This window comes from Amycolatopsis sp. NPDC041971 (assembly GCF_055588925.1).
This window is the reverse complement of record NZ_JBVJCE010000013.1, coordinates 214,212-263,908: the sequence shown is the minus strand read 5'-3', so window position 1 is coordinate 263,908 and position 49,697 is coordinate 214,212. Positions and strand designations below refer to the sequence as shown.

Annotated in this window: 48 protein-coding genes; 18 read left to right on the top strand and 30 right to left on the bottom strand. The window is 68.3% G+C overall.

Features of this window, described 5'->3' with window-relative positions:
* Positions 1–429: 429 nt before the first annotated feature.
* On the bottom strand, positions 430–1,023 hold the full coding sequence (locus ACZ6DT_RS25655) for a TetR/AcrR family transcriptional regulator (RefSeq protein WP_465599637.1): 594 nt from the start codon (positions 1,021–1,023) through the stop codon (positions 430–432).
* Between the two features lie 84 nt (positions 1,024–1,107).
* Between ACZ6DT_RS25655 and ACZ6DT_RS25650 the strand changes: the two genes are divergently transcribed.
* The 3 genes from ACZ6DT_RS25650 to ACZ6DT_RS25640 are packed head-to-tail and all read left to right on the top strand — an operon-like array spanning position 1,108 to position 3,516.
* The gene (locus tag ACZ6DT_RS25650; protein WP_007032012.1) at positions 1,108–1,509 is read left to right on the top strand and encodes a MerR family transcriptional regulator; all 402 of its coding nucleotides are present in this window, start codon (positions 1,108–1,110) and stop codon (positions 1,507–1,509) included.
* A complete protein-coding gene (locus ACZ6DT_RS25645; RefSeq protein WP_465599635.1) occupies positions 1,506–2,489 on the top strand; it encodes an aldo/keto reductase in 984 nt (327 codons plus the stop codon). Before ACZ6DT_RS25650 ends, ACZ6DT_RS25645 begins: the two co-directional genes overlap by 4 nt.
* Positions 2,490–2,514: 25 nt before the next feature.
* Positions 2,515–3,516 carry an aldo/keto reductase gene (locus ACZ6DT_RS25640; RefSeq protein WP_465599633.1) on the top strand — a complete coding sequence of 334 codons (1,002 nt, stop codon included), beginning with the start codon at positions 2,515–2,517 and terminating at the stop codon, positions 3,514–3,516.
* A gap of 45 nt (positions 3,517–3,561) precedes the next feature.
* On the opposite strand, the gene hisS is transcribed toward ACZ6DT_RS25640, so the two are convergent.
* From hisS to ACZ6DT_RS25590, 10 genes are all read right to left on the bottom strand, one after another.
* Complete coding sequence (gene hisS / locus ACZ6DT_RS25635) at positions 3,562–4,848, bottom strand: histidine--tRNA ligase (protein WP_465599631.1); 1,287 nt, start codon at positions 4,846–4,848, stop codon at positions 3,562–3,564.
* 175 nt (positions 4,849–5,023) lie between these two features.
* Positions 5,024–6,229, bottom strand: coding sequence for an amidohydrolase family protein (locus ACZ6DT_RS25630; protein WP_465599629.1), 1,206 nt, complete (start codon positions 6,227–6,229; stop codon positions 5,024–5,026).
* Complete coding sequence (locus tag ACZ6DT_RS25625) at positions 6,226–7,359, bottom strand: MAB_1171c family putative transporter (RefSeq protein WP_465599668.1); 1,134 nt, start codon at positions 7,357–7,359, stop codon at positions 6,226–6,228. Before ACZ6DT_RS25625 ends, ACZ6DT_RS25630 begins: the two co-directional genes overlap by 4 nt.
* Entirely contained in the window at positions 7,356–7,877 is a 522-nt protein-coding gene (locus ACZ6DT_RS25620; protein ID WP_034304696.1) for a hypothetical protein, read from the bottom strand. The genes ACZ6DT_RS25625 and ACZ6DT_RS25620 overlap by 4 nt, the downstream gene beginning before the upstream one ends.
* Complete coding sequence (locus ACZ6DT_RS25615; protein WP_465599627.1) at positions 7,874–8,266, bottom strand: helix-turn-helix domain-containing protein; 393 nt, start codon at positions 8,264–8,266, stop codon at positions 7,874–7,876. Before ACZ6DT_RS25615 ends, ACZ6DT_RS25620 begins: the two co-directional genes overlap by 4 nt.
* Positions 8,267–8,659: 393 nt before the next feature.
* A complete protein-coding gene (locus tag ACZ6DT_RS25610; protein WP_465599625.1) occupies positions 8,660–9,121 on the bottom strand; it encodes a flavodoxin family protein in 462 nt (153 codons plus the stop codon).
* A 1-nt stretch (position 9,122) separates the two neighbouring features.
* Entirely contained in the window at positions 9,123–10,769 is a 1,647-nt protein-coding gene (locus ACZ6DT_RS25605) for a phospho-sugar mutase (RefSeq protein WP_465599623.1), read from the bottom strand.
* A gap of 68 nt (positions 10,770–10,837) precedes the next feature.
* Positions 10,838–11,623, bottom strand: coding sequence for a purine-nucleoside phosphorylase (locus tag ACZ6DT_RS25600; protein WP_465599621.1), 786 nt, complete (start codon positions 11,621–11,623; stop codon positions 10,838–10,840).
* The gene (locus ACZ6DT_RS25595; protein WP_465599619.1) at positions 11,616–12,047 is read right to left on the bottom strand and encodes an ABA4-like family protein; all 432 of its coding nucleotides are present in this window, start codon (positions 12,045–12,047) and stop codon (positions 11,616–11,618) included. The genes ACZ6DT_RS25600 and ACZ6DT_RS25595 overlap by 8 nt, the downstream gene beginning before the upstream one ends.
* On the bottom strand, positions 12,044–13,018 hold the full coding sequence (locus tag ACZ6DT_RS25590) for a hypothetical protein (RefSeq protein ID WP_465599617.1): 975 nt from the start codon (positions 13,016–13,018) through the stop codon (positions 12,044–12,046). Before ACZ6DT_RS25590 ends, ACZ6DT_RS25595 begins: the two co-directional genes overlap by 4 nt.
* A 121-nt stretch (positions 13,019–13,139) precedes the next feature.
* Between ACZ6DT_RS25590 and ACZ6DT_RS25585 the strand changes: the two genes are divergently transcribed.
* Complete coding sequence (locus ACZ6DT_RS25585; RefSeq protein ID WP_465599615.1) at positions 13,140–13,799, top strand: MerR family transcriptional regulator; 660 nt, start codon at positions 13,140–13,142, stop codon at positions 13,797–13,799.
* Positions 13,800–13,883: 84 nt separating this feature from the next.
* On the opposite strand, the gene ACZ6DT_RS25580 is transcribed toward ACZ6DT_RS25585, so the two are convergent.
* Positions 13,884–15,650 (bottom strand): serine/threonine-protein kinase, encoded by a 1,767-nt coding sequence (locus ACZ6DT_RS25580; RefSeq protein WP_465599613.1) that lies wholly within the window; start codon positions 15,648–15,650, stop codon positions 13,884–13,886.
* A 129-nt stretch (positions 15,651–15,779) separates the two neighbouring features.
* On the opposite strand from ACZ6DT_RS25580, the gene ACZ6DT_RS25575 reads away from it, so the two are divergent.
* The 6 genes from ACZ6DT_RS25575 (at position 15,780) to ACZ6DT_RS25550 (ending at position 23,817) form a co-directional block, all read left to right on the top strand.
* On the top strand, positions 15,780–17,660 hold the full coding sequence (locus tag ACZ6DT_RS25575; protein ID WP_465599611.1) for a methylmalonyl-CoA mutase family protein: 1,881 nt from the start codon (positions 15,780–15,782) through the stop codon (positions 17,658–17,660).
* On the top strand, positions 17,660–19,828 hold the full coding sequence (gene scpA / locus ACZ6DT_RS25570; RefSeq protein ID WP_465599610.1) for a methylmalonyl-CoA mutase: 2,169 nt from the start codon (positions 17,660–17,662) through the stop codon (positions 19,826–19,828). The genes ACZ6DT_RS25575 and scpA overlap by 1 nt, the downstream gene beginning before the upstream one ends.
* 3 nt (positions 19,829–19,831) lie before the next feature.
* Positions 19,832–20,830 carry a methylmalonyl Co-A mutase-associated GTPase MeaB gene (gene meaB / locus ACZ6DT_RS25565; RefSeq protein WP_465599608.1) on the top strand — a complete coding sequence of 333 codons (999 nt, stop codon included), beginning with the start codon at positions 19,832–19,834 and terminating at the stop codon, positions 20,828–20,830.
* Between the two features lie 72 nt (positions 20,831–20,902).
* A complete protein-coding gene (locus tag ACZ6DT_RS25560) occupies positions 20,903–21,199 on the top strand; it encodes a hypothetical protein (RefSeq protein WP_465599606.1) in 297 nt (98 codons plus the stop codon).
* A gap of 239 nt (positions 21,200–21,438) precedes the next feature.
* A complete protein-coding gene (locus ACZ6DT_RS25555) occupies positions 21,439–22,737 on the top strand; it encodes an amidohydrolase (protein WP_465599604.1) in 1,299 nt (432 codons plus the stop codon).
* A gap of 237 nt (positions 22,738–22,974) precedes the next feature.
* Entirely contained in the window at positions 22,975–23,817 is an 843-nt protein-coding gene (locus ACZ6DT_RS25550; RefSeq protein ID WP_465599666.1) for a DUF559 domain-containing protein, read from the top strand.
* Between the two features lie 63 nt (positions 23,818–23,880).
* Here ACZ6DT_RS25550 and ACZ6DT_RS25545 read toward each other — a convergent pair whose 3' ends face one another.
* Positions 23,881–24,333 carry a gamma-glutamylcyclotransferase family protein gene (locus ACZ6DT_RS25545; RefSeq protein WP_465599602.1) on the bottom strand — a complete coding sequence of 151 codons (453 nt, stop codon included), beginning with the start codon at positions 24,331–24,333 and terminating at the stop codon, positions 23,881–23,883.
* 127 nt (positions 24,334–24,460) lie between these two features.
* Between ACZ6DT_RS25545 and ACZ6DT_RS25540 the strand changes: the two genes are divergently transcribed.
* The 4 genes from ACZ6DT_RS25540 to ACZ6DT_RS25525 all read left to right on the top strand — a co-directional run bounded on the left by ACZ6DT_RS25540 (position 24,461) and on the right by ACZ6DT_RS25525 (position 27,730).
* Positions 24,461–25,864, top strand: coding sequence for an NAD(P)H-quinone dehydrogenase (locus ACZ6DT_RS25540; protein WP_465599600.1), 1,404 nt, complete (start codon positions 24,461–24,463; stop codon positions 25,862–25,864).
* Between the two features lie 79 nt (positions 25,865–25,943).
* Positions 25,944–26,411 carry a hypothetical protein gene (locus ACZ6DT_RS25535; protein ID WP_465599599.1) on the top strand — a complete coding sequence of 156 codons (468 nt, stop codon included), beginning with the start codon at positions 25,944–25,946 and terminating at the stop codon, positions 26,409–26,411.
* Positions 26,412–26,543: 132 nt separating this feature from the next.
* Positions 26,544–27,221, top strand: coding sequence for a class F sortase (locus tag ACZ6DT_RS25530; RefSeq protein WP_465599597.1), 678 nt, complete (start codon positions 26,544–26,546; stop codon positions 27,219–27,221).
* Positions 27,222–27,226: 5 nt separating this feature from the next.
* Positions 27,227–27,730: a hypothetical protein gene (locus ACZ6DT_RS25525; protein ID WP_465599595.1), complete on the top strand. Its 504-nt coding sequence runs from the start codon at positions 27,227–27,229 to the stop codon at positions 27,728–27,730.
* A gap of 121 nt (positions 27,731–27,851) precedes the next feature.
* Here the strand turns inward: ACZ6DT_RS25525 and glpK are convergent, their stop codons facing one another.
* Positions 27,852–29,366 (bottom strand): glycerol kinase GlpK, encoded by a 1,515-nt coding sequence (gene glpK / locus ACZ6DT_RS25520; RefSeq protein WP_465599594.1) that lies wholly within the window; start codon positions 29,364–29,366, stop codon positions 27,852–27,854.
* Positions 29,367–29,379: 13 nt separating this feature from the next.
* On the bottom strand, positions 29,380–30,135 hold the full coding sequence (locus ACZ6DT_RS25515; protein WP_465599592.1) for an MIP/aquaporin family protein: 756 nt from the start codon (positions 30,133–30,135) through the stop codon (positions 29,380–29,382).
* A gap of 234 nt (positions 30,136–30,369) precedes the next feature.
* On the opposite strand from ACZ6DT_RS25515, the gene ACZ6DT_RS25510 reads away from it, so the two are divergent.
* Positions 30,370–32,109 (top strand): glycerol-3-phosphate dehydrogenase/oxidase, encoded by a 1,740-nt coding sequence (locus tag ACZ6DT_RS25510; RefSeq protein ID WP_465599590.1) that lies wholly within the window; start codon positions 30,370–30,372, stop codon positions 32,107–32,109.
* 99 nt (positions 32,110–32,208) lie between these two features.
* Positions 32,209–33,672 (top strand): aldehyde dehydrogenase family protein, encoded by a 1,464-nt coding sequence (locus ACZ6DT_RS25505; RefSeq protein ID WP_465599588.1) that lies wholly within the window; start codon positions 32,209–32,211, stop codon positions 33,670–33,672.
* Between the two features lie 114 nt (positions 33,673–33,786).
* Here the strand turns inward: ACZ6DT_RS25505 and ACZ6DT_RS25500 are convergent, their stop codons facing one another.
* The 6 genes from ACZ6DT_RS25500 to ACZ6DT_RS25475 all read right to left on the bottom strand — a co-directional run bounded on the left by ACZ6DT_RS25500 (position 33,787) and on the right by ACZ6DT_RS25475 (position 37,816).
* Entirely contained in the window at positions 33,787–34,317 is a 531-nt protein-coding gene (locus tag ACZ6DT_RS25500; protein ID WP_465599586.1) for a GNAT family N-acetyltransferase, read from the bottom strand.
* Between the two features lie 192 nt (positions 34,318–34,509).
* Positions 34,510–34,647 carry a hypothetical protein gene (locus tag ACZ6DT_RS25495; protein ID WP_465599584.1) on the bottom strand — a complete coding sequence of 46 codons (138 nt, stop codon included), beginning with the start codon at positions 34,645–34,647 and terminating at the stop codon, positions 34,510–34,512.
* A 17-nt stretch (positions 34,648–34,664) separates the two neighbouring features.
* Positions 34,665–35,039: a DUF1707 SHOCT-like domain-containing protein gene (locus tag ACZ6DT_RS25490; RefSeq protein WP_125796741.1), complete on the bottom strand. Its 375-nt coding sequence runs from the start codon at positions 35,037–35,039 to the stop codon at positions 34,665–34,667.
* Positions 35,040–35,080: 41 nt separating this feature from the next.
* Positions 35,081–35,545, bottom strand: coding sequence for a DUF1707 SHOCT-like domain-containing protein (locus tag ACZ6DT_RS25485; RefSeq protein WP_465599582.1), 465 nt, complete (start codon positions 35,543–35,545; stop codon positions 35,081–35,083).
* A gap of 46 nt (positions 35,546–35,591) precedes the next feature.
* Positions 35,592–37,382, bottom strand: coding sequence for an acetyl/propionyl/methylcrotonyl-CoA carboxylase subunit alpha (locus ACZ6DT_RS25480; RefSeq protein WP_465599580.1), 1,791 nt, complete (start codon positions 37,380–37,382; stop codon positions 35,592–35,594).
* Positions 37,383–37,531: 149 nt separating this feature from the next.
* Complete coding sequence (locus ACZ6DT_RS25475; RefSeq protein ID WP_465599578.1) at positions 37,532–37,816, bottom strand: SAV_915 family protein; 285 nt, start codon at positions 37,814–37,816, stop codon at positions 37,532–37,534.
* 83 nt (positions 37,817–37,899) lie between these two features.
* On the opposite strand from ACZ6DT_RS25475, the gene ACZ6DT_RS25470 reads away from it, so the two are divergent.
* Positions 37,900–38,583, top strand: a complete 684-nt coding sequence (locus tag ACZ6DT_RS25470) for a hypothetical protein (RefSeq protein WP_465599664.1) — start codon at positions 37,900–37,902, stop codon at positions 38,581–38,583.
* A gap of 883 nt (positions 38,584–39,466) precedes the next feature.
* Here ACZ6DT_RS25470 and ACZ6DT_RS25465 read toward each other — a convergent pair.
* Both ACZ6DT_RS25465 and ACZ6DT_RS25460 read right to left on the bottom strand, forming a co-directional pair.
* Complete coding sequence (locus ACZ6DT_RS25465; RefSeq protein ID WP_465599576.1) at positions 39,467–40,831, bottom strand: dicarboxylate/amino acid:cation symporter; 1,365 nt, start codon at positions 40,829–40,831, stop codon at positions 39,467–39,469.
* A 99-nt stretch (positions 40,832–40,930) separates the two neighbouring features.
* Positions 40,931–41,557: a Maf family protein gene (locus tag ACZ6DT_RS25460; RefSeq protein ID WP_465599574.1), complete on the bottom strand. Its 627-nt coding sequence runs from the start codon at positions 41,555–41,557 to the stop codon at positions 40,931–40,933.
* Positions 41,558–41,723: 166 nt separating this feature from the next.
* Here ACZ6DT_RS25460 and ACZ6DT_RS25455 point away from each other — a divergent pair, with 166 nt between their 5' ends.
* Entirely contained in the window at positions 41,724–43,529 is a 1,806-nt protein-coding gene (locus ACZ6DT_RS25455; RefSeq protein WP_465599572.1) for a glycoside hydrolase family 3 protein, read from the top strand.
* 127 nt (positions 43,530–43,656) lie between these two features.
* On the opposite strand, the gene ACZ6DT_RS25450 is transcribed toward ACZ6DT_RS25455, so the two are convergent.
* The 7 genes from ACZ6DT_RS25450 to ACZ6DT_RS25420 form a co-directional block, all read right to left on the bottom strand.
* The gene (locus ACZ6DT_RS25450; protein WP_465599570.1) at positions 43,657–45,273 is read right to left on the bottom strand and encodes a DHA2 family efflux MFS transporter permease subunit; all 1,617 of its coding nucleotides are present in this window, start codon (positions 45,271–45,273) and stop codon (positions 43,657–43,659) included.
* Positions 45,254–45,880 (bottom strand): PadR family transcriptional regulator, encoded by a 627-nt coding sequence (locus ACZ6DT_RS25445; RefSeq protein ID WP_465599568.1) that lies wholly within the window; start codon positions 45,878–45,880, stop codon positions 45,254–45,256. The genes ACZ6DT_RS25450 and ACZ6DT_RS25445 overlap by 20 nt, the downstream gene beginning before the upstream one ends.
* 150 nt (positions 45,881–46,030) lie before the next feature.
* A complete protein-coding gene (locus ACZ6DT_RS25440) occupies positions 46,031–46,351 on the bottom strand; it encodes a hypothetical protein (RefSeq protein ID WP_465599566.1) in 321 nt (106 codons plus the stop codon).
* Positions 46,348–46,554: a DUF397 domain-containing protein gene (locus ACZ6DT_RS25435; protein WP_125789009.1), complete on the bottom strand. Its 207-nt coding sequence runs from the start codon at positions 46,552–46,554 to the stop codon at positions 46,348–46,350. The genes ACZ6DT_RS25440 and ACZ6DT_RS25435 overlap by 4 nt, the downstream gene beginning before the upstream one ends.
* Positions 46,555–46,751: 197 nt before the next feature.
* Entirely contained in the window at positions 46,752–47,585 is an 834-nt protein-coding gene (locus ACZ6DT_RS25430; RefSeq protein ID WP_465599564.1) for a helix-turn-helix domain-containing protein, read from the bottom strand.
* Positions 47,586–47,669: 84 nt separating this feature from the next.
* Positions 47,670–47,888 (bottom strand): acyl-CoA carboxylase subunit epsilon, encoded by a 219-nt coding sequence (locus ACZ6DT_RS25425; protein ID WP_465599562.1) that lies wholly within the window; start codon positions 47,886–47,888, stop codon positions 47,670–47,672.
* A complete protein-coding gene (locus tag ACZ6DT_RS25420) occupies positions 47,885–49,522 on the bottom strand; it encodes an acyl-CoA carboxylase subunit beta (protein ID WP_465599560.1) in 1,638 nt (545 codons plus the stop codon). Before ACZ6DT_RS25420 ends, ACZ6DT_RS25425 begins: the two co-directional genes overlap by 4 nt.
* Positions 49,523–49,697: the final 175 nt, after the last annotated feature.

Sequence of the window (49,697 nt, the reverse complement as noted above, 5' to 3'; positions counted from 1 at the left end):
CCCCCGCCCACCCCCCCCCCCCCCCCCCCCCCCCCCCCCCCCCCCCCCCCCCCCCCCCCCCCCCCCCCCCCCCCCACGGCCGCCGAGGAGGCCTCCTTGCCTACCCTGCAGGTAGGCAAGGAGGCCTTCACGGCATCCCGCAGTGGGGCGCAGGTATGGCGGCAGAGCGCGTTTAGCGGGCTAAACGCGCCGCGCGCTCACTGGGGGACGGGGTCGCGATAGTCCGTGAAGGCCTCCTTGAGGGACCCAGAGTCCCTCAAGGAGGCCTTCACGGACTGTCGGCCGATGCGAAACGTGCCGCCGGGCCCAGCCGACCCGGCGCAGCGCAGCTAGCCCAGCGCAGCCGGGTCGGGTCGCGTTTAGCGGGCTAAACGCGCCGCGCAGCCGGCGCAGCGCCCGGCGGGTCGCGTTTAGTCCGCTAAACGCGGGTCACCGGCGCAGCCAGCCGGAGGCGTTCGCCCGCAGCGCGGTTTCGTAAGCCGTGCTCACGGTGAACTTCTCCGGCAGGTTCCCGTTCAGCTCCAGCGACACGAGTCCGTGCACGAATCCCCAGCACGCCACGGTGACGACCTCGGGCGGCAGGTCGAGGAAGACGCCGTCGGAGATGGCCTTGCGGATCGTCTCCTCCAGCGGCGCCATGGTGGCGCGAGCCTGCTCGGAGGTCTCTTCCGCCGGTTCGAAACCCGGCACCGACTTCGTGAACATGATCACGTAGAGATGTGGATCGGCCAGCGCGCTTTCCCGGTACGCGACGCCGAGCCGCACGAGGTCCTCGATCGGATCGCCGCTCAGGGTGACCCGGGACATCCGGAGGCCGAAGCGTCGGAAGCCCTCGGCGAAGAGGGCGCTCACGAGGTCGGTTTTCCCGCCGAAGAGTGAATAGACCGCGGTGGTGGACGTGCCGACGTCGGCGGCCAGTTTGCGGAGGCTCAATGCCTTCGGGCCGTCGGCCGAGATGAGCTCACCGGCGCGGTCCAGTAGCTTCAGCCGGAGATTCTCGTCGTGCGTCCTGGGGCGGGGCATGTGCCCAGAGTAACGGAACGCTGTTATCAATCGCTCGGATTCGGAGTTGACCTGGAGCGCACTCCAGGTCGTAGTGTCGTTCGCATGAGCTACTCGATAGCGGAAGCCGCGCGACGTAGCGGACTGTCCATCGACACTCTCCGGTACTACGAGCGCATCAAACTCGTCGAGCCCCCGGCGCGGGACGCCGCGGGGCGCCGCGCCTACACCGACGACGATCTCGGGTGGCTGGGGTTCCTGACCAAGCTGCGCCTGACCGGCATGCCCATCAAGCGGATGCGGGAGTACGCCTCCCTCCGCCACCACGGGGCGGCCAGCGCGGGGCGGCGCAAGGCGATTCTCGTCGACCAGCGCAAATCGGTCGCCGACCGGATCGCCGAGCTACAGACCTGTCTCGACATCCTCGATTACAAGATCGACCACTACGACCAGGTGGAGCGCAAGGTGCTCGGCACCGGAGCCACCGTGGAGGGAATTTCAGCGTGATCAGTACCAGGAGGCTCGGCGGCCTGGAGGTCGGGGCGCAGGGGCTCGGCTGCATGGGGATGAGCCAGGCCTACGGCGTCCGCGACGACGACACGGAGTCGATCGCCACCGTCCACCGTGCTCTCGAACTGGGCGTGACCCTGCTCGACACCGCGAACGTCTACGGCGCCGGCGCGAACGAGGAGCTGGTCGGCCGGGCGATCGCGGGCAAACGCGACCAGGTCGTGCTGGCGACCAAGTTCGGCATCCTCTGGGACAAGGACGGCGGAATGTACGCGCGCGGCGACGCGGCGTACGTCAAGCAGAACTGCGACGAGTCCCTGCGCCGGTTGAACGTCGACCACATCGACCTCTTCTACCAGCACCGGGTCGACCCGAACACGCCGATCGAGGAGACCTGGGGCGCGCTCGCGGAGCTCGTCCAGGAGGGGAAGATCCGCTACGCCGGGATCTCCGAGGCCAGCGCCGAGACGATCCGCCGCGCCCACGCCGTCCACCCGGTGACGGCGCTGCAGAGCGAGTGGTCCCTGTGGACTCGCGGCATCGAAGGCGAGATCCTCTCGACCGTTCGCGAGCTGGGGATCGGCATCGTGCCGTTCTCGCCGCTGGGCCGCGGTTTCCTCACCGGCAACGTGACGTCGGTGAAGGACCTTCCGGCGGATGACATGCGCCGTGGTTTGCCCCGGTTCGCCGAGGGCAACTTCGAGCGCAACATGGCGATCGTCGAAGCGTTGCGCACGCTGGCCGAGCAGAAAGGCGTCACCGCGGGTCAGCTGGCATTGGCCTGGGTGCAGGCCCAGGGGGACGACGTCGTGCCGATCCCGGGCACCAAACGGCGTAAGTATCTCGAAGAGAACGCCGCCGCGGCGGAGCTGGAACTGTCCGAAGTGGACATCGAGGCCATCGAAAAGGCCGCGCCCGCCGAGGCGATCGCCGGTGAACGTTATCCCGAGCGGCTCGCCCGCGCCGCCGGTAAGTAGAACCGAAAGAAGTGCGAGAGAGATCATGACGGGTTCCATCCTGCCCACCCGCAGGCTCGGCACGCTGGAAGTCGGCGCGCAGGGGCTCGGCTGCATGGGCATGAGCGAGTTCTACGGCCAAGGCGACGACGCCGAATCGATCGCGACGATCCACCGCGCGATCGAACTGGGTGTCACCCTGATCGACACCGCCGACATGTACGGCTTCGGCCGCAACGAGGAACTGGTCGGCCGTGCGCTGGCGGGCAAACGGGATCAGGTCGTGCTGGCGACCAAGTTCGGCATCGTGCGTGACGAGGAGGATCCCTCGAAGCGTGGGATCCGGGGCGACGAATTCTATGTGCGCCAACAGGTCGAGGCGTCGCTTCGCCGGTTGAACGTCGATCACATCGACCTCTACTACCAGCACCGCGTCGACCCGGACGTGCCGATCGAGGAGACCGCGGGCGCGCTGTCGTCGCTGGTCGAACAGGGCAAGATCCGGCACATCGGGTTGTCCGAGGCCGGTCCGGAGACGATCCGGCTGGCGCACGCCGTGCATCCGGTGACGGCCGTGCAGACGGAGTGGTCGCTGTGGTCGCGGGACATCGAGAACGAGGTCGTCCCGGTCTGCCGTGAGCTCGGCATCGGGCTGGTGCCGTATTCCCCGCTGGGCCGCGGTTTCCTCACCGGCCGCTTCAAGTCCAAAGAGGACTTCGCGGAAGGTGACTTCCGGCAGACGACGCAGCCGCGCTTCGCCGAAGGCAACCTGGAGCGGAATTTGGCGATCGTCGAGGCGCTGCGCGCACTGGCCGAGCAGAAGGGCGTCACCGCGGGACAGCTCGCGCTGGCTTGGGTGCAGGCCCAGGGCGAGGACGTCGTGCCGATCCCGGGGACGAAGCGGCGCAAGTACCTCGAAGAGAACGTCGCGTCCGTCGGTCTGAAGCTGACCGCCGAAGACGTGGCGGCGATCGAAGAGGCGGTACCGGCCGACGCGGTCGCGGGGGAGCGTTACCCCGAAGCGGCCATGCGCCTGCTGTCACGCTGAACACGACAAAGCCGGCGCCCCGGTCAGGGCGCCGGCTTTGCGTTGTCAGAGCAGGGGATTGACCGCGGAGACCACGCCGTCGACGGCCACGGTCTGCTGTTCGCGCGTCGCGAGACCGCGGACGGTCACGTTCCCGGCGTCCCAGTCCTCCTGGCCGACGATCACCACGGTCCGCGCCCCGGCCTTGTCGGCCCGGGTGAGTTCCTTGCCCAGCTTGCGGAGTTCGACGGGTGTGGACGTGCGCAGACCGGCCTTCCGCAGCCGTCCAGCGACCTCGCGCGCGGCGTCCGTGAGCTCCTCGACGACCGGGATCACCACGACGTCGACCTCACTGCGCGGCTTCGGGGTGAGGCCGTGGGTGTCGAGGAAGTCGATCAGCGTGACGTCACCCATGCCGAAGCCGATCCCGGGGATCTGCTGCGACGTGAACATCGACGCCAGGTCGCTGTACCGGCCGCCGCCGAAGAGGGCCCGGCGGTTCTCCGGCGAGGTGTCGAAGACCTCGAACACGGTCGACGTGTAGTACGCGAGCCCGCGCACGATCATCGGATCGAACTTGATCAGGTCCGCGGCGCCGCTGTTCAGCACCTTGACCAGGTTCGAGTTCTCTTTGACCTGCTCGGGCAGTTCGTCGAGCAGAGCCGTGCCGGACGAGAGGATTTCGGTCAGCTTCTCGAACTGCTTCTCGGACAGGCCCGCCTCGGCCGCGATGTCGCTCAGCTTCGTGCGATCCGACTTCTCCCAGCGGTCCACCAGGGTGAACACCTGCGGGAGCTGCTCCGCGGTCACGCCGACGATGTCGGTGAGCGCCGAGGAGAGCAGATTCCGGTCGTTGGCCCGCACCTGGAACATGTCCGGGGCCGCCCCGAGCGCGCTCATCATGTCGTGGATGAGCTCGAAGATCTCGATCTCGCAGTTCGCGCTGTCCGAACCGAAGATGTCCGCGTTGATCTGCCAGTGCTCACGGACCCGGCCACGCTGCGGCCGCTCGTAGCGGTGGCAGTTCGGGTGGCTGTACCAGCGCACCGGGAACTGCAGCGACTTGGCGTTGCCCGCGATCATCCTGGCGACCGACGGGGTCATCTCCGGGCGCAGCGCCAGCCGTTCGCCGCCCTTGGTGGTCAGCGTGTACAGCTGCTGGTCCGCGATCTCCTGCCCGGACTTCCGCTCGTAGATCTCGGCGGGTTCGAGGATCGGCCCGTCGTAGCGGAGGAAGCCGCGCAGTTCCAGCACGTCGTAGAGATGACCGAACACCTGCGTCCGGACGGACATCTCGGCGGGCAGGAAGTCACGGGTCCCCTTGGCGGGGGCTGTCGGCAGGTATTCAGGCACGTCAGCAAGCTTAACGAGCGAAGGCGAGGCCGCACGCGGTGGTCAGGATCGCCGCCCCGAGCAGGACCGCTCCGACGCCGGTGACCCGTCCGCCGAGCTTGTCCCTGCCCAGCGCCAGGTGCAGGAAGAAGCCGCCGGACTGGGCGTGAGTTGGTCGTGAGTGGCGATTCGGGTTCTAACCCGAATCCCCACTCACGACCACCTTGACGCCACGCGAAAGGACCAGGCGGACGTTCCGGAGTGCGGAAAGATCGGCGAGCGGATCGCCGTCGACCACCAGGACGTCGGCGCTCAGTTCCGGCGCGAGCCGCCCGGTCACGTCGCCGAGGCCGACGCCGGCGGCGCTGTCCTCGGTCGCGATCTCGAGAATCCGGCGCCGCCCGAAACCGAGCCATTCGTAGAGTTCGAGAGCGCCGACGGGGTCGTCGAAGACCGAACCGGGCAGCCCGGCGTCCGTCCCCGACAGGAGCGGGACGCCCAGCTCCCCCAGCCAGGACAGCCGGCCGTAGACGGTCTTCGCGAGGTCCTCGCCCATGCGCTCGGCCAGCATCCGCCAGTTGCGGCTGCTCGTCGAACACGCCGCGATACCCTCGGCCGCCATCCGCTTGGCGACGTCTTCGCGCCTGTCCTGCCGCTGCGGCCCGGTCATCCAGGTGCAGTGTTCGATCGTGCGGACGCCCGCCTCGACCGACGCCTCGATCGCGTCGGCGCCATGGGCGTGCGCAGCGACCGGAAGCCCGTGGCGCGCCGCGTGCTCGACGATCACGCGCAGCGCCCGGACGTCGAACTGCGACTCCCACATGTCCGCGCCGCCCTCGGTGATCTGGCCGCCGCTGGCCATCACCTTGATCACGTCCGCCCCGGCGGCCGCGTTGGCGTCGATCAGGGCCCGGATCGCGTCGTCTTCGGCGACCTCGCCGCCGAAGAAATGACAATGTCCATTAGGGACGGTCAGAGGAGTGCCCGCCGTCAGCAGACGGGGAGCGGCGATCCTTTCGGTTGCCAGCTCCGCGCGGACCCGCGCGCCCAGCGCGTCGCGATCCCCGAGGTCCCGCACCGTCGTGACACCGCTGCGCAACAGCTGCCCCAAACGGTCCTTGGCGCCTGCGCGCAGCGCTTCGTCTTCGCTCGCCAGGAAGTTCGGCAGCATCTCGCGGGTGGCGTCGAACACCAGATGCACGTGAGCGTTGAACAGGCCGGGCAGCAAGGTAGCGCCGGGGAAGTCGAGCCTTTCGGCGTCCGGTGCCGCCTGAGGGGCGACTTCGCCGCGAAGGCCCGCCGCGAGGATCCGGTCACCCTCGACGAGAACGGCGCCGTCTTCGAGAGGCGCGCTCGGACGGGGCAGGATTCGGCTCGCCGTCATCAGCAACTGCGCTGTCATGTTTCACTCCCGGAGACGGCGGCGGAGAGGGCGAGCAGCGGCCGCACGTCGGATTCGATGTCGGCGGCACCACCGGGGAGCACGAGTTTGGCCCGCCCGTCGGTCTCCTCGCCCGCGGTCTGCCTGGCGATCGCCGCCTTCAGCGCCTCCGCGGCCGCGCGGGGATCGTCGGCGGCGAGCGCGGTCAGATCGGTTTCCAGATAGGGACTCAGCTGTACGAGCCCGTCCCGGATCTCGATCACGCGGCGGTAGTACCGGCGGTGGACCGTGCGCGGGCGCCACCGCTCCCACCGTCCCTGCGGCGTGGTCCGGAGCACGATGTTCGGGTAGAGCCCGGCCAGCGCGGTCCACAACGGGGTGAGTTCCTCATGGTGGCGCCGGTGCTGGCGACGGCGTCGCAACGCGGCGAACCGCGCGCGGACGCCGGGATAGGTGATCCCGGCGAGGAAGAGCACGATCCCGAGGAGCACCAGCGGGACGGCGACGGTGAGCAGAAGCGGGATGGACGGCCCGAACGCCCACGCGATCACGATGTACAACGCGCGGAAGACACTGCCCACCGAGAGGCAGATCAGCCCGGCCGCACTGAGTTTCAGCCCGGTCTTCAGATGGCGGTCCGCGGTGCGGATGTAGCGGAAGATCCACCAGGCGCAGGCGGCGAGGCCGTAGATCAGGTAGCTCCCGGCCCCGAGGTAGAACAGCGCCACGCCGGGCACGTGCACGAGCTTCGGGCTCAGCGCGAGTCCTCGCACCTCCGGCGGGGTGAGGGCCATCGCGACCAGCATCAGCGCGATCGCGCCGGACAGCGGGATCAGCTCGAAGAGCACCCGCCCCGGCCTGCGCGGTCCCAGCGCGGAGCCGAGGAACACGATCAGCAGCGCGCAGACCCCGATGGCGAGCAGGATGTTGTTGACCAGGCGTCCGGTGCCTTTGCCGGTCAGCCCGTCCAGCCAGCCGGAGAGCACTTTCTGCTGGGCCAGGAAGGAACCGGCGACACAGCCGATCGTGATCGTGATCGCCCAGTTCGGCAGCAACCGGGGCGCCCGGTACGTCTGGTAGATCCGCCAGGCGAGCGCGGTCGCGAACAGCAGCATCGCCACGACGTTGAGAGGGGAGAACAGCGAGTTCACAGCCACCCTTGATGGTCGCCCAGCGCGCCTTGGACACGGCGGACGTCATCGTCGTCGGCGCGACGGGGAATCGTGTAGTTCAAGACCGACGCCCATTCGAGGATGATGGTCGCCACGGTCTCGGCTTCCCATTCGTGCGCCTCATCGTAGGAGGTGCGGCGTAAAGCGCGGTGTACCGCGTCGCTGTCCAGCCCGGTGGCCGGGCCGCGCAGGAAATCGGCGGGTTCGGCGTCGCCACCGGGATGGTGGTCGGCGAGCATATGCCCGAGTTCGTGCAGGATGATGTGGTCCTGATGGGACTTCGTGGTCTCCTGCTGGAAGAAGATGTAATCCGCCGAACCGGTGGCGATCCAGCAGCCGAAGGGGCCCGGCACCTCCAGCGGATACGGCATCAGCCGGATCGGCCTGCCCCGCTGCTCGCCGAGCCGCTCGCACAGCACGCCGACGTCGAGCGGTGGTTCGATGTCGAGCTTGTTCAGCATCTTGCGGCAGCGTTTGCGGAGCTCCCGTTCCTTCATCGGCTTTCGCCCGGCTGGTCGCGTTCGGCCCGTTCGTACCGTTCGACGAGTTCCAGCAGGTCCATGACCTGACGCCGGCCTTGCGGGGAGAGCCCCTGCGCGCGCATGGCCATGAGCTTCGCCTCTCCGACGGGTTGCGGTTCCTGATCATCGAAGAAATAGGTGATCGGAACGCCGAACAGTCTCGCCAGCGCCTCGACGTAGTGGATCTTCGGATTGACGCGTTTGCCCGTGGCGAGCTGCTGGAGGTATGCGGGCGACATGGTGGGTCCGCCGGCGCGATCGATCGCCGCGGACAGCTCGCGATAGCTGTGCGGGGCGCCCTCGTTCGCGCGCGCCGAATCGATCAGCGCGCTCAGTTTCTGGGCGAAGGTCTGGTACGGCGACATGACCCCCCATCCGTTCCAAGGTCCCGTTCCGTAATGGGAGTGTAACGCGATTCGGCCTGTCGGCAGCTGTTGACAGCCTATGTATGCAGTGGTTTACAGTTGTCAAGCGGTTTCGTACCGCTTTCCGGCCTCTTACTCCGGAATCCGTGCCCTGGGGGTGCACGGACACCGGAGTGAGAGGCGTTTTTCCGGGCGGGTGCACAAGATCGCGGCCGATGTAGTACGCTGAGGCAGCCAAGGTTGATCGCCATCACGGCGAACCCTTGGCCCAGGCCTGTTGCCGGAGGTCGACCCCCAGGGCTTCCGGTGACAGGCCCCTTACTTTTTCCTCACCTTCCGCATTCAGAGGACTAAATGCGGTCGTTCGTGGCGCCAACTACCGCATTCAGAGGACTAAACGCGGCGAAGCGTCAGGGTGGCGGCCAGGGTGCCGCCGAGTTCGAAACAGGCTTCCAAATCCGCTTTGCCCGGTTTTCCGGTGACGAGCACCGGGGAAGCCGCGCTCTCCCAGCCGAGTCCGGTGGTGATGCTCTCCATTCCGCGTACGGTGCCCGAGGTGTCGTTGTCGCCGTGCACGAAGAAGCCGAACGGCCGTCCCCGGGTGGAATCCAGGCACGGGTAATAGACGGTGTCGAAGAAATGCTTCAGCGCGCCGGACATGTAACCCAGATTCGCCGGGGTGCCGAGCAGGTAACCGTCGGCTTCGAGGACGTCGGGCACGGTCGCGCCCAACGCCGCGCGGCGCACCACGTCGACGCCCTCGAGGTCCGGATGGTTCGCGCCGGAGAGCACGGCTTCGAACATCGCCTGCGTCGAGGGCGACGGCGTGTGGTGGACGATCAGCAACCTCGGCATGTCAGGCCAGCCGGGACTCGATGTCGGCCCGGAGCGCGGCCAGTCGCGCGTGCGCCGCGGTGCGTGCCTCGGCGAGATCGCCGGACACCGGTTCCTTCACTTGGAGATACGCCTTCAGCTTCGGCTCGGTTCCGGACGGCCTGATGACGACGCGCAGGCCTTCACCGGTCAAGCGGAGGACGTCGGCGTCGGGCAGCAGGTCCTCCATCGTGACGTCGGTGCCGCCCAGTGACGCCGGGGGAGCGGCGCGCAGACCGGCCATCAACCTCTCCCGCACCGACAGATCGGTGACCCGCAGCGAGACCTGATCCGTCACGTGCACCCCGTGCTTCACGGCCAGTTCGTCGAGGACGTCCAGCGGCCCGCGGCCCGCCGCGCGCAGGGAAGCGGCCAGTCCCGCGGCGAACACGGCGGCGGAGATGCCGTCCTTGTCGCGCACGAAACCTGGGTTCACGCAGAGGCCGAGCGCCTCTTCGTAGGCGAACACGAGGCCCTCGCCCGCGCGGACCAGCCATTTGAACCCGGTCAACGTCTCCGCGTAGCGCGCTCCGAACTCCTTCGCGACCTCGCCGAGCATCGACGACGACACGATCGTCGTGGCCACCAGCGGATCGGCATCCTCTGTCCTGTCTACAGTGGACAGAATATGTCGGCCGAGCAACACGCCGGTTTCGTCACCGCGCAGCATCCGCCACGAACCTTCCCGCTCGCGCACTCCCAGCGCGCAGCGGTCGGCGTCGGGGTCGAGCGCGATCGCCAGGTCCGCGTCCACTTCGGACGCCAGCGCCAGCAAAAGGTCCGTCGCGCCCGGTTCCTCCGGATTCGGGAAGGCGACCGTCGGGAAGTCGGGATCCGGCGTGGCCTGCTCGGCGACCACGTGGAGATCGCCGAAACCGGCGCGCTCGAACGCCGCGCGCAGGGTGTCCGCGCCGACACCGTGCAACGCCGTCGCGGCGACCCTGACCTCGCGCTCCGGGCCGCGCGGCAGAAGCGCGACCTTCGTGAGGTACGCGTCGCGGAGTTCGTCGCCCAGCACCTCGGCGCCCGGCTCTCGCGGCACGCTGATCGCCGGGAGAGCGGCTTCGATGGCCCGCTCGATCCGACCGTCCGAGGGCGGCACGATTTGGCCACCCGACGCGTCGTAAAGTTTGTAACCGTTGTCGGCGGGAGGATTGTGCGACGCGGTGATCTGGATTCCGGCGACCGCGCCGAGTTCCAGTACGGCGAACGCGAGCACCGGGGTCGGCAGCGGGCCGGGCAGCACCTTCACCGCGAATCCGGCGGCCGTCAGTACCTCGGCTGCGGCCTTGGCGAAGGCCTCCGAACCGTGCCGCGCGTCGCGGCCGACCACCACGACCCCGCCCGGATGTCCCTGCGCGGTCAGCCAGGCCGCGACCCCGGCCGTCGTCCGCGTGACGACCGCGACGTTCATCCCGTTGGGGCCCGCGCGCACCGGACCGCGCAGGCCGGCGGTGCCGAATTCGAGCGGACCGGCCATCCGGTCCGCGAGTTCGTCCGCCGCACCGGCTTCGCCGCCCATCGCGCGGGCGAGGATGTTCTGCAGTTCGACGCGGGAATCGTCGTCCGGATCGTCGGCGATCCAGCGGAATGCCCGATCCCGGAGATCCGAGGTCAAGGAAGTCGTCACCGAGTCAGCCTACGGGTACGTTGGAGAGGCTGCGATCGATCTTCGCTTCCCTGGTTCTTCCGGATGTCTCAGGCGCGGGCGACGAGTTCCTTGAGCAGGGTGCCCATGCGGGTGGCCGACTGGCGGCCCGCTTCGAGGACCTCTTCGTGGTTCAGCGGCTCCCCGGTCATCCCGGCCGCCAGGTTGGTCACCAGCGAAAGCCCGAACACCTCGACCCCGGCGGCGCGGGCGGCGATGGCCTCCAGCACCGTCGACATGCCGACGAGGTCGGCGCCGAGTGCCCGCAGCATGTGGATTTCCGCCGGAGTCTCGAAATGCGGTCCGGTCAGTCCCGCGTAGACACCCTCTTCCAGCGAAGCGTCGATCTCGCGCGCGATGTCGCGCAGCCGCTTCGAGTAGAGATCCGTCAGGTCGACGAAGTTCGCGCCGACGATCGGCGAACGCGCGGTCAGGTTCAGGTGGTCCGAGATCAGCACCGGCTGTCCGACACGGAATCCCTCGCGCAGCCCGCCCGCGGCGTTGGTCAGCAGCACCGTCCTGGCGCCCGCCGCCGCGGCGGTGCGCACGTTGTGCACGACCGGGTCGATCCCCTTGCCCTCGTAGAAATGCGTGCGGCCCAGCAGGATCAGCGCGCGCTTCTCGCCGACGCGGACCGACCGGACGGTTCCCCCGTGCCCGACCGCGCCCGGCGCGACGAATCCGGGCAGCTCGCCCAGCGGGATCTCCGCCTCGGGCTCCCCGATGACGTCCGCCGCCGGGCGCCAGCCCGAACCGAGCACGACGGCGATGTCGTGCTTCTCGACGCCGGTGCGTTCGGCGATGGCGGCGGCCGCCGCGACCTCGTTCTCACTCATGCGACGAGCGTATCCGGACGGTTCGCACGAGCAGGAACGCCACCAGTCCGAACGGGGACAGGAAGATCGTGAGCGCCAGGATCGGGCCGGTCACCAGTGGATGGATCCGGTGCTCGCGGGATTCGAGGTACATCCAGCGGGCGATGAACAGGTCGAAGGCGATCAACTGCGCCCAGATCGTGGCCGCCCCGTACGGCGTGCCGGTGAACGCGCTGAGCACGTCGAGATCCGGTCTGCCGACCGCCGTCCAGAGTTCGCCGAGATGCGTGACGGCGAGCACGGAGTACGGGATCAGCGGCAGCAGCGGCGTCCAGGGCGAGGACATGATCCGGCGGGTCCACGACCAGCCCGGCAGGAAGATCATCAGCAGCCAGAACGGCGTCGCCAGCGGGAAGGTCCAGGTGAACAGCGTCTCGGCGCTCATCGCGGCGAGGCCTCCGGCTCCCGGTCCCTCGACGGCCGCCCGATCGCGATCAGCCCGCTGACGGCGACGCCGGCCACGAGCAGGGCGAAGGCGGTCAGCGTCTGGGAGTCGGGGGCGACGATCGACTGGCCGCGCAGCGCCTGCCAGGTGAGCAGGGCGAGAAGTCCCGCGTAACCGACGCCGGCGATCACCACGAGCCGCAGCCGGAGGACGTCGTCCCGAAGCCGCGGGTGGCGTGCGGCCAGGACGCCGAGGGCGAGCGCGAGCAGCGGAAGCGCCTGGAGTCCGTGCAGACCGAGGAAATGCGGGATCCGCAGGTCGCCGCCGACCGTGCTCCAGCCGAGGATCGGCAGGCCGGGGCCACCGTCGGGGAGGCCGACGGTATGCGCGCCGATCATCGCGGACTGGCCGGTCGCGTCGAGCAGGGCCTGCTGGTCCGGGGTGGGACTGCTCATCAGTGTCGCCAACGAGATCCCGATCACGCCGAGGATCGCGCCGATCCTGGCCGCCCACGCCGTCGTGCGGTCGGGGAGCCGGGTGAACAGGACGGCGATCGTCAGCACGAGGTTGACCACCCACAGCACGGCGATCATCCCGCCCATGAGCTGGAAGATCGTGTTGTCCAGCGGGGTCGCGTTGTTGAAGTGGCTCACCCGGACGCGAACGGCCTGGAAGATCACCAACACGTATTCGGCCGCGAAGATCACGACGAGCGCGTTCGCCAACCAGTTCGCGGTCCGCCGGAACTTGGGCAGCAGCGAGATGAGCCAGCTCCAGGTGAAGAAGTAGAGGGCGGCGGAGACGGCGAATTTGAACGGCTTCGCCCAGAGTGGAGCGCCGTTCAGCGTCCGTTGGTCGACCAGCATGGCGAGCACGCACAGCACGGTGATCACGGCGAACACCTGGGCCAAGCGATACGAACCCCGGTGCCAGGTGCGGGTTCTCTCGCGAAGATCGGTCAAGATGGTCATGGGTCCCTCCAGAGAATGGATAGTCAAGCTCTCCGTTATGGGAAGTTAAACTATCCATCCTGAGGAATCTTCAGGGATGACCCTGGAACCGTCCCCGAGATCGGAGTCACCACGCGTGCGGATGGCCGAACTGAGCGAAAAAGCCGGGGTCCCGGTCGCCACGATCAAGTACTACCTGCGGGAAGGGCTGGTCCCGCCGGGTGAGCGGACCAGCCCCAACCAGGCCAAGTACGACGACGGGCACGTCCAGCGGATCAAGCTGATCAGGGCGCTGATGGACGTCGGCGGCCTTTCGCTCGCGACGGTCGGTGAGGTGCTCGCCGCGGTCGACGCCGGGAAGGCCGGTCCGCACCGCATCCTCGGCATCGCGCAGGACGGCATCACCACCTCCCGGCAAGTCGTCGACGACGAAAGCCGGGAATGGGCGCTCACCACGGTCCGGGACCTCGCCGAGCGGCGGGGCTGGCCCTTCAAGGACGGCGACGACCCGATCATCCAGGCCCTGGTCGGCGTCCTGTGCGCGATCCGCGACGTCGGGCACGGCTGGTACCTCGGCAAACTCGACGACTACGCCGAGATCGCCGACCGGACCGCCGACCTGGACCTCGAAGGGATCGCCGGGATCGATTCGCTGGAGCGGATCATCGAGATCGCCGTCGTGGAGACCGTCCTCGGCGACAGGCTGCTTTCGGTGTTGCGCAGGCTGGCGCAGCAGCGTGCCTCGAAGGCGTACTTCGCCCGGCTGGCCGACGAAGGCAAAACCCGCGACACGCGTGATTGAAGAGCGAACTCGCGTGATTGGAGCCCGATCACGCGTGATTGAAGAGCGAACTCGCGTGATTGGAGCCCGATCACGCGTGATCGGCTAGCCGTCGATGATGAGTGAAAGCGCCACGGGCTCGAAGATGCCCGTCTTCGCGGAGTTCTCCTGCTCGATCGTCGAGGTCACCGAGAGGATCCAGAGGTCCGTACCCCCGCTGAACAGGTCCATGTAGGTCGTGCGCGTGATGCTCTCGTTCACGGCTTCCCTGCTTCCGACGGCGCGTTCGGTCGTCCGATAGGTGTACCGCTGGCTGTCGTCACCCCGGCCGGGAACGGTGCTCGGTCCGCCGAGGGGGGCGATCTCCGGATGCTGGCTCTTCAACCAGCTGAAGTAGGCCGGCGGCGGGCTCTCGGCCAGGAAACCGCTCAACCGTTCGACCCGGATGACCTGACGGCCGTCCGGCGAGACGTACTGGACCACCGTGCTCGGCACACCCCTGGTGACGTGCGGGGCGACGAACTTCTGCCAGCCTTCCGGGACACCGATGCTGAACCGGCCGCCCTTGAGGCCGTTCACCGTGCTGGCGTCGCCCTGCTGTCTGATCAGTTTCGGCGGCGGCTGAGTGACGATCGTGTCGCCCTGCTGCACCTTCTCCGGCGGCCGCAGGTCCTGCCCGCCGGCGGTCCTGGCCAGCACGAACCCGCCTCCCGCGGCCAGCAGGAAGAGCACGATCGACGCGAGTGCCAGCATCGCGGTGGCCACCGCGGACCGGCCCGGCGGCCGAAGCGGCGGCGGGGTGACGGTCGGCATCGGCGCGAGTTCGGCCGCCGGTGCCGCTGCGGGCTGGTTCAGGAACGGCAGCGGTCCGGGGTCGGCGGCGAGTTCCGAACTCGTGCCCTCAGCCGGTTTTTCCGGCTTGACCGGCTTGATCACCTGCGTGTCGGTCGCGTCCAGATGCGCGGTGGTCTTCTTGCCGTCGGGGGTGTGGAACAGCTCGGCCGGGAAGAGGTCGATGAGCGTCTTGGCCTGCAACGGGTACAGGCGGCGCCGCACCTCGCGCAGCGTGATCCGCTTCGACGGCTCCTTCTTCATGAGCGCGCCGATCACGTCGGCCAGCGGACCGGGGCCGGGCTTCGGCACCTTCCCGTTGACGACCTTCCCGACCGTTTCGAGCGGGTCGCCGTCGGCGTCGTAGGGCGGCGAGCCCTCGATGGCCGCGAACAGCGTCGTGCCGAGTCCCCACAGGTCGGCGGCGGGAACGACGGCGCCGCCGGAGGCGACCTCGGGCGCGATGTAGGCGGGGGAACCCAGCATCATCCCGGTGCGGGTCATGGTGGCTTCGGAGACGTTGCGCGCGATGCCGAAGTCGGTGAGCTTGATGCGGCCGTCGCCCGCGACCAGGACGTTCCCCGGTTTGACGTCACGGTGGGTGATCCCGGCGGCGTGCGCGGCTTCGAGCGCCGACGCCACCGCGATGCCGACCGCCGCCGCCTGCTCGACCGTCAGCGCCCCGTGGTCGCGCAGGATGTGCGCGAGGCTGCGCGAGGGCAGCAGCTCCATGACCACGAACGGTTCGTCGTTCTCGCGCGCGACGTCGTGCAGGATGATCACGTTCGGGTGACTCAGGACGGCGATCGCGCGGGCTTCGCGCAGGGTCCGTTCGCGCAGTTCGTCGGCCTGCGAGGCCGGGACGCCGGGCGGGAGACGGACCTCTTTGACCGCGACCGGACGGTGCAGGAACTCGTCGTAGGCCGACCAGACCGTGCCCATCGACCCTGATCCGATGACCGAGCGCAACCGATATCGCCCGGCGACTACACGCTTCTCGTCGCCGGGGCTCTCGCTGGGCTCGGTGGTGTCGGACGGCACGGCCCAATTGTGGCGTATGCCCGTGTACCGGACCTATGCGCCGTGCCCTGCCGGACTGGAACGGGCCACCCTTCGGGCGCGACTAGCGTCACAGGTAGGTCCAGTTGAGGGCCGTTAGCATCGATGGTTATGACGGAAGTGGCCGAGACGGAGTCAGTGCCGACCCGCGGCGAGCCCGACGCACCCGAGGAGCTGAAGCTCGCGGCGGAGTTCCCGGAAGCGAGCCGGGAACAGTGGCGGGAACTCGTCGCCGGCGTGCTGCGCAAGAGCGGCGTCATCGACGAGGCCTTCGACGGCCACCCCGAAGGCAAGCTGGTCACCCGGACGTATGACGGTCTGGAGATCCAGCCGCTCTACACCGCCGAGGACACCGTCGAGGGAACAGGCTTCCCCGGTCTTCCGCCGTTCGTGAGGAGTGCGCGGCCCGAGGGCGCGGTGGCGACCGGCTGGGACGTCCGTGCCCGGTACGCGCGCCGCGACGCGAAGGCCACGAACGCCGCGATCCTCGCCGATCTCGAAGGCGGCGTCAGCTCGATATGGTTGCGCGCCGGTGCCACCGGCGTCCCCGTCGCGGATCTGGGCGATGCGCTCAACGAGGTCTACGTCGACCTCGCGCCCGTCACCCTCGACGCGGGCGAAGAGTACGAAGCCGCCGCGAACGAGTTGTTCACGCTCTTCGCCGAGCGTGAGATCCCGGCGAGTGCGGTCACCGCGACCCTCGGCGCCGACCCGATCGGGTCGACCGCGCGCACCGGTTCGGCGCATCCGCTCGCTCCCGTCGCGGCATTGGCGGCGCGCGTGGCCACCAGTCACCCGAAGGTGCGGACGATCGTCGCCGACGGCCTGCCGTTCCACGAGGCGGGCGGCTCCGACGCGCAGGAGCTCGGCGCGACCATCGCCGCGGGCGTCGCGTATCTGCGGGCGCTGACCGAAGCGGGATTGGACGTCGACACCGCGGCCGGGCAGCTCGAGTTCCGGCTCGCCGCCACGGCCGACCAGTTCCTCACGATCGCCAAGTTCCGCGCCGCGCGGCGCCTGTGGGCCCGGGTCACCGAGGTCTCCGGTGGCAAGGCTTCCGGTATGCGGCAGCACGCGGTCACCTCGCCCGCGATGCTGACCCAGCGCGACCCGTGGGTGAACATGCTGCGCACCACGCTCGCCTGTTTCGGCGCCGGGGTCGGCGGCGCGGACGCGATCACCGTGCTCCCGTTCGACGCCGCGATCGGCCAGCCGGACGCGTTCTCCGCGCGGATCGCGCGCAACACGCACGCCGTGTTGCTGGAGGAGTCCAAACTGGCCGGTGTCATCGACCCGGCGGGCGGCTCCTGGTATGTCGAGAACCTCACCGAAGACCTGGCCAAGGCCGCGTGGCGCGAGTTCACCGCCATCGAGGCGGCGGGTGGTATCGAAGCCGAACTTGCCTCCGGCGCGCTCGCCGCGCGGCTCGCGGAAACCTGGGAAAAGCGGTCGAAGCGGCTCGCGACCCGACGCGACCCGATCACCGGTGTCAGCGAATTCCCCAACCTGACCGAAAAAACGGTTGTCCGCGACGCCGTCGAAGACCTGCCGGACGGCGGTCTGCCCAGGCACCGGTACGCCGAGGCGTTCGAGGCCCTGCGGGACAGGGCGGACGCGCATCCGAGCCGTCCCCGCGTCTTCCTCGCCACACTCGGCCCGGTGGCGGCGCACACCGCGCGGGCGAGTTTCGCGGCGAACCTGTTCCAAGCGGGCGGGATCGAGGCCGTGAACCCCGGTGCCCCCAAGGGCATCGACGGCCTCATCGCGGAATTCCGGGCCAGCGGAACGAAGATCGCCTGTCTCTGCGGAAGCAACACTTCCTACGCGGAGGAAGCCGACAGCGTCGCGAAGGCCCTGAAGGAAGCGGGCGCCACGTCGGTGCTACTCGCCGGGAAGCCCGGTGACCACCCGGACGTCTCGGGCTACCTCTTCACCGGCTGCGACGCCCTGGAAATCCTGACCGGCACGTTGAACGAGCTCGGAGTGCAGTGATGACCATCCCGAACTTCGCCGGTATCGACCTCGGCGCCCCCGACCCGGCCGACCGTCCTCACTGGACCGAAGCGTTGCACGCCGCCACCGGCAAGGGGCCGGACGCGCTCGCCTGGGAGACGCCCGAAGGCATCGGCGTCAAGCCGGTCTACACCGCCGACGATCTGTCCGGAGTGGACTTCCTCGGCACGTATCCGGGCATCGCGCCCTATCTGCGCGGCCCGTACCCGACGATGTACGTCAACCAGCCGTGGACCATCCGCCAGTACGCGGGTTTCTCCACCGCCGAAGAGTCGAACGCCTTCTACCGCCGCAACCTCGCCGCCGGGCAGAAGGGCCTCTCGGTCGCCTTCGACCTCGCGACGCACCGCGGTTACGACTCCGACCACCCGCGCGTCGCCGGTGACGTCGGCATGGCGGGTGTCGCGATCGACTCGATCTACGACATGCGCCAGCTCTTCGACGGCATCCCGCTCGACAAGATGAGCGTCTCGATGACCATGAACGGCGCCGTCCTGCCGGTGCTCGCGCTGTACGTGGTCGCGGCCGAGGAACAGGGTGTCACGCCGGACAAACTGGCCGGGACCATCCAGAACGACATCCTCAAGGAGTTCATGGTCCGCAACACCTACATCTACCCGCCGCAGCCGTCGATGCGGATCATTTCGGACATCTTCTCGTTCACCTCGCGGAACATGCCGAAGTACAACTCGATCTCCATCTCCGGCTACCACATGCAGGAGGCCGGGGCGACCGCCGATCTGGAGCTGGCGTACACGCTCGCGGACGGCGTCGAGTACCTCCGCTCCGGCGTCGAGGCCGGGTTGGACGTCGACAAGTTCGCGCCGCGCCTGTCCTTCTTCTGGGCGATCGGGATGAACTTTTTCATGGAGGTCGCGAAGCTTCGCGCGGCGCGGCTCCTGTGGGCGAAGCTGGTGAAGGGCTTCGAACCCAAAAGCGCCAAGTCGTTGAGCCTGCGGACGCATTCGCAGACCTCCGGCTGGTCGCTGACCGCGCAGGACGTCTACAACAACGTCGTCCGCACCTGTGTCGAGGCGATGGCGGCGACCCAGGGCCACACGCAGTCGTTGCACACCAACGCCCTCGACGAGGCACTCGCATTGCCGACCGACTTCTCCGCCCGCATCGCGCGGAACACGCAACTGCTGCTGCAGCAGGAATCCGGCACCACCCGCGTCATCGACCCGTGGGGCGGCAGCGCGTTCGTCGAGAAGCTGACCTACGACCTCGCTCGCAAGGCGTGGGCCCACATCACCGAGGTCGAACAGGCGGGCGGGATGGCGAAGGCGATCGACGCCGGCATCCCCAAGCTGCGCATCGAGGAGGCCGCCGCGCGGACTCAAGCGCGGATCGACTCCGGCCGTCAACCGGTGATCGGCGTCAACAAGTACCAGGTCACCGACGATGAACAGATCGACGTGCTCAAGGTCGACAACGCCGGGGTGCGCGCGCAGCAGCTGGAGAAACTGCGGCGGCTGCGCGAAGAGCGGGACGAGGACGCCACGCAGGACGCGCTGCGGCGGCTCACCGCCGGTGCCCAGGCCGACGGCAACCTGCTCGCGCTCGCCATCGACGCCGCCAGGGCGAAGGCCACGGTCGGTGAGATCTCCGACTCGCTGGAGAAGATCTGGGGGCGCCACTCCGGCCAGATTCGTACCATCTCCGGTGTGTACCGCGAGGAGGTCGGCAAGACCGAGAACGTCGAGCAGGCGCGTGAACTGGTCGAGAGTTTCGCCCAGGAAGAAGGCCGCCGTCCTCGCATTCTGGTCGCGAAGATGGGCCAGGACGGCCACGACCGCGGTCAGAAGGTGATCGCGACCGGCTTCGCCGACATCGGTTTCGACGTCGACGTCGGCCCGCTGTTCTCCACCCCCGGCGAGGTCGCGCGGCAGGCGATCGAGGCGGACGTGCACGTGATCGGCGTTTCGTCGCTGGCGGCGGGGCACCTTTCGCTGGTCCCCGCGCTGCGCGCCGAACTCGCCGAACAGGGTCGTGAGGACATCATCGTCGTGGTCGGCGGTGTCATCCCGCCGCAGGACTACGAGGAGTTGCGCGCGGCGGGCGCGGCGGCGATCTTCGGCCCCGGCACGGTGATCGCCGAAGCGGCGATCGACCTCATCGGACAGCTGACCGCCCAGGAGTCCTGAACCTTGCCGCGCAAGATCGACGTCGGGGCGCTGGCCAAGGGCGTCCTCGCGGGTGACCGCGGCCTGCTGTCGCGGGCGATCACGCTCGTCGAGTCCCACCGCGAGGACCACCGGGCGCAGGCGCAGGAACTGCTGGTCGAGCTGCTCCCGCACGCGGGCGGCGCGCGGCGGGTCGGCATCACCGGTGTGCCCGGTGTCGGCAAGTCGACTTTCATCGACCAGCTCGGCACAGACCTCACCGAGGCCGGGCACAAGGTCGCAGTGCTGGCCGTCGACCCGTCGTCGACGCGGACCGGCGGCTCGATCCTGGGCGACAAGACCCGGATGGCGCGGCTCGCGGTGGACCCGAAGGCGTTCATCCGTCCTTCGCCGACTTCGGGCACGCTCGGCGGTGTCGCGCGGGCGACCCGCGAAACGATCGTGCTGATGGAAGCGGCCGGGTACGACATCGTGCTGGTCGAGACCGTCGGCGTCGGGCAGTCCGAGGTGACCGTGGCGAACATGGTCGACCATTTCCTGTTCCTGACCCTGGCCCGCACCGGGGACCAGCTGCAGGGCATCAAGAAGGGCGTCCTCGAACTGGCCGACGTCATCGCGGTCAACAAGGCCGACGGCGACCACGAACGCGACGCGAAACGCGCGGCCCGCGAACTGGCCGGTGCCCTGCGGATGATCTACGGGCGGGACGCCGAGTGGACCCCGCCGGTGCTGACGTGCAGCGCGCTCACCGACGTCGGTCTGGCCGAGGTGTGGGCCGAAATCGGCCGTCACCGTGACGTTTTGACCGCGTCGGGGGAACTGGACGCCCGGCGACGGCGGCAGCAGGTGGAGTGGACCTGGTCGATGGTCCGCGAACAGCTGCTCGGCAGGCTCGCCGGGCATCCGGACGTGCGAGCGGTCGTCCCGGACGTCGAACGGGCGGTCCGGGACGGTGAACTGACCCCGACGCTGGCCGCGCGACGGATTCTGGAGGCGTTCTCCGGTCCTCCGCGTGGCGGCTGACGCGGGAACCCGGCAGAGTGCAGAATCGGATCCGCACTCTGTCGACGAACCGAGTGCCGACGAAAGGGAGTCATGCCGAAAAGGTCTCGTCTCGGGCAGCTTGCCGGACTCGTCGCCGCCGGGCTGGTCGTCTGCGCGCCTGTCGCGCAGGCCGTGGAGATCCAGGCGCCGGCGCCGGTGATCGCGCAGGCGGCGGCGCACGAGGTGCCGCGACAGGCGCCCCCGGGACCGGTGCTGGACCCCGCCGAGACCGACAAGGCCAACAGCCAGGAGACCAAGAACAAGATCATCGCGGGCGTCGTCGCGGTCATCCTGCTCGGTCTGGTGATCCTCGGTCGTCGCGCCCGTTCCAAGAAGAAGAAGTCCTGAACCGCGACCGGTAAGTAGAAGGACTCTCCGCTTAGCCCGGGCCGAATTTCCCGAAGCCGTTCAACGCAGATCCACTACCGGCCATCTCCGGCTCGATCACTCGACGAGCGGCTTGTCATCTGCATGGTGCACGATCTATCGCAAATGCGTATCACAGATCGAATGGCACCCAGCGTGCCTTCAGCGACCACTCGTACGGTGGTAGACGAAGGTGACTGTGTTGCGGGAGGAGGTGCGGCGTGACGGTGCTCGATTCACGTCCGGACATTCCAGGCGACCCCGAGGGTCGCGTCGTTGCCCCTAAAGAGGCGTCCACCGCGCTGATCTCCGAGGCCCACGTCAGCATGGCACCTGTGCATGACCTTGGCGCCGGACGCGGCCCTTTCTGGCTTGACGACTGGCTTCGCGCGAACGCCACCGACCTCCTCGCGTGGCGACGGCACATCCACGCGCACCCGGAACTCTCCCGCCACGAGTTCGCCACGACCGAAATGGTCGTGTCCCTGCTCCGCGCGGTCGGGCTCAAGCCGTGGGTGCTTCCCACGGGCACCGGCGTGGTCTGCGACATCGGCAGCGGAGACCGCTGCGTCGCACTGCGCGCCGACATGGACGCCCTGCCGCTGACCGAGGCCACCGGCCTCCCGTACGCCTCCAAGACCGAAGGCGCCGCGCATATGTGCGGGCACGACGCGCACACCGCGATCCTGCTGGGCGCCGCGCGGGCACTGGCGGGCGCGCCGGAGCTGCCGGGACGCGTGCGGCTGATCTTCCAGCCCGCCGAGGAGGTCATGCCCGGCGGCGCGCTGGACATGATCGCCGACGGCGCGATGGAAGGCGTCGAGCGGATCTACGGGCTGCACTGCGACCCGCGGCTCGAGGTCGGCAAGGTCGGTCTGCGCGAAGGCGCCCTGACCTCCGCCGCCGACCTCATCGAGCTGCGGCTCACCTCGCCGGGCGGGCACACCTCGCGGCCGCATCTGACCGCGGACCTGGTGCACGCGCTGGGCACCGTGATCACGTCGCTGCCCGCGGTCCTTTCGCGGCGCGTCGATCCGCGATCCGGGACCGTGCTGGTCTGGGGCGCGGTGCACGCCGGGCAGGCCGCGAACGCGGTCCCGCAGGACGGTGTGCTGCGCGGCACGCTCCGCACGGCGGACCACGATGTCTGGACGATGCTCGAGCCGCTCATCGCGTCTTCGGTGGAGTCGCTGCTCGCGCCGACCGGCGTCGGGTTCTCCCTCGACTACCGCCGCGGCGTCCCGCCGGTCGTCTCCGACCCGGAGTCGCACGCGCTGATGCGGGCCGGTGTCGAAGCCGCGCTGGGCGAGACCGCCGTGGCCGGGACCGAACAGTCGTCCGGTGGCGAGGACTTCGGGTGGTACCTGGAGCACGTCCAGGGCGCCTTCGCGCGGCTGGGTGTTTGGTCCGGTGAAGGCCCGATGGCCGACATCCACCGCCCGACCTTCGTCCTCGACGAGCGTTCGCTCCTGTGCGGTGTCCGCACGCTGGTCCACACGGCCCTGGCCACCCTGGCCTGAGTTCCGCCTCCAATCACGCGAGTTACGGCTTCAATCACGCCAGTTCCGTCCCTGTGCACGGATGTTCGCCCTAACGGTTCCGAACATCCGTGCACAGAGTTATCCACAGATTGAGCAAGTTATCCACAGTGCTGAAAACGGCCCTTCCCAAAGCCGATCCGGTCTCCGATTCTCGAAGATGTGATCAATTGGGGAGGACGTCATGGGGCGGTCTTGCGTAGTGAGGCCGACAAGGTCTTGGGGCGGCGTGCCGTCACCGAAGGGCTGGCGCGTGGCGTGCTGGCTCAGCCGTGGCGAGGCGTGGTCGTCCACGCGGCGGATCTGCTCAAGTTGCCGAGCCTGGCACAGGCGGCACTGCTCGCGGTCGGCCGGCCCGCGGTGCTTTCCGGGGCCACTTCTCTTGCCCTACATGGGATTTCGGCTGCCGACAGCACGGTCGTCCACCTGACCGTTCCCTACTCGAGACGGGTCGAATCGAGGCCGGGGCTGGTGGTGCACAGGGCGGAATTCGACCCGGCCGATGTGCTCGAATTGGACGGACTGCCGGTGTTCTCGTTGGACCGCGCGCTGGCCGACCACCTCTGCGACGGCGACAAGCGAACCGCGTTCGCCGCCCTCGAAGAGGCGCTGCACAACCTCGAGCCGGACCACCGGGGGATCCTCCACGACAACGTCCGGGATCGCATCATCGACCGCCGCGACCGACGAGGTATCCACAGGGCGCAGATGCTGCTCGCGCTCGCTACGGGCGAGGCCGAATCGCCGGCGGAGAGCATAATTCGCTTGATCGTGGTGGAGGCCGGGCTGCCGGTCCCGGTCGCCCAGTACGAGATCGGCACCGTCGACGGACGGAAGCTGTACGTGCTCGACCTCGCGTGGCCTGAGCTGCGCATCGCCCTGGAATACGACGGTTACGCCGCTCATGAGGGCAGGCAGGACCACGACGCGGAGCGAGATGCGCGAATGGCGGCGCGCGGATGGATCACTATCCGCGCGACGGCGGCTGACCTGCGGGATCCACGACGTTTGCTGGCAGAGTTGCGCGGAGCGTTCGAGCGTCGTACGGCGCGACTCGCGTGATCGGCGCCGGGACTGGCGTGATTGAAGCCGGAACTCGTGTGATTGAAGGCGGGACTGGCGTGATCAGCCGCTGATGCCCTGGCAGGGGCGGGTGCGGAGCGCGTCGACGTAGTCGGCGGGGGCGCCCGCGGCTTCGGCGGCATCGGCCAGCACGCCGAGGTAGCGCGCGGACGGGAGGCCGCCCTCGTAGGCGTCCAGGACGTACAACCAGGCCAGGACGGACCCTTCCATGGTCTGCACGCGCAACCGGATCTTGTTGTGGATGCCGAGCTCGCCGCCTTCCCAGCGGTCGAGGCCGTCCTCGTCCAGGGGCGTGACGTCGTACAGCACCACGAAGACCCGGGAACCCGGCTCTTCGACGATGGTCGCCAGCGCGCCTTCCCAGCCGATGTCCTCGCCGCCGAAGGTCAGCCTCCAGCCCTCCAGCCAGCCGGTGCCGGCCGTGGGCGAGTGAGGAGCGCGCTCGAACATCTGGGCGGGCTCCATATTGGATCCATACGCGGCATACAACGGCACGGACACAGCCTAGCGACCCGACGGTCACCCGGCTGGACGCACATGCCGTGTCCGGCCACTCAATCCGCCCAGCGGTCGCCCGCGTACGGTAAACGCAGTCACGGACACCGCAGCGAGGAGGACACCAGTGACCAAGATCGTGATCATGGGCGGAGGCCCCGCCGGTTACGAAGCGGCACTGGTCGCGGCCCAGCACGGAGCCGACGTCACCATCGTCGAACGTGACGGTCTCGGCGGCGCGTGCGTGCTCTACGACTGCGTTCCGTCGAAGACGTTCATCGCCTCCTCCGGCGCGCTCGCGAACATGCACGACCTCCGTGAGCTCGGCATCAACACCGACATGGCCGACACCAGCGTCGACCTGCCGACCGTCCACGGCCGGGTGAAGGGCCTCGCGCTCGCGCAGTCCGCCGACATCCGCGCCCGCGTCCAGCGTGAGGGCGTCCGCGTCGTCATCGGGCAGGCCCGCTTCGACGACGAAGAGGCCGGGCTCGCCGCGCACAAGGTCGCCGTCACCGCCCCCGACGGCTCGACCGAGGTGCTCGACGCCGACGTCGTCCTCATCTCGACCGGCGCCACCCCGCGCGTGCTGCCCGGCGCGGTGCCGGACGGCGAGCGCATCCTCGACTGGCGTCAGCTCTACGACCTGCGCGAGCTGCCCGAGCACCTGGCCGTCATCGGCTCGGGTGTCACCGGCGCCGAGTTCGCCTCGGCCTACACCGAGATGGGTGTCAAGGTCACCGTCGTGTCGAGCCGCGACCGCGTGCTCCCGCACGAGGACGCCGACGCCGCCGCCGTGCTCGAAGAGGTCTTCTCGCAGCGCGGCACCACGGTCGTCAAGCAGGCCCGTGCCGACAAGGTCGTGCGCACCGAAAAGGGCGTCGAGATCCACCTCTCCGACGGCCGCGTGATCGAAGCCAGCCACGCGCTGATGACCGTCGGTTCGGTGCCCAACACCGCCGACATCGGTCTGGAGAAGGTCGGCATCGAGCCCGGCCCCGGCGGCTTCATCGGTGTCGACCGCGTTTCCCGCACCAGCGCGCCCGGGATCTACGCGGCCGGCGACTGCACCGGGGTGCTCATGCTCGCTTCCGTGGCCAGCATGCAGGGCCGCATCGCGATGTGGCACGCGCTCGGCGAGGGGGTCGCGCCGATCAAGCTCAAGACCGTCGCCGCGAACGTGTTCACCCACCCCGAGATCGCGACGGTCGGCATCAGCCAGCAGGCGATCGACTCGGGTGAGGTGCCCGCCCGCACCATCATGCTCCCGCTCGCGACGAACGCCCGCGCGAAGATGGAAGGCCTGCGACGCGGTTTCGTGAAGCTGTTCTGCCGCCCCGCCACCGGTGTCGTCGTCGGTGGGGTGGTCGTGGCGCCGAACGCGAGCGAACTCGTCCTTCCCATCGCGCTCGCCGTCCAGAACCAGCTCACAGTGGAACACCTGGCACTGACATTTTCGGTGTACCCGTCGCTGTCGGGGTCGATCACCGAGGCGGGCCGCCAGCTCATGCGCCACGACGACTTGGACTGATCTCCGCCGTCGAAGCAACCCTCGCGGGGATGTCCGCGTCTAGCGCGTGTCGGTGTTTCGTTGACAGCTAGGGGTTTTCGTGGTTCGCAGGGTGCTCGCCGGAATGGTGGCGATCGGCGCGGCGTTGCTGGCGGGGCCGTCGACCGGTCTCGCTCAGCAACCCCAGCAACCCGATCCCGGCGGTGTCACGGTGCAGCTCAACGACGACACGGCCTACGATCTCGGACTCGTCAACAAGTACGTGCACGGCGACTTCAACGTCGCCCTGGCCCAATGCCCCGGCGACGGATTGAAGGCGCCGAGGTCGACGACGTTCTCTTCGCCGGTGCTGAGCATCGGGAAGTACGACTACGGTCCGCTCATCGGGGTCCCGGCGAATATCAGTGCCGAGGTCACCCTCGAGGAGGGCACCGCCCCCGGCAACTACCCGCTGACCGTCAACTGCAACGGAAAGTCTTACACGGCAACGTTTTCCGTTCCTCCGCGGCAGGTGAGCACGGTGCCCGCCGGTGCCGCCCACGCCGGTGACGGCAGCATGGCGTCCTGATTCTCCTCATCGCGATGATTTCGTGACCTGAGCGGGCAACCGTCCGGCCGCGCCCGGCGTCTGGCAGTCGTGGGGATGAACGACGAGCCGGTCCCGGTCTGGGGGCCGGGACCGGCGCCGTGAGGGGTGAACATGAAGCCGACGTGGTGGCGAGGACGACAGGCGCCGTTGGTGCTCGCGGCCGTCCTGCTGGTCGTCCTGGCGACGCTGGCGATCGTCCTGTCCGGCCCGGCGGAGACCCGGCAGGCCGCTCCGCCGCAGGTCACGGAACAGGCCGAGACCTCGACGGTGCCGCCGAGCGCCGCGCCGGAGCCAAGGCCGGAGCCGGAGGGCGAGGCCGTCGCCGAGGGGCTGCCGAAGGCCGATCCGGTCTCGATCGACGTGCCGAAGATCGAGGCGAAGTCGAGCCTGGTCCCGCTGGGGCTCAACGCCGACAACACCGTCGAGGTCCCACCGATCACTCAGCCGATGCAGGCGGGCTGGTACGTACACGGGCCGACCCCGGGGGAGGTCGGGCCTTCGGTGATCCTCGGGCACGTGGACGGGAACAAGCAGAAGGGCATCTTCTTCCGGCTGAAGGAACTGGCGCCCGGCGACAAGGTCTCGATCGCCCGGAAGGACGGCACGACGGCCGAGTTCGCGGTCACGAAGGTCGAGCGGGTGGCGAAGGAAAAGTTCCCCACCGACGCGGTCTACGGCGACACCACCGAGCCGGAGCTGCGGCTCATCACCTGTGGCGGGGTCTTCGACAAGGCGTCGCACAACTATCTCGACAACATCATCGTTTTCGCCCGGTTGATCGCGAGGTGAGTTCCATGATCAGGTCCGCCTTGGTGGTGGCGTGCGGCGTGGCCTTGGCCGCCCCGGCCGTCGCGTACGCGCAGGACGTCCCGTCCTTCACCCCGCCGCCCATGCAGTACCCGTTCGTCGCCGTCTCCCCGTCGAAGTCGACGGCGGGAGAGGACGTCCTGGTCTCGGTCGGCTGTGCGAAGGACGACTTCGGCGAGGTGAAGTCGATGGTGCTGGACCGGATCGGGACCTTCGAGGTGACTTCGGAGGACCCGGTGATCCTCGGTGCTGTCGCGCATATCAGCGACAAGGCGAAGCCGGGCTTCTACGCGGTCAAGGCGACCTGCAAGACGGCGACGGTGACGATCAATCTCGAAGTCGCGCCGGACAAGACCCCGGGCCCGAGTGTGCCGCCGTCTCCCTCGGCCGAGCCGACGAAGGTGACGCCTCCGAAAGCGGTTCCCGCGGCAGGGCGTCAGGTTGCGAAGATTCCGGTGGGCGCGCCGCAAACCGGTGGCGCTTCCGGGTGAGCCCGGATCGCCACCTTCCCCAGTACATGAAGGCCCCCTTCCTTGCGCCAGGCGCAAGGAAGGGGGCCTTCATGTACTTCACGCGAGCGAAAGGGGCAACTGGACCTACACGCCGCCGGGATCAGTCTTCGTCGTCGACCCAGTCGAAGGTCTTCGTGACGGCCTTCTTCCAGTTGCGGTACTCGGATTCGCGGCGGGCCTCGTCCATCGACGGGTCCCACTGCTTGTCCTGCGCCCAGTTGTTGCGGATGTCGTCTTCGCCCTCCCAGAAGCCCACCGCGAGACCGGCCGCGTAGGCCGCGCCGAGCGCGGTGGTCTCGTTGACCACCGGGCGGATCACCGGCACGCCGAGGATGTCGGCCTGGAACTGCATGAGCAGTTCGTTGACGACCATGCCGCCGTCGACCTTCAGCGACTTCAGCGGGACACCGGAGTCGGCGTTCATCGCGTCGATGACCTCGCGCGACTGGAACGCGGTCGCCTCCAGAACCGCCCGCGAAATGTGTCCCTTGTTGACGAACCGGGTGAGGCCGACGATCGCGCCGCGGGCGTCGGAGCGCCAGTACGGCGCGAAGAGACCCGAGAACGCCGGCACGAAGTACGCGCCACCGTTGTCCTCGACGGTGCGGGCGTGCTGCTCGACTTCGGCCGCGGAGCCGATCAGGCCGAGGTTGTCGCGCAGCCACTGCACGAGCGAACCGGTGACCGCGATCGATCCTTCGAGCGCGTACACCGTGTCGTTCGAGCCGATCTTGTAGCAGACCGTGGTGAGCAGCCCGTTGTCCGACATGACCTTCTCGGTGCCCGTGTTGAGCAGCATGAAGTTGCCGGTGCCGTAGGTGTTCTTCGCTTCACCCGGCGATAGGCAGGCCTGTCCGAAGGTCGCCGCCTGCTGGTCGCCCAGGATGCCCGAGATCGGGACCCCGGCCAGCGCGCCCTTCTCACGGACCTTGCCGTAGGTCTCCGAGGACGACCGGATCTCCGGCAGCATCGACAGCGGGATCGTCATCTCTTCGGCGATCTCGGTGTCCCAGGTCAGCGTGTCGAGGTCCATCAGCATGGTCCGCGACGCGTTGGTCGGGTCGGTGAAGTGCACGCCGCCGTCGACCCCGCCGGTCATGTTCCACAGCACCCAGGTGTCCATGTTGCCGAAGACGAGGTCACCGGCCTCGGCCTTCGCGCGGGCGCCGTCGACGTTGTCGAGGATCCACTTGATCTTCGGCCCGGAGAAGTAGGTCGCCAGCGGCAGGCCTACCTTCGCGCGGTAACGCTCCTGTCCGCCGCCCAGCGCCCCCAGGTCGCTGACGATCTTGTCCGTACGGGTGTCCTGCCACACGATCGCGTTGTACACCGGCTTGCCGGTGGTGCGGTCCCAGACCAGCGTGGTCTCACGCTGGTTGGTGATGCCGACCGCGACGATGTCGCGCGCGACCAGGTCCCCCTTGGCCAGCGCGCCCGCGGCGACGGCCCGGGTGTTCTCCCAGATCTCTTCGGCGTTGTGCTCGACCCAGCCCGCCTTCGGGAAGATCTGCTCGTGTTCCCGCTGGTCGACGGCGACCACCCGGCCGGAGTGGTCGAAGATCATGCAGCGGGTCGACGTGGTGCCCTGGTCGATCGCGGCTACGTACGAAGTCATCGAAGCTCCAGTCTCAGGTCAGGTTGTGCACGGCGAGGAACAGCAAGGCGGCCAGGGCACCGCCGACCAGCGGGCCGACGACGGGGACCCAGGAGTAACCCCAGTTCGGATTGGCCTTGTTCTTGATGGGCAGCAGGAACGCGTATGCGATGCGGGGGCCGAGGTCTCGGGCCGGGTTGATGGCGTAACCGGTCGGGCCACCGAGGGACTGGCCGATGACCAGCACGACGAACGCTACACCGGCGTAGCCGAGCGCGGAGTTGCCGAAACTCGGCGTTCCGTTCTCGCCCGCGGCGTTGGCGTAGACCGGGCTGAGCAGGATCCACGCCACCAGCACGAAGGTGCCGATGACCTCGGTGACGAGGTTCCAGGCCTTGTTCGGGATCTGCGGCGCGGTCGAGAAGATGCCGAGTGTCTCTTCACGTTGCGGGTGGTCGTCGAACTGCAGTTTGTAGGTGGCCCAGCAGAGCACGGCGCCGAGGATCGCGCCGATCAGCTGGCCCGCGACGTAGATCGGGACGTCCGCCCATTCCGTCTTGTCCGCGATGGCGAGCCCCAGTGTCACCGCCGGGTTGAGGTGCGCGCCGCTCGGCGCGGCGATGCTGGCACCGGTGAAGACCGCGAACGCCCACCCGAGGGTGATCATGACGACGCCGCCGTTGTGGCCGTTGTTCTTCCGCAACACGTGGTTGGCGACCACGCCGTTACCCAGCAGGATCAGGACCGCCGTTCCCAGCAGCTCCCAGACGAATATGGCTCCCACACTCACCGCTTGACCTCCACTTTGGACATTCCGCGCAGGGTCGAACACGGTGTGCTACGGCGCCCTTGCCGACCCACGTCCGTGGCACGTTACCGTCGCGTATTTGTTCCTTCCAGGCGTCGTGGGAAGCAATCCTTCCAAGATCGGCGAGGGTTACGCCACACGTGTCACCCGCACAACGGACCGGTCGCGGCCGATCGTGCGATGCTGGAGTCACAGCGGCACAAGGAGGAATGTCACGTGGCAAGCTCTCAGCGCGAAGCCGAAAACAGCCCCGCCAGGCTGGGACCGCTCAAGCGGGAAGAGTCTTGGCAGCGGCTGGGTGCGGACAAGTTCGACCTCGTCGTCATCGGCGGCGGAGTGGTCGGGGCGGGCACGGCGCTCGACGCCGCCACTCGCGGCTTGCGGGTCGCCCTCGTCGAAGCGCGCGACCTCGCGTCGGGGACGTCGAGCCGGTCCAGCAAGCTTTTCCACGGCGGGCTCCGCTACCTCGAACAGCTGGAATTCGGTCTGGTTCGGGAAGCGCTGCGCGAACGCGAGCTGATGCTGACGACGATCGCCCCGCATCTGGTGAAGCCGGTCAGCTTCCTGTACCCGCTGACCCGCCGGATCTGGGAGCGGCCGTACACCGCGGCCGGTCTGCTGATGTACGACACGATGGGCGGCGCGCGGTCGGTCCCCGGCCAGAAACACCTGAGCCGCGCGGGCGCGCTGCGGATGGTGCCGGCCCTGAAGCGGTCCGCGTTGATCGGCGGGATCCGTTACTACGACGCGCAATCCGACGACGCGCGGCATACGATGACCGTCGCCCGCACCGCCGCGCACTACGGCGCCGTGGTGCGCACCTCCACCCAGGTGGTCGGTTTCCTCCGCGAGGCCGACCGTATCTCCGGTGTCCGCGTGCGCGACGTCGAGGACGGCCGCGAGACCGAGATCCACGCCTCCGCGGTGGTCAACTGCACCGGCGTCTGGACCGACGAACTGCAGCGCCTTTCCGGCGGCCGCGGCCGGTTCCGCGTGCGGTCGAGCAAGGGTGTGCACATCGTCGTCCCGCGCGACCGGATCGTCTCGGAATCCGGCATGATCCTGCGTACCGAGAAGTCCGTGCTGTTCGTCATCCCGTGGCGCAACCACTGGATCGTCGGCACCACCGACACCGACTGGAACCTCGACCTCGCGCATCCCGCCGCGACGAAGCACGACATCGACTACCTCCTCGAACACGTCAACACCGTGCTCGCGACCCCGCTGACGCACGACGACATCGAAGGGGTCTACGCGGGACTCCGGCCCTTGCTGGCAGGGGAAAGCGAAGAGACGTCGAAGCTTTCGCGTGAGCACGCGGTCGCCCGGGTCGCTCCGGGACTGGTCGCGATCGCGGGCGGCAAGTACACGACGTACCGGGTGATGGCGGCCGACGCCGTCGACGCCGCGGCCGTCGACCTTCCCGGCAGGCCGCAGTCGTCCATCACGGACAAGGTGCCGCTGCTGGGCGCCGACGGGTACCACGCACTGGTGAACCAGGCCGACCATCTGGCGAGCGAGCACGGGCTGCACCCGTACCGCGTCCGGCATCTGCTCGACCGGTACGGCTCGATGGTGCACGAGGTCCTCGCGATCGGCGAAGGACGGCCGGAGCTGCTGAAACCGCTGGAGCATGCTCCGGACTACCTCGGCGTCGAGGTCGTCTACGCGGCCAGCCACGAGGGCGCGCTTCACCTGGAAGACGTGCTCGCGCGCCGGACGCGGATCTCGATCGAGTACGCGCACCGCGGTGTCGACTGCGCCGCGCAGGTCGCCACGCTGGTGGGCGAGGTGCTCGGCTGGTCGAAGGACGAGGAGAAGCGTGAGGTCGAGGTGTACAAGGCGCGGGTCGACGCGGAACGGGAGTCCCAGTCGCAGCCGAGCGACGAGGCCGCCGACGCGTTGCGTTCGGCCGCGCCGGAAGCGCGGTCCGGGATCATCGAACCGGTGAGTTGATCCGTGCTGCCGAGTGGTGTGCCACGCGCGCAGAGATCGTTGCCTGATCGGGTGAATCTGGCATAGCGTCGGCCGCTCCAGAGACGGAAGGGCGGCCTTGTGGTGTTTCTCGACTCGTCGACGTGGACGGACCGGATCTTCGCCGGAGGTTCCTGGGTGCCCGGGTCCGGTGGTACCCGTGACGTCACAGAGCCCGCGACCGGTGCGGTGCTGGGAAGCGTGGGGATCGCCTCGGCCGAGGACGCCGCGAAAGCGGCTGAAACCGCGGCCGAGGCGCAGCGGGCTTGGGCGGCGACACCGCACGTCCAGCGCGCCGCCGTCCTGCGTGAAGCCGCTCGGTTGTGGTCGGAGTACGCCGACGAGATCCAGTGGTGGAACGTCCGCGAGGTCGGTGCTGTGCCGGGAGTCGCGGGCTTCTCACTGCACGTCGCGGAGCAGGAGTGCTATGAGGCGGCGGCCCTGCCCGGCCGTCCGTACGGCGAACTCCTGCCGAGTGAGGAACCGCGGCTTTCGATGGCGCGCCGGGTCCCGGCCGGTGTCGTCGCGGTGATCTCGCCGTTCAACATGCCGATCATCCTGGGCATCCGTTCGGTCGCCCCGGCGCTCGCGCTGGGAAACGCGGTCATCCTGAAGCCGGATCCGCGCACCGCCGTCACCGGTGGCGTGGTCCTCGCGCGGATCTTCGAGGAAGCGGGCCTGCCGCCGGGTGTGCTGCAGATGCTGCCGGGTGGCGCGGACGTCGGCGAGACGCTGGTGACGCATCCGGCGGTCCGGGTCATCTCTTTCACCGGGTCGACCGGCGCCGGGCGCAAGGTCGGCGAACTCGCCGGAAAACACCTGAAGCGGGCGCATCTGGAACTGGGCGGGAACTCCGCGCTCATCGTGCTCGACGACGCGGATGTCGACGAAGCGGCCGGAGTCGCCGCGTTCGGCTCCTTCTTCCACCAGGGCCAGATCTGCATGACCACCGGGCGGCACCTGGTGCACGAGCGGCTCTACGACGACTTCGTCGAGCGGCTGGCGGCTAAGGCCGCCGCGTTGCGGGTGGGCGACCCGGCGCGGGACGAGGTCGCGCTCGGGCCGATCATCGACGCCGGGCAGCGGGACAAGATCCACGAGCTGGTCACGTCCAGTGTCGCGGCGGGCGCGCGGGTCGCCGCCGGCGCCGAATACGACCGGTTGTTCTACTCCGCGACGGTGCTCGCCGACGTGCCGCCGACGGCGCCCGCGGTCGCCGAGGAGATCTTCGGCCCGGTCGCGCCGGTCGTGCGGTTCTCCGACGCGGAGGAGGCCATCCGCCTCGCCACGGCGAGCGAATACGGGCTCTCGCTGGGGATCGTCACCCGCGATGTCCTCAAAGGACTGGAGCTGGCCGACCGCGTCCCGACCGGGATCGTGCACATCAACGACCAGACCGTCAGCGATGAGGCGAACAGTCCCTTCGGTGGCGTCGCCGCTTCGGGCACCGGAAGCCGTTTCGGCGGCGCGGCGGCGAACATCGAGGCCTTCACCGAGACACGGTGGGTCACCGTCCGGAACCCGCCACCCACCTACCCCTTCTGACCCCCGCATTTCGTCCTCTGGATGCGGTAGTTCGTATTACCAACCACCGCGTTCAGTCCTCTGGATGCGGTAGTTCGTGTTGCGTACTGGCGCATTCAGAGGACGAAATGCGAGTCAGGCGGTGCGGCGCCAGCGGATGAGGCGTTCCCCGGTCGGGGCCGGTTCCAATTCGGGCCCGACCAGGGTGAACCCGCATTTGCGGGCGACCGAGGCGGACACCTCGTTCGTCTCCTCGTAGCGGTAGCTGACCTCACGCAGGCCGAGACCGCCGAAACCGAAGCGCAGAGCCGCGTTGAGCGCGGTGCTCGCGACGCCCTTGCCCCGGGACGCCGCGCGCACCCAGACCGACGCCTCCGCGTACCCGGCGTCGAAGTCGAGATCCCTCAGCCCGACCTCGCCCAGCAGCTCCCCGGTCGTCGGCTCGGCCACCGCCCAGGAACAGCGTTCGTCACCGGCCCACTGGGCCGCGCGCAGCGCGACGTACTCGGTCGCCTCGTCCAGATCCCGCAAACGGTAGTTCAGGACGTACTTGCGATGCGTCGGGTCGGCGAAGGCCGCGACCAGCGCCGGACGGTCGTCGAGTGCCTTGTCCGCCCGTAGCTGCCGCAGGTAGTACTCGCCCGCGTTGATCTCCACCGGTTCCACTCTTCGAGGGTAACCAGACCGGGGCGGCCCGCTCGTGAACCACCCGACCGTGGATCACCGCACGTGGTGCCAGACCACCGGCGTGCCGCCCTTGTCCAGCGGGTTGTCCGACGTGATGCCCGCGATCGTCCCGTCATTCGAGACGACCCGGCTTTTGCGCCCACGTGAAACCCGGGCAACGCTCCGGCCCGCTCATGATCGGCGCGCGGCCTCCAGCCCGGTCGTGAGCCCGTGTGCGTTGAGGTCGACGCCGTGGACACCGCCGGGCAACTCCTGGACCGCCGGGTCGTAGGCGGTGCCGACGATCCGGCCGCTGTTGATGGCGTTCACGATCCTCGCCGGGACGATCAGCGACGGCGGCTCATGATCAGCGCGACCGCCAGCGGCAGCAGGAAGACCAGGAACGTCCCCCGGGTGAAGAAGAACAGCGCGATCGCGACCGCCGCCGCGATCGGCACGGCGCTGGCCGTCAGCCATTTCGACGGCGGAGCGTCGTTCTTCGCGGACGCCTGCGCGACACCGGGCATCGGCGGCAGGGGGAGCAGCGCGCCGGGCCGGGGCGAGGGCAGGTCCGTGAACAGCGGCTCGAGGTCGCTCACCATCCTCGCGGCGCTGATCTTCGCCGACCGCGTACCGAACTCGTCGAGGTCGAGTCTGCCGGTGCGGACATGCTCTTCCAGCGCTTCGAGCGCGTCTTGGCGTTCGGCGTCGCTCAGCCGCATGTCCGGTCTCTCGGCACTCACGTCCCGAGTCTACGGGCGGATCAGCCGTCCAGTTCCCGCCGACGTTGTTTCCCGAGCTTCTTGTGCGCGTTCTCCCAGCCCTTGCCCCAGATGCCTTCGCCGACGGCGCTGATCCCGATCGGGACGAGGATGAACCACCAGGTGACACCGGTGGTGATGATGAGCGCGATGCTGGCGATGAAGAGGATCGGCAGGAGGGCGCCCATGATCCGTTGCATCGGCGGGATGTCCGCCCACGCCGACGCCGGTTTCCCCGGCTCACTCAAGGTCGCCTTGGGCACGTCGAAGAGCGGATGTGGTTCGGGCAGGTCCGCGAAGATCCCGGACAGTTCACCGCGTGTCTTGGCGGCGGTGACCTGAGCGGACCGTTCGCCGAACTCGTCGATGTCGATCCGGCCCACGCTCAGGTGCTCGCCGAGTGCGGTCAGCGCGGACTCACGATCCTGATCACTGATCCGCAGCCGCGATGACGGAACTTTGCTCACCCTTGCGATGGTAGGCCTGGCGAAGCTCCGTCAACCACGACAATCGTCAGTCTTTCAGCTCGAACAGCTGGGTTCCCTGGGTGACCGCCGCGCCGACCTCGACCGAAAGACCGGTCACGGTGCCCGCTTTGTGCGCGGTGACCGGGTTCTCCATCTTCATCGCCTCGAGCACGACGACCAGCTCGCCCGCTTCGACCCGCTGGCCCTCTTCGACGGCGACCTTGACGATCGTGCCCTGCATCGGCGCGGTGACCGCGTCGCCGCTCACCGCGGCCTTGGTACCGCCCGCGCGCTTGCGCGGCTTGGCCTTCACGGCCGTCCCGCCGCCGCCGGCGTCGAGCGAGAAACCGCCGGGGAGCGACACTTCGAGTCGGCGGCCGCCGACCTCGACGACGACGTTCTGGCGGGGCTGCTCTTCCTCGGCCTCGGCGGCTTCCGGTGCCACGAACGGCTCGATCCGGTTGTCGAACTCGGTCTCGATCCAGCGGGTGTGCACGCTGAAACCGTTCTCGTCGCCGACGAAGGCCGGGTCGTTCACGATCACCCGGTGGAACGGCAGGACCGTCGCCATCCCGTCGGCGACCATCTCGGCCAGCGCGCGGCGGCTGCGCTCGAGCGCGTTCTGCCGGTCCGAGCCGGTGACGATCAGCTTCGCGAGCATCGAGTCGAACTGGCCGCCGATGACGCTGCCGGATTCGACCCCCGAGTCGACCCGCACCCCGGGACCGCTCGGCGCGACGAACTTCGTCACGGTGCCGGGCGCGGGCAGAAAGCCGCGGCCGGCGTCCTCGCCGTTGATGCGGAATTCGATCGAGTGGCCCCGCGGTTCCGGGTCCTCGGTGATGCGCAGCTTCTCGCCGCGCGCGATGCGGAACATCTCGCGCACGAGGTCGAGACCCGTGGTCTCCTCGGACACCGGGTGCTCGACCTGCAGCCGCGTGTTGACCTCGAGGAACGAGATCGTGCCGTCGACCGCGACGAGATACTCGACGGTCCCGGCGCCGTAGTAACCGGCTTCCTTGCAGATCGCCTTCGCGGAGTCGTGGATGCGCTTGCGCTGATCGTCGGTCAGGTACGGCGCGGGCGCCTCCTCGACCAGCTTCTGGTGGCGGCGCTGCAGCGAGCAGTCGCGGGTGCCGACGACGATGGCGTTGCCGTGCTGGTCGGCGAGGACCTGGGCTTCGACGTGGCGCGGCTTGTCCAGGTAACGCTCGACGAAGCATTCGCCGCGGCCGAAGGCGGAGATCGCCTCACGCGTCGCGGATTCGAAGAGCTCCGGGATCTCCTCGCGGGTGCGGGCGACCTTCAGCCCGCGGCCGCCGCCGCCGAACGCCGCCTTGATCGCGACCGGCAGGCCGTGCTCCTCGGCGAAGGCGATGATCTCGTCGGCGTTCGCGACGGGGTCCTTCGTACCGGGCACGAGCGGGGCGCCGGCGCGCAGCGCGATGTGGCGCGCGGTGACCTTGTCGCCGAGGTCGCGGATGGCCTGCGGGCTCGGGCCGATCCAGGTCAGGCCCGCGTCGATCACCGCCTGGGCGAAGTCCGCGTTCTCGGAGAGGAACCCGTAGCCGGGGTGGACGGAGTCCGCGCCCGACCGCTTGGCGGCGTCGAGCAGCTTGTCAAAGACGAGGTAGCTCTCGGCGGCGGTGGTGCCGCCGAGGGCGAAGGCCTCGTCGGCGAGACGGACATGGGGTGCGTCACGATCCGGATCGGCGTAGACGGCCACGCTGGTCAGCCCGGCGTCCTTCGCCGCCCTGATCACCCGTACCGCGATTTCCCCGCGGTTCGCGATCAGGATCTTGGTCACCGGACCACCTGTGCCGGCCTGCTCGGTCACGCCGTACCTCCTGCGTTCGCACGTCGGGCCGCCCCGATGCGGCTCCGCAGCAGTTTAGAAGAAATTCCCGCCCCGATTAGTGAGAGCAAGGCCACCCAGTGACCTTTGTTTATACCAGCGGCCCGGTGCCTCAGTTCTTCTATCAGGCCCTACACCAACGCCTCGCGGTGCCGCAGTTCTTCCGGCAGGTCTGAATCGAGCACGATCAGGTCGTACGGCTGGGCCTGGTGGACCCGCCCGAGGTGCTCGGACTTGACCAGCGCCCACGGCTGATGCGGGCCGCAGCATTCGACCAGACGCTGCACGGTGCTGAAGGCGATCAACGCCATCCGGCCGTCCTTGGTCGCGCGAAGTTCGATCTCCGCCCTCGTGAAGTCCTTCGGCTTTTTCGCCGTGGGAAGGAACAGGGCGTTGGGCAGTCCGGGATTCGTCACGGGAACAACATAGCCGTGCACTCCGCGCTAGATCACTTACGCTCTCGGACATGCGCACTCAGGAAGCGCGGGCGCCGCGATCCGTGCTGTTCACCGCGCTGCTGGCGGTGATGGTGACGGCCGGCGTGATCGTGGCCGTGATCCTGCTCCGCCCTGCCGCACCGACGCCCGCCGGAGATCCCGGCGTGCCTCCCGTTTCCGACGCTGCACCGAGTGCGTCCGGGGTCAACTGCGGCGACTCGGCCTGCCGGGAGATCGGCGCGATGACCGTCGGCGGGCTGCCCGTCGTGCTGCTGGCCGACAACGCGGGGAAGCAGGGTGTGGTCCGGATCGGGGTGGACACGGTGTACCCGCTGATCCTCAACGACATGGGGGTCACCCTCACGGGCGATTCTTTGCGCTGCGTCGACGGCGCGACGCCGGTCTGTCTGGTGCGCGGCGAAGTGGGCGGCGGCTCGGCGGGCGAACTGTTCGTCGCGCGCGGCGGGATCTGGCGGGACACCGGCAAGCCGTACGTCTCCGACGCCGGGACGATCGCCCTCCACGACGTGACCGCCGACGGGATCGCGGACGTCATCGTGGTGCGGCACGAATGCCCCGACGCGCAGTCCGGCTCGGCCCGATGCGAGGCGGCGCCGGTACTCGCCGAGGTCTACGACGTCGCCCGCGGCTCGGTGGGCTGCACGCGGCGGTACACCGCTCCTTCGGAGCTGCGGGGGTGGCCGGACGTCCGGCTCGTGAAGGCGGACCTGCGGGAGTGCCCCTGAGAGGGAGCAAGGGACCTTTGCTGTCACTTCTCTCAATGTCGAGAGAAGTGATAGCAAAGGTCCCTTGCCAGCGTTGCTGAGCGTGCCTAAGTAACTGGCCGTCACGGACCTCGGAAGTCCGTGAAGGCCTCCTTCTCCACCCTCAAGGTCAGGGGCCCGGCAAAGTCGCATAGCCGCTGGCGGGTGGCGCTTTTGGTGATTCGAAGTGGACTTCCAACGAGGGTGGATGACAGGGCGTCTTGAGCGTCAAGCGTCCACAAAGGACACCATTCGGCCGCTGAATGTCCATTTGATGCGTTTATGTACGTTTTTCGTCTGGGGTCGTGAGTGAATTTTAGGGCTAGAACCCTCTTTTTTACTCACGACCCGTCGAAAAACGCCCAAATCGGGCACTGTAGCCGCGGGGGAGTCCTATGTGGATAGTCGAGAAAGATGTTGGGCGACTGTGGCGAACCCGCCCCTGTCACCGTAACACCCACTTGACCAGTGGTTATGCGACTTTGCCGAGACCTTGACCCTCAAGGTAGCGAAGGAGGCCTTCACGGCCCCCTGGTCCAGGGTTTCGGCAAAGTCGCATAGCCGCTGGTCGGTGGCGCCCTTGGTGATTCGAACTGGACTTCCGAAGAGGGCGGACAGCAGGGTGTCTTGAGCGTCGAGTGTCCACAAAGGACCCTGTGTCCGAATCGGGTATTGTCGCCCCGGCGGCGTCCTTTGTGGACGGCGAGAAGTGACGAGCCCGCCTCTGTCACCACAACATCCACTTGACCAGCGGTTATGCGACGTTACCTGAGCTCCTCTGGTCCCTCGCGACAGCTTAGGTACATGAAGGCCCCCTTCCTGTACCTAGGCGCAAGGAAGGGGGCCTTCATGTACTAAAGCAATCTCAAGCACCCGCAGTAGCAGGCTCCTTCGCGGACGTAGTGGACGCTTCACCGTTGTCAGTGGGCGAAGGGTCCGTCGGCGAGTTGAGCACGTCGTCGTCCAGCAGGCCTTCGCCGCGGGCGACGACGACGGGCACGACGATCTGGCCCGCGACGTTGGTCGCGGTCCGCATCATGTCCATGATCGGGTTCACCGAGTAGATCAGCGCGATCCCGAGCGCCACCTGCTGCGCGTCGAGCCCGATGAACGCGGTGGTCAGGGTCAGCGCGGTCAGCCAGCCGGTGGTGCCCGCGGTGGCCAGCGCACCGAGTACGGCGACCACGACGATGCCGACGTATTGCCAGATGTTCAGCGAAACGCCGGACAGGTTCGCGATGAAGATCGCGCCGATCGCCGGGAACACCGCGGCACAGCCGTCCATCTTCGTGGCGCTGCCGAGCGGAGTCGCGAAGGCGGCGTACGCGGGCTGGACGCCCAGGTTCACAGCGGACTGCCGGGTCAGGGGAAGCGTCGCGCCCGAAGACTGCGAAGCGAACGCGAACTGGATCGCCGTGCCCGCCTTCGAGAAGAACTTCAGCGGGCTGACCTTCGCTACGAACTGCAACAGGATCGGGTAGACCACCAGCAGCACCAGCAAGCAGCCGACGTACACCGCGAGAGTGGTGGTCAACAGGGGCCGGAACAGGGCGTCACCGTAGTTCGAGACCGCGGCGCCGATCAGGCCGATGATGCCGATCGGGGCGAGCCGGACGATCCAGCCGAGGTAGCGCTGGATGATTTCGAAGACGCTTGTGGTGAAGTCGACGAACGGCTTGGCCTTGTCACCGAGGCTGTAGGCCGCGGCGCCGATCAGCACGGCGAGGAACAGCACCTGAAGCGTCTCGCCCTCGGTGAAGGCGGTGAAGAAGTTCTTCGGCAGGAAGCCTTCGACGAAGGCGCTCCAGGAGCCCCAGTTGTCGACGCTCTTGGTGGCCTTGTCCGCGTTCTTCGCGGTCGCGGCGACACCTTCGCCGAGGCCACCGCTGCCCGGGTTGAACAGCTTCGCGACCGCGATGCCGATCAGCGACGCGATGAACGAGGTGATCGCGAACCACAGGACGGTCTTGCCGCCCAGCCGCGCGGCCTTCTTGCCGCCGCCGAGGTTGCGCAGACTGTTGATGCCGACCACGATCGCCGTGAAGACCAGCGGGATCACCGCGATCTGCAGCAGCGTCGTGAAGATCGTGCCGATCTGGTCGAGCAGGTCGGTCAGCCAGCTCGCCTCGGTCGTCCTGGCGAGCACGCCGAGCAGGGCGCCCACGACGAGCGAGCCGAGGACCGCCGCCGCGAAGATCTTTGGCCTTGTGTAGGTCCGAATGAAAGACACGGGGCGACTCCGGTGCGTGAAGGTTTCCTGATTCCCGGACGTAAAGAACGTTCGACGAAGCCAGACTCTTCCGGATCACCCGATCGTGTGGGAGTGGTCTCAGGATGTGGGACGAGACCATAGGTCGATGACGCTGACGCCGACCCCGGTCAGCAAGCGCCGGGTCAGCGGCAGGCTGATCCCGATGACGCTCGAGAAATCGCCGTCGATTCCCTCGATGAACCAGCCGCCGAGCCCGTCCAAGGTGAAGCCGCCCGCCACCTGAAGCGGTTCGCCGGACGCGATGTAGGCCTCGATCTCTTCTTGCGACGGCGTGCCGAAGCGGACAGTGGTGCCTTCGGTCCCGGAGGCTTCCTTCGTCCTCACGCCGTTCTCGACGCGGATGATCGCGTGGCCGGTGAGAAGTTCACCGGTTTTTCCCGCCATCGACGCCCAGCGCTCGCGCGCGACCTCCGGCGTGATCGGCTTCCCGACCATCTCGCCGTTGATCGACAGCATCGAATCGCAGCCCACGATCACCAAGTCGGTGTGGCCGCTGAGTGCCTTGAAAACCGCTTCGGCCTTCGCGACGGCGAGCGCGCGGACCAGCTCCTCCGGCGCCGGATCGGTCAGGGACGCGGCGACGGCGTCCTCGTCGACGCCGGAGACGACGACGCTCGGATCGAAGCCGGCGGAACGCAGGACGCCGAGTCGGGCGGGGGACTGGGACGCGAGGACGAAACGCACTTGAGGAAGGTACTCGACCGCCTTCCGTTGCTTGATTGTGACCTGGGACACTCGGACGTGGCGTTAGTTTGTTGTGGCGCGCAACATATGGATCGTTCGAGCTACGGAGGAACCAATGCCGTCCCGCCTCCGCGTCAGAAGATCGCTTCGCACGACGCAAACCACAATGCTCGCAGGACTGCTCCTGGCAGGCTCGGCCCTGGCGCCGATGGCATCCGCCGCCCCTGGGCCGGTTTACAAGAATCCCCACGCTTCGACCACCGCACGGGTGAACGACCTGCTCAAGCGGATGAGCCTGGACGACAAGATCGGCCAGATGACGCAGGCCGAACGCGGCGCGGTCACCCCCGATCAGGCCGCCGCGCTCAAACTGGGGTCCTTGCTCTCCGGTGGCGGCTCGGTGCCCGCCGGCAACACGCCGAACGGGTGGGCCGACATGGTCGACTCGTACCAGAAGGCGGCGATCTCGACGCCGCTCGGAATTCCCACTCTTTACGGCGTCGACGCCGTGCACGGCCACAACAACGTCTACGGCGCGACGATCTTCCCGCACAACATCGGCCTCGGCGCCGCGAACAATCCACGCCTGGTCGAGAAGATCGGCAGGGCGACTGCGCTGGAAGTCGCCGGAACCGGTCCGCAGTGGGACTTCTCGCCGTGCCTGTGCGTCGCCCGTGACGACCGCTGGGGCCGGACCTACGAATCCTTCGGCGAATCCCCGCGCGACGCCATCGCCAACGCGTCGGCCATCACTGGCCTTCAAGGGCGCAGACTCGGCGAGAAACCGGGATCGGTGCTCGCGACGGCGAAGCACTACGTCGGCGACGGCGGCACGACGAACGGCGTCGACCAGGGCGACACCGAGATCAGCGAACGCGAACTGCGCCGGATCCACCTGCCGCCGTTCCGCGAGGCGATCGACCGCGGCGTCGGCTCGGTGATGATCTCGTTCTCCAGTTTCCAGGGGGTGCGCATGCACGCCCAGAAGTACCTCGTCACCGACGTCCTCAAGAAGGAACTGCGGTTCTCCGGACTGGTGATCTCGGACTACAACGCGATCGACCAGATCGACGGCAAGGAAGGTTTCACCCCCGAAGAGGTGCGCCTCTCGGTCAACGCGGGCATCGACATGTTCATGGTCCCGTGGGACGCGCCGCGGTTCCTCGCCTACCTCAAGGCCGAAGTCGAGGCGGGCCGCGTCTCACGCGACCGGATCGACGACGCGAACCGCCGCATCCTGGCGGAGAAGTTCAAGCTCGGCCTGTTCGAGCGCCCGTACACCGACCGTTCGCTCCAGAAGACGTTCGGCAGTGAGGAACATCGGGAGCTGGCCCGGCAGGCCGTCCGCGAATCCCAGGTGCTGCTGAAGAACGACGGTGTGCTGCCACTGGCGAAGAAGAACAACAAGATCTTCGTCGCGGGCAAGAACGCGAACGACATCGGCAACCAGGCGGGCGGCTGGACACTCACCTGGCAAGGCCAGAGCGGCCCGGTCATCCCGGGCACGACCATCCTCGACGGCATCAAGTCGGGGGCGGGGAGAGGAACCACGGTGACCTATGACCGTGCGGGTAATGGAATCGACGGCAGTTACCAGGTCGCCGTCGCCGTGGTGGGCGAAACGCCGTACGCCGAAGGGCAGGGAGACCGTCCGAACGGCTTCGGACTCGACGCGGAAGACCTCGCCACGATCGCCAAACTGAAGAGCTCCGGCGCTCCGGTCGTCGTCGTGACCGTGTCCGGGCGCCCGCTCGACATCGCTCCGCAACTGCCGCGGTTCGACGGACTCCTCGCGGCCTGGCTCCCGGGCAGCGAAGGCGCCGGTGTCGCCGATGTCCTTTACGGCGACTACAACCCGACAGGGAGGCTGACGTTCAGCTGGCCGACCAGTGCGGCGCAGGAACCGGTGAACGTCGGCGACGGCAAGAAGGCGCTGTACCCGTACGGCTACGGCCTGCGGTACCGCCGGTAGGTGACTTCCGCCCTCCCGCGGATGAGAGGAACGGTCCGTTCCTTGCGAAATTCGCAAGGAACGGACCGTTCCTTGCACCGGCGGGTGGCTCACGTGCCGCATTCAGAGGACTAAACGCGGCGAGGGATCAGGCGGTGCTGGCGGCGGCGGGTTCGAGGGCGGTGGAGCGAGGCGCCCGCGGAGCCGGGCGGCGCATGGTGAGCGCGGCGAGCACGCCCAGCACCAGCACCGCGGCCGGGAGAAGCAGCGTCACCCGGGCCGCGTCGGTGAGTCCATTGTGGACGGCTTCGAGCGCGAGCCGTTGAGCCTGCTCGGCGACACCGGGCGGCAGGCCGGGGAAAGCCGTCGGCCCGGACGAACCGAACTCGCCGGTGGATTCCGCGGCCTTCGCGATGCCGTCCGCGAACGGCGTCCGGTACTGCTCCGGCAACGCGCTCGCGGCCGACGCCGCCTCGTCGGCGACCGAGACGCTGATCCGCGCCTGCAGCAGCACGCCGATGGCGGCGCTGCCGAGTACACCACCGACCTGGCGAGCGGTGTTGAAGATGCCCGACGCGGTCCCGACGAGCCGCGGTTCGACCGAACTCATCGCCAGGTTGCCCATCGGCGGGAAGATGAACCCGATCCCGAAGCCCGCCACCAGCAGCGCCGGGGTGAGCGCCCAGGCGTTCGCGCCCGCCCGTGCGATCAGCGCCACCAGGCCCAACCCCAAGGCCAGCGCCGCCAGTCCGATGATCAGCAGGACCTTGCCGTTGACCTTGTCCGAAGCGCGGCCGACGAACGGGCCGATCATGCCGGCCAGCAACGACATCGGCGCGAACAGCAGCCCGGACATCGTCGGTGATTCGCCGAGCACGGCTTGGATGTAGATCACCAGCGGCAGGAACATGCCGGTCATCGCGAAGCCGACGGCGACCGCGGTCAGTGCCCCGGCGGAGAAGTTGCGGTTCGCGAAAACACCCAGCGGAAGCAGCGGTTCCTTGCGGTTGAACCGTTGCCACAACACGAAAGCGACCAGTAGGGCGAGTCCGGCGCCGATGATCTCGAACACGGTGATCGGCCCGAACACGCGGCCCCAGTCGTATTGCTGTCCATTTTGGACGCCGTAGACGACGCAGAACAAGCCGGCGCCGGACAGCAGGATCCCGGGAACGTCGAAGGAACGTGAGTGCTTCGGCTGCCAGTCCGGCACCTTGAGCAGTGCCAGTGCGAACGCGACCACGCCGACCGGCAGGTTGACGAAGAAGATCCATTCCCAGCCGAGGTGGTCGACGAGTACACCGCCGAGCAGCGGCCCGGCGATGGCCGCGATACCGGCGACACCGCTCCAGAGCCCCATCGCGGGACCGCGTTTCGACGGCGGGAACAGATGGCTGATGAACGCCAGGGTCTGCGGCGTCATCAAAGCGGCCCCGAGTCCCTGCACGGCGCGGGCCGCGATCAGCATTTCCACCGAACCGGACAGGCCGCACCACAGGGAGGCCAGCGTGAACACGACGAGCCCGGCCAGGTAGACGCGTTTCGGGCCGAAGCGGTCGCCGAGGCGGCTGGCGAACAGCATCGGCACCGCGTAGGCGAGCAGGTAGACGCTGATCACCCAGACGATGGCGTTCAGCCCGGCGTCGAGTTCGCGCAGCATCGCGGGAATCGCGGTCGAAACGATCGTGGTGTCCAGCAGGATCATGAAGAAACCCAGGCACAGCGCGGAAAGCGCGGCCCAGGGGTTAGCTGGTCTTGCGTTCATCGGTGTCGTCCTCGGTGACCAGGTTCAGATGCGGCGTGCAGTGCTCTTGGAATCCGATGCGACCGGATTCCAGATCCTCGATCAGTTTTCGGGTCCACTCGAGCTCGAAGGCGCGTCGCGCGGTGGCGTAGGACCAGTCGAGCCAGTAGATCTCGGGGAGCTTGTGCTCCTTGTCGAGGTTTTCGAGCACGACCTGGTCGGAAGCGATGGCGGCCTGTAGCCGCAGCACGCGGTGTTTGAGCTGGGTGAGCGTCATTTCCAGGCCGAGTTCGTCGATGACGGCGAGCGCGCTGAGGTACTCGGGGTATTCCTCGGCGGGCGTGGCCAGCATGTCCTGCGCCCGGTCGACGAACTCGTCGCGACCGGCCTCCGTCATCGCGTACAAGGTGCGTTCGGGGCGCTTCCCGTCCCGCTGTGTCTCGACGATCTCGATGAAACCGTTCTCCGCCAGGCGATCGACCGTGTGGTAGAGCGAGCCGGCCTTCACCTTGACGCGCGTGCTGACGTAACGCTCCTTCATCAGCTGCGCCATCTCGTACGGATGCATGGGTCGCTCGTGAAGGAGTTCGAGCACCGCCATGGCGAGTGGGGTGAGCTTCGCGGCCACGATGACCCTCTCGGAAGATTCCGTACTGATTATTCCGAGAGGACTATATGGCAGGGCGCGGCCGGGCTCAAGTGCGGGGTTCGCGTGCTTGAAGGCGTGACTCGCGTGCTTGAAGGCGGAACTCGGGTGCTTGGAGGCGGAACTCGCGTGTCAGTTCAGCGGTCTCGGGCCGATTTCGCGTTCGAGGAAGCGGTGGTACTCGATGGCCGCGATCGAGTTCTCCAGCTGTTCGAACGTCGGCGCGGGGAGCGCGCCGTTGAAGACGATCGTCAGGCTCTTCCGCGGGATGTTGATGACGTACGGATCGACGTCGAGTTCCTCGCAGTACTCGCGGAGGACGGCCGTCCAGCGGTCCAGGTCCTCGTCCTCACCGAGGTGTTCCCAGCGCGCGACGATCCAGTTGCCGTTGATCAGCTGGCCCGCCATCTCCCGTGGATGGTGGACCATGTACGGCTCGGCGACGTCGTTCATCGGCCAAGGTGCTCGAGGAGCGCGGCGAAGGACTCGGACGGCAGCACCAGGATGGGCCGGGTCTCGTCCGGCATCGCCCACTGTTTGGTGTCCCGGATGCCGACCAGGCCGGGCGCGGCGCCGACCTCGACGCAGGCGTTCTCTTCCCAGTGCGTGTAGGTCGACTTGTGCCAGCCGGTCATGTTCTCGTGCCAGGTGGTCATCGGAGGCCCTTTCCCCAGTGACTGTTTCGGCAAGTAGACGGGTTGCGCGGCAGCAAGGTTGGCGAGATCGGGTGATCTGTGCCCGCTGGTCGGTGAACGGCTTCGGTGATCGCGTTCGGCGCACGAAAGGGGACCTTCACCGACAGCTGCTTTACTCACGATGCACTCTCGTAGTGCATAGCGCAAAGGGTCTTAGGTCACCGAAGTGGTTCGACCGCGAGCTGTCGGTAGTCGGCGGCGATCCGCGTCAGATGCGAGCAGGCGATGTCGCCGTAGGTGGCGTAGCGCTCGACTTCGGCGAAGTTCTCCTCGTAGTCGGCGACTTCGCGTTCGTCCGTGACGAGCGCGGTGGCTGTCTGAGTCCCGAGAAGTACCGCGCGCGAGTCGTAGATGTCGAAACCGTGGAGTATGGGGACCGACACCGGCTTGGTCCATGGGATGACACCGAGCCGCACCCGGCCGCGGCGGGACACCTCGATGAGATGGTCGAGCTGGGCCAGCATGGTCGCCGCCCCGCCCATGTTCCAGCGCAGGGCGCCTTCGGTGAGCACGAACTGGAACTCACGGTTCGAGTCGAGGATCCGCTGGCGCTCCAGCCGGGCCTCGACGGTCTGGTCTCGTTCGTCCGACGGGAGAGAATCGCCGAACAGGGCGGTGATGTAGTCGCGCGTCTGGAGCAGGCCGAACACGATGGTCGGCTGGAAACTGCGGATGCGGGCGGACGCCGTCTCGATCTTGCCGATGCGCTGCTGCATCCGCCAGGCACCGCGCTGGAGGACGACGCGGGCGGACGACGCCTCTTCGCGGAGGTCCCGCGTGATCGCGACCAGCGCCCGCCGGACTTTCGCGGGTGCGCCGTACGCCCGGCACAGCGCGACGACCTGGTCCTCGGTCGGCATGAACGCGCCGGTTTCGACCCGCGAGACCTTCGACTGACTGAGGCCGGTGAGCCTGGCCGCTTCGGTACCGGACAACCCGGCGGCTTTGCGCAGACGGCGCAACTCGGTGGAGAGCTGATCCTGGTTCGTCACGCACGGCTTTCTGAGGGCGGATCCGGTCGGCAGGACTGTCACACTAGTCCGCGAAACCGGATCCGCGCCGCCCGACGGGCCGCGTCAGCGAGGAAGCGCCGAAGCCCGCCAAGCACCCTCGCCGGGGGCGAGCGGGGCCCGCACGAGCGAAGCCTTGTCCGCCCACCACGACTCCCGTTTCGGCGCCGGTTCCGGCGCCGGCGCACTGGCCGCAGCCGCGACGACGGCGGTCAGCGCGGCGAGTTCGGCGTCGTCCGGATTGCCCCGGACGACCCTCAGCAGCGGGGTCTCGGACGCGCTCACAGCGGGATGTTCCCGTGCTTCTTGGGCGGCAGGCTCTCTCGCTTGCCTTGGAGCAGTGACAGCGCCTTCGCGATGTGGCCACGGGTGTGCGCGGGCACGATCACCGAGTCGACGTAACCGCGCTCGGCCGCCGCGTACGGGTTCAGGAGCGTGTCCTCGTACTCCTGGATCAGCTCGGCGCGCAGCGCGTCGACGTCCTTGCCGTCGGCGGCGGCCGCGGCGAGGGTCTTGCGATGCACGATGTTCGCCGCGCCCTGCGCGCCCATGACCGCGACCTGCGCGGTCGGCCACGCCAGGTTGATGTCCGCGCCGAGGTGCTTCGACCCCATGACGTCGTACGCGCCGCCGTACGCCTTGCGGGTGATGACGGTGACGAGCGGAACGGTCGCTTCGGCGTAGGCGTAGATCAGCTTCGCGCCGCGCCGGATGATGCCGTTCCATTCCTGGTCGGTGCCGGGCAGGAAGCCGGGGACGTCGACGAAGGTCAGCACCGGGATGTTGAACGCGTCGCAGGTGCGCACGAACCGCGCGGCCTTTTCGGACGCGTCGATGTCGAGACAGCCGGCGAACTGGGTCGGCTGGTTCGCCACGATGCCGACGCTGCGCCCGTTCACCCGGCCGAAGCCGACCAGGATGTTCGGCGCGAACAGCTCGTGGACCTCGAGGAAGTCGCCGTCGTCGACGATGCGGGTGATGACCTCGTGCATGTCGTACGGCTGGTTCGGCGAGTCCGGGATGAGCGTGTCGAGTTCGCGATCGGACTCGGTCACGTCGTCGAAGAAGCCACCCGCGGAGACGTCCGTTTCGACCAACGGCGCTTCGGAGAGGTTGTTCGCCGGGAGGAACGAGAGCAGTTCCTTGACGTAGGCGATCGCGTCCTCGTCGTCGGAACCGAGGTAGTGCGCGTTACCCGAACGGGTGTTGTGCGTGCGCCCGCCGCCGAGTTCCTCGAAGGAGACCTCTTCGCCGGTCACGGTCTTCACGACGTCGGGGCCGGTGATGAACATATGGGAGGTCTTGTCGACCATCACCACGAAGTCCGTCAGCGCGGGGGAATAGACGTGCCCGCCCGCGTTGGCGCCCATGATCAGCGAGATCTGCGGGATGACGCCGGACGCCTTGACGTTGCGGTTGAAGATCTCGCCGTAAAGCCCGAGCGAGACCACACCTTCCTGGATCCGCGCGCCGCCGCCCTCGTTGATGCCGACGATCGGACGGCCGGTCTTGATCGCCAGGTCCATCACCTTGACGATCTTCTCGCCGTACACCTCACCGAGTGAACCGCCGAAGACGGTGACGTCCTGGCTGAACACGCACACCGGGCGGCCGTCGACGGTGCCGTAGCCGGTGACGACGCCGTCGCCGTAGGGCCGGTTCTTCTCCTGGCCGAAGTTCACCGAACGGTGCTTCGCCAGCTCGTCGAGTTCGACGAACGAGCCTTCGTCCAGCAGCAGGTCGATCCGCTCGCGAGCGGTCTTCTTGCCCTTGGCGTGCTGTTTCTCCACCGCCCTCGCGGAACCCGCGTGCACCGCCTCGTCATACCGGCGGTACAGGTCGGCAAGCTTGCCGGCCGTCGTGTGGATGTCCGGTTCGTCCTCGGGCGGCGTCCCGAGCGGCTCCGTCGCACTGCTCATGAAACCGCAGCCTAGCTACTCGACGGTCACTTCGCGTGTGGCGTAGGCAACGTCCGCCGCCCGAGGGAAGCGCGGTCCCGGGGGGGGGGGGGGGGGGGGGGGGGGGGGGGGGGGGGGGGGAGGGGAAGGGGGGGGAGGGGAGGGGGGGGGGAGGAGGGGGGGGGGGGGGGGAGGG

What these genes read in the sequence shown, in the direction of transcription:
- ACZ6DT_RS25450 (WP_465599570.1), bottom strand. Translation starts at nt 45,273, where the DNA reads ATGAACGCAAGACCAGCTAACCCCTGGGCCGCGCTTTCCGCGCTGTGC.
- ACZ6DT_RS25620 (WP_034304696.1), bottom strand. Translation starts at nt 7,877, where the DNA reads ATGAAGGAACGGGAGCTCCGCAAACGCTGCCGCAAGATGCTGAACAAG.
- ACZ6DT_RS25530 (WP_465599597.1), top strand. Translation starts at nt 26,544, where the DNA reads ATGAAGCCGACGTGGTGGCGAGGACGACAGGCGCCGTTGGTGCTCGCG.
- ACZ6DT_RS25655 (WP_465599637.1), bottom strand. Translation starts at nt 1,023, where the DNA reads ATGCCCCGCCCCAGGACGCACGACGAGAATCTCCGGCTGAAGCTACTG.
- glpK (WP_465599594.1), bottom strand. Translation starts at nt 29,366, where the DNA reads ATGACTTCGTACGTAGCCGCGATCGACCAGGGCACCACGTCGACCCGC.
- ACZ6DT_RS25600 (WP_465599621.1), bottom strand. Translation starts at nt 11,623, where the DNA reads ATGAGTGAGAACGAGGTCGCGGCGGCCGCCGCCATCGCCGAACGCACC.
- ACZ6DT_RS25560 (WP_465599606.1), top strand. Translation starts at nt 20,903, where the DNA reads ATGCCGAAAAGGTCTCGTCTCGGGCAGCTTGCCGGACTCGTCGCCGCC.
- ACZ6DT_RS25435 (WP_125789009.1), bottom strand. Translation starts at nt 46,554, where the DNA reads ATGACCACCTGGCACGAGAACATGACCGGCTGGCACAAGTCGACCTAC.
- ACZ6DT_RS25420 (WP_465599560.1), bottom strand. Translation starts at nt 49,522, where the DNA reads ATGAGCAGTGCGACGGAGCCGCTCGGGACGCCGCCCGAGGACGAACCG.
- ACZ6DT_RS25595 (WP_465599619.1), bottom strand. Translation starts at nt 12,047, where the DNA reads ATGAGCGCCGAGACGCTGTTCACCTGGACCTTCCCGCTGGCGACGCCG.
- ACZ6DT_RS25575 (WP_465599611.1), top strand. Translation starts at nt 15,780, where the DNA reads ATGACGGAAGTGGCCGAGACGGAGTCAGTGCCGACCCGCGGCGAGCCC.
- scpA (WP_465599610.1), top strand. Translation starts at nt 17,660, where the DNA reads ATGACCATCCCGAACTTCGCCGGTATCGACCTCGGCGCCCCCGACCCG.
- ACZ6DT_RS25630 (WP_465599629.1), bottom strand. Translation starts at nt 6,229, where the DNA reads ATGACAGCGCAGTTGCTGATGACGGCGAGCCGAATCCTGCCCCGTCCG.
- ACZ6DT_RS25525 (WP_465599595.1), top strand. Translation starts at nt 27,227, where the DNA reads ATGATCAGGTCCGCCTTGGTGGTGGCGTGCGGCGTGGCCTTGGCCGCC.
- ACZ6DT_RS25610 (WP_465599625.1), bottom strand. Translation starts at nt 9,121, where the DNA reads ATGCCGAGGTTGCTGATCGTCCACCACACGCCGTCGCCCTCGACGCAG.
- ACZ6DT_RS25440 (WP_465599566.1), bottom strand. Translation starts at nt 46,351, where the DNA reads ATGAACGACGTCGCCGAGCCGTACATGGTCCACCATCCACGGGAGATG.
- ACZ6DT_RS25585 (WP_465599615.1), top strand. Translation starts at nt 13,140, where the DNA reads ATGGCCGAACTGAGCGAAAAAGCCGGGGTCCCGGTCGCCACGATCAAG.
- ACZ6DT_RS25640 (WP_465599633.1), top strand. Translation starts at nt 2,515, where the DNA reads ATGACGGGTTCCATCCTGCCCACCCGCAGGCTCGGCACGCTGGAAGTC.
- ACZ6DT_RS25455 (WP_465599572.1), top strand. Translation starts at nt 41,724, where the DNA reads ATGCTCGCAGGACTGCTCCTGGCAGGCTCGGCCCTGGCGCCGATGGCA.
- ACZ6DT_RS25490 (WP_125796741.1), bottom strand. Translation starts at nt 35,039, where the DNA reads ATGCGGCTGAGCGACGCCGAACGCCAAGACGCGCTCGAAGCGCTGGAA.
- ACZ6DT_RS25590 (WP_465599617.1), bottom strand. Translation starts at nt 13,018, where the DNA reads ATGACCATCTTGACCGATCTTCGCGAGAGAACCCGCACCTGGCACCGG.
- ACZ6DT_RS25650 (WP_007032012.1), top strand. Translation starts at nt 1,108, where the DNA reads ATGAGCTACTCGATAGCGGAAGCCGCGCGACGTAGCGGACTGTCCATC.
- ACZ6DT_RS25615 (WP_465599627.1), bottom strand. Translation starts at nt 8,266, where the DNA reads ATGTCGCCGTACCAGACCTTCGCCCAGAAACTGAGCGCGCTGATCGAT.